The organism is Pantoea sp. Cy-639 (assembly GCF_011752525.1).
Taxonomy (GTDB): Bacteria; Pseudomonadota; Gammaproteobacteria; order Pseudomonadales; family Pseudomonadaceae; genus Aquipseudomonas.
Genome location: NZ_VWXI01000016.1, coordinates 57,672 through 114,478, shown reverse-complemented (window position 1 = coordinate 114,478; position 56,807 = coordinate 57,672). Strand labels below are relative to the sequence as shown.

The window sequence follows — 56,807 nt, the reverse complement described above, 5'->3', positions numbered from 1 at the left end:
CATCCCGGCCAACATCAACCACACCGAGCTGGAGCCGATGATCATCGGCCGCAACTTCCTGGTGAAGATCAACGGCAACATCGGCAACAGCGCCCTGGGTTCCTCGATCGAGGAAGAAGTGGCCAAGCTGACCTGGGGCATCCGCTGGGGTTCCGACACGGTCATGGACCTGTCCACCGGCAAGCACATTCACGAGACCCGCGAGTGGATCATCCGCAACTCGCCGGTGCCGATCGGTACCGTGCCGATCTACCAGGCCCTGGAAAAGGTCGGCGGCGTCGCCGAGGACCTGACCTGGGAGCTGTTCCGCGACACCCTGATCGAACAGGCCGAGCAAGGCGTGGACTACTTCACCATCCACGCTGGCGTGCTGCTGCGCTACGTGCCGCTGACCGCCAAGCGCGTCACCGGCATCGTCAGTCGCGGCGGCTCGATCATGGCCAAATGGTGCCTGGCGCACCACAAAGAAAACTTCCTGTACACGCACTTCGACGAGATCTGCGAAATCATGAAGGCCTACGATGTCAGCTTCTCGCTGGGCGACGGCCTGCGCCCGGGCTCGATCGCCGACGCCAATGACGCCGCCCAGTTCGGTGAGCTGGAAACCCTCGGCGAGCTGACCAAGATCGCCTGGAAGCACGACGTGCAGTGCATGATCGAAGGCCCCGGCCATGTGCCGATGCAATTGATCAAGGAAAACATGGACAAGCAGCTGGAGTGCTGCGACGAAGCGCCGTTCTATACCCTCGGCCCGCTGACCACCGATATCGCCCCGGGCTACGACCACATCACGTCCGGTATCGGCGCGGCGATGATCGGCTGGTTCGGGTGCGCGATGCTCTGCTACGTCACGCCCAAGGAGCACCTCGGCCTGCCGAACAAGGACGACGTCAAGACCGGCATCATCACCTACAAGATCGCCGCGCACGCCGCCGACCTTGCCAAGGGCCACCCGGGCGCGCAGATCCGCGACAACGCGCTGTCCAAGGCGCGCTTCGAGTTCCGCTGGGAAGACCAGTTCAACCTGGGCCTGGACCCGGACACCGCACGGGCCTTCCATGACGAGACATTGCCGAAGGAGTCGGCCAAGGTCGCGCACTTCTGCTCGATGTGCGGGCCGAAGTTCTGCTCGATGAAGATCACCCAGGAAGTCCGCGAGTACGCCGCCAAGATCGACACCGTGGACGTGACGGTCGAGCAGGGCATGCGCGAGCAGGCCGAGCGGTTCCGCCAGGAAGGCAGCCAGCTGTACCAGAAAGTCTGATTCAGCAGGTGTGACACGTGGGCGCGGCGCACCGCCGCTCCCACGTTTGCCAACCCAATTCAGTCATCCGGCGAACAATCATGACAACACCCAGCCATTTCTCCCCTGACCATCCGGTCCCCAGCGAGCAGCGCCAGTTCGGCGCCCGCGACCTGTTCTCGCTGTGGTTCTCCCTCGGCATTGGCCTGATGGTCCTGCAGGTCGGCGGCCTGCTCGCCAACGGGCTGGGCCTGGCCGGATCGCTCCTGGCGATCATCCTCGGCACGGCCGTCGGCGTGCTGCTGCTGGCGGCGGCCGGGGTCGTCGGCAGTGACACCGGCCTGTCGGCCATGGCCACCCTGCGGCTGTCGCTGGGGCGTCACGGCGCCCGTCTGCCTGCGCTGCTGAACCTGTTGCAACTGATCGGCTGGGGGGCGTTCGAGATCATCGTCATGCGCGATGCCGCCAGCCTGCTGGGGGCACGGGCCTTCGGCGAGGGCAGCGGCTGGAGCAGCCCGTTGCTGTGGACCCTGTGCTTCGGCGCCCTGGCGACCTTGCTGGCTGTCAGCGGCCCGTTGGCGTTCGTGCGCAAGGTGTTGCGCAAATGGGGTATCTGGCTGCTGCTCGGCGCCTGCGCTTGGCTCACCTGGAACCTGTTCGCCAAGGTCGACCTGGCCGAGCTGTGGCGTCGCCCCGGGGATGGTTCGCTATCGCTGGCGCTGGGTTTCGACATCGTCATCGCCATGCCGCTGTCGTGGCTGCCGTTGATCGCCGACTACTCGCGTTTCGGCAAGCGCGCCAGCCGGGTGTTCGGTGGCACTGCAGCGGGGTTTTTCATCGGCAACGCCTGGCTGATGAGCCTGGGCGTGGCCTATACCCTGGCCTTCGCGCCCAGCGGCGAAGTGAACGCGTTGCTGTTGGCCTTGGCCGGCACGGGGTTGGGCATTGCGCTGTTGTTGATTCTGCTCGACGAGTCGGAGAACGCGTTTGCCGACATCCATTCGGCGGCGGTTTCCAGTGGCTTGCTGGTGCGTCTGAAAGTGGAGCACCTGGCGCTGGCGATCGGCGTGCTGTGCACGCTGATCGCCCTGCTGGCGCCACTGGCCCAGTACCAGAACTTCCTGTTGCTGATCGGTTCGGTGTTCGCGCCGTTGTTCGGCGTGGTGCTGGTGGACCACTTCGTGGTCCGTCGCCGTCGCGCGCCAGACCAGGTCGATGGCTTGCACGGGCAGGCGCTGCTGGCCTGGGGAGCGGGAGTGGCGGCCTATCACCTGATGGCCAACCTGGCGCCGGAGCTGGGGGCGACCCTGCCGGCACTGCTGCTGGCAGGGGGGCTGCACGGGCTGCTATCGATCAGCCGCGGCCGGGAAACAGCTCGGGCTTGATCACGCCGTTCAGGCGCGGGTAGGGGAGCTTCAGCTCGATGTGGCCCATGGAATAGGGCGCAATGGCATAGACCTCGTACTTGACCACCACCGCGCCGTAGGTCAGGGCGATGTGCGGCGACTTGCGGAACGGCCAGGTCCTGGCGAATTCCGGGTCCTTGTCCAGGCCGTTGCTGATCAGCCAGGCGCGGTGGGACTCCTCGACGGTCTTCCAGAAGGTGTCCTCCTGGCCAGGTAGCAGCATGTCCTCGAGGGTTAGCACCTTGTCCAGCTTGCGCGAGTAGTTGATGAAGGCACGCCCCGGCATGCCGTGGGCGCCGCCGCTCTCCAGGTAGCTGGAGAGCTCGACGATCACCAGGCCGTCATGCTGCTCGCGTACCTTGGCTTGCAGGTAGCTGCTGTTGCGCTTGTCGGCGTGGGCCAGGAACTGCTGTTCGTAGGCCTGCAGCGAGGCTGGCGGGGTACCGCGCTGGTTGTCCTCGGTCAGTTGCAGCAGGCGCTTCTCGACGATGGCATCGAGTTTCGGCAGGGCCGGGAAGTGCACGGTGTCGATGTTCACCAGCGGGCAGTCGCTTTCGCTGCAGCCGGGTTTGACGTGCTCCCAGGCCTCGCGCTTGACCTCGAGCGGGGTCCGGTAATTTGGCGTGAACAGGCTCTGGCAGGCGCCGAGCGCCAGGGCCAGAACGGCCACGCAAGTCAGTTTTACAAGCCTCATGTCGATCCTTGCACAGCAGTGTTGGTCGGCCTTGGACCGCCTGCGCGGCCTTCGGTTCGCCACTAAGCTAACAGAGAGCGTCGCGCCTGTCCCGACTGCCTGAACGGTCGCCGGAAAGGGGTGAAACCACGCGACACGCAGAGTAGGATTGCGCGATGCGGTAAACGAGGTATCAAGGAGTTTGCATGACGGACACGTTGAACAAAGTGCCCACCCAGATCGAGATCATCCGACGCGAGCAGCTGTTCAAGGGCTTCTACAAGCTCGACAGGCTCCATCTGCGCCATGAGCTGTTCGCCGGGGGCATGAGCCGTGAATTCACCCGGGAGCTGTTCGTGCGCCATGACGCGGTCTGCGTGCTGCCCTACGATCCGCAGCGCGACGAGGTGGTGCTGATCGAGCAGTTCCGCGCCGGCGCCATGGGCAAGATCGACAACCCGTGGCTGATCGAGATGGTCGCCGGCCTGATCGACAAGGCCGAGGTGCCGGAGGAAGTGGCCCACCGCGAAGCCGAGGAAGAGGCCGGGCTCAGCTTCAAGGCCCTGTGGCCGATGACCAAGTATTTCCCCTCGCCCGGCGGCAGTGACGAGTATGTGCACCTGTACCTCGGCCACTGCAGCAGCGAGGGGGCCGGCGGCCTGCATGGCCTGGAGTCGGAGGGCGAGGACATCCGCGTGCGCGTGTGGTCGTTCGAGGATGCCCTGCAGGCGGTGCGCGACGGGCGCGTCTGCAACGCGGCGACCATTATCGGCCTGCAATGGCTGGCGCTGAACCGTGAAGAAGTCCGAGGTATGTGGAAGTGAACCTGCTGCGCGAGCGCTACCGGGTCGACCTGGTCGGGTTGCAGAGTGCCTGCGAGGCCAACTACGCCCGGCTGATGCGCCTGCTGCCGGACATGCGCACCACGCAGAGCTCGCGGCGTATCGGCATGACCCAGGGCGACCAGATGCTTGGCGTGCTGGTGCTGGACGTGCTGCTGGCCTGCCCGTACACCACCACCTTGCGGGTGCGCCAGGAGCACAGCCTGCCCTGGTTGCCGGTGCCGGCGCTCGAGGTGCAGGTCTATCACGACGCGCGGATGGCCGAGGTAGTCAGCGCCGAGCACACCCGGCGCCTGCGCAGCATCTATGCATACCCCAACGAGGCAATGCACCAGCCCGACGAGAAGGCCCAGCTCAACCTGTTCCTCGGTGAGTGGCTGAGCCACTGCCTGGCCTGTGGCCACGAACTGGAAACCGCACGCTGAATTGTGATGGGTGTCGGTTTCGAGTATTTGCTCGAAACCGTTCACCGGCCATAATCCGTGCAGAATCCGCTCGAGGAGACGGCCGTTGCCGCAGCCACCCAATCCCCAGTCACCTGTCCACGTGGTGCAATTGACCGATGCCCACCTGTTCGCCGACCCGGCGGGCACCCTGTTGGGCCTGAACACCCGTGAAAGCCTCGGGCACGTGATCGCCCAGGTCCGTCGCGAGCAGCCGCGCGTCGATCTGTTGTTGTGCACCGGTGATCTCTCGCAAGATGCCAGCGCTGCTTCCTATGAGGCCTTCCGCGGTCTGGCCAAGGCCGTCGGCGCGCCGATGCGCTGGTTGCCGGGTAATCATGATGAAGCCCAGGTCATGGCCGAAGTGGCGCCTGAACTGGTGCAGACGGTGACCGATATCGGCGCGTGGCGCATCGTCATGCTCGACTCGGCGGTGCTCGGTGCGACCTTCGGGCTGCTCGACGATGCCCAGCTGGAAGGGCTGGACGCGGCCCTGGCCAGTGCCGGGGAGCGTCACTGCCTGCTGTGCTGCCACCACCAACCGGTGGATATCGGTTGTGCCTGGATGGCGCCGATCGGACTGCGCAATGCCGATGAACTGTGGCGGCGCCTGCGCAGTTATCCACAGGTGAAGGCGCTGCTGTGGGGGCACATCCACCAGGAATGGGACGAAGTGCGCGATGGCGTCCGTTTGCTCGCCACGCCGTCGACCTGTATCCAGTTCGCGCCGCGCAGCGAAGACTTCAAGGTGAGCGAGGAACAGCCGGGCTATCGCTGGCTGCGGCTGTATGCCGACGGACGGTTGGAGACCGGGGTCGAGCGGGCGCGGGATTACGTGGTGAGGCTGGATTTCGACAGTCCCGGTTACTGAGCGGGCCAGTAGTGAGATGCGCAAGCCCGCTGCCACGATGAATGCAGTCTTCCTTGAAGATTTTGTTGCGAAAATCCCCGGGCTGCGCCAATGCCCCGCGAACAGGCTACACTGCGCGTCTTTGCGTCCGGGGGCGGCATGTCGGGTTCCATCCTTTATATACACGGCTTCAACAGCTCGCCGCTGTCGAAGAAGGCGCGCCAGCTCGAGGCGCTGATGCAGCAACTCGGCCTCGCCGAGCAGTTGCGTATTCCGGCCTTGCACCATCATCCACGCCAGGCCATTGCCCAGCTGGAGGCGGCGATCGCCGAGCTGGGCGCCCCCTTGCTGGTCGGCAGCTCCCTTGGCGGCTACTATGCCACCCACCTGGCCGAGCGCCACGGGCTGAAGGCCCTGTTGATCAACCCGGCGGTTGCCCCGCATCGGATGTTCGACGGCTATCTCGGCACCCAGCGCAACCTCTATACCGACGAGGCCTGGGAGTTGACCCACGACCATGTGGATGCCCTGGCCGCGCTGGAAGTGCCGCCGCCGCAGGACGCCGCCCGCTATCAAGTGTGGTTGCAGACCGCCGATGAAACGCTGGACTATCGCCTTGCCGAGCGCTATTACCGAGCCTGCGCCCTGCGCATCCAGGCTGGCGGCGATCACAGCTACCAAGGCTTCGCCGGACAGCTTCCGGCCTTGCTGGCCTTCGCCGGTATTGCCCGCGGGCAGTATGCGGCGCTGGATTTTTCGCTATTTTGATTTTTTGCATTCACCAGACTGACGACGAGACCCCATGGCCATTCCCAGCGCTAGCGCCTATAACGCAGACGCCATCGAAGTCCTCTCGGGCCTTGACCCGGTCCGCAAGCGACCGGGCATGTATACCGACACCAGCCGGCCGAACCACCTGGCCCAGGAAGTCATCGACAACAGTGTCGACGAAGCCCTGGCCGGTCACGCCCGCTCGGTGCAGGTCATCCTGCACGCCGACCACTCGCTGGAAGTCAGCGACGACGGTCGCGGCATGCCGGTGGACATCCACCCCGAAGAAGGCGTGTCCGGTGTCGAACTGATCCTCACCAAGCTGCACGCCGGCGGCAAGTTCTCCAACAAGAACTACCAGTTCTCCGGCGGCTTGCACGGTGTCGGCATCTCGGTGGTCAACGCCCTGTCGAGCCAGGTCCGCGTGCGGGTCAAGCGCGACGGCAACGAGTACCAGATGACCTTCGCCGACGGCTTCAAGGCCAGCGAGCTGGAGGTGGTCGGCACGGTCGGCAAGCGCAACACCGGCACCAGCGTGTACTTCAGCCCCGATCCGAAGTACTTCGATTCGCCGAAGTTCTCCATCAGCCGCCTCAAGCACGTGCTCAAGGCCAAGGCCGTGCTGTGCCCGGGGCTGTCGATCAGCTTCGAGGACAAAGGCACCGGCGAGAAGGTCGAGTGGCACTACGAGGACGGCCTGCGCTCCTACCTGGTCGACTCGGTCAGCGAGTTCCAGCGCCTGCCCGACGAGCCCTTCTGCGGCAGCCTGGCTGGCAACAAGGAAGCCGTGGACTGGGCACTGCTGTGGTTGCCCGAGGGCGGTGACAGTATCCAGGAAAGCTACGTCAACCTGATTCCCACCGCCCAGGGCGGTACCCACGTCAACGGCCTGCGCCAGGGCCTGCTGGATGCGATGCGCGAGTTCTGCGAGTTCCGCAACCTGCTGCCGCGTGGCGTCAAGCTGGCCCCCGAGGACGTCTGGGAACGCATCTGCTTCGTGCTGTCGATGAAGATGCAGGAGCCGCAGTTCTCCGGGCAGACCAAGGAGCGCCTGTCGTCCCGCGAGGCGGCGGCGTTCGTTTCCGGCGTGGTCAAGGATGCGTTCAGCCTGTGGCTCAACGCCCATCCCGAGCTGGGCATGCAGCTGGCCGAACTGGCCATCAGCAACGCCGGTCGTCGTCTCAAGGCGAGCAAGAAGGTCGAGCGCAAGCGCATCACCCAGGGGCCGGCGCTGCCTGGCAAACTGGCCGATTGCGCTGGCCAGGACCCGATGCGTGCCGAGCTGTTCCTGGTCGAGGGTGATTCGGCCGGTGGCTCGGCCAAGCAGGCGCGGGACAAGGAATACCAGGCGATCCTGCCGCTGCGCGGCAAGATCCTCAACACCTGGGAGGTCGATGGCGGCGAAGTCCTGGCCAGCCAGGAGGTGCACAACATCGCCGTGGCCATCGGCGTCGACCCGGGCGCGACCGACCTCAGCCAGTTGCGCTACGGCAAGGTCTGCATCCTCGCCGACGCCGACTCCGACGGCCTGCACATCGCGACCTTGCTGTGCGCGCTGTTCGTCCAGCACTTCCGCCCGCTGGTGGAGGCCGGTCACGTCTATGTGGCCATGCCGCCGCTGTACCGCATCGACCTGGGCAAGGAAATCTACTATGCCCTGGATGAAGCCGAGCGCGATGGCATCCTCGATCGCCTGGTCGCCGAGAAGAAGCGCGGCAAGCCGCAAGTCACCCGATTCAAGGGCCTGGGCGAGATGAACCCGCCGCAGTTGCGCGAGACCACCATGGACCCGAACACCCGGCGCCTGGTCCAGCTCACCCTGGACGATGTGCAGGGCACCACCGAGATCATGGACATGCTGCTGGCCAAGAAGCGCGCCGGTGACCGCAAGAGCTGGCTGGAGACCAAGGGCAACCTGGCCGAGGTCCTGGTTTGATGCGTCTGTTCCTGGCCACCTGCCTGGCGTTGTTCGCCCTGCAGGCCCAGGCGGACGATTGGCCGCAACTCACGCTCACCGCCGAACACGCGGTCGAGGGCATGCGTGGCGGCAACCTGTCGGGGCTGGCCTGGTGCCGTGGCGCGCTGTGGGCGGTGTCCGACCGTGACGACGAGCGGATCTACCGTCTCGACCAGGATGCCGCTACCTGGCGCGCCCAGCCGTTGAGTTTCACCGCGCCTGCCGTGCCGGACAGTGGTTTGCCGCTAGGCTTGAAGTCGCGCAACTGGGCGGCTTCGTACATCCGTGGCGGTGCCCTGGACTTCGAGGGCATCACCTGTGACCAGGCAGGCAACTTCTATGTGGTCAGCGAGGCACACGCCGCCGTGCTGCAACTGCCTGTCGAAGGTGAGCCGGACTGGTTGAAAATTGATCAGGCCATGGTGCGCCAGGCCCGGGCCAGCGGCATGCTGCTGCATTTCAACGCGCTGTTCGAAGGGCTGGCGATCAATCCGGCGGGAGACCGTCTGTGGCTGGCCGCCGAACGTGAGCGCCGTGGCCTGCTGTCGGTACAGCGGCAACAGTCGGTCTGGGCCTGCGGGCGCAGCTGTGTGCTGTTCAGCGAGGCCGGCCTCGAGATGCAGCCGGCGCAGTTCCCCGGTGCCCGCGCCGTATCCCGGGACTTTGCCGACCTGGCCTGGTTCGAGGGCAAGCTGTTCACCCTCGAACGCAACGCCTACCGCCTGTGCCGGCGTGACGCCGACAGTGGCGAGGTCGAGCGCTGCTGGTCGTTCGCCGCCGAGGCGCTGACCGACACGCGTCGCTACGACCAGCCCTACGGCCTGGCCGAAGCGCTGGTGGTCGACAAGGACGGTGCCTGGATTGGCCTGGACAACAACGATCGCCCTCGCGCCGACGGTGAGGTTCGGCCGATCGTCTGGCGCTTCGCCGCGCCGCAGGGCGGCTGGAGCGCCAAGCCATGAGCCAGCCACCCGGCAAGCGTGCGGGCAAGGTGCTGATGATCGTCGCCTGGGCGGCGGCGATGTTCCTTGCCACGCGCTTCTTCGGCCAGTGGGAGGCGCGTCAGCAGAACCCCAATGGCGTGGTGCAGAGCACCCAGGGCGATGGCTACATCGAGGTACGTCTGCTCAGCAATGGCCAGGGCCATTTCGTCGCCGACGGCTCGATCAACGGCCGGGTGGTGCATTTCATGCTCGACACCGGCGCCACCGATGTGGCGATTCCCGAGGCGCTGGCGCGTGACCTGGACCTCGAGCGCGGTGCGCCCGTCACCCTCAGCACCGCCAATGGCCGTACCGAAGGCTATCGCACGCGGCTGGACAGCCTGTTGCTGGGCGACATCCACCTGCGCAACGTGCGTGCGCTGGTGGTGCCCGGCCTGGATGGCGAGGCCGTGCTGCTGGGCATGAGTGCCCTGAAACAACTTGAATTTACCCAGCGTGGCGGCACCTTGTCGCTGCGCCAGAACCTGAAATGACGAGGCCCGCATGAGCGACTCACTCGAACTCAGTCTCGACGGCGTCGAACGCCGTTCCCTGGCTGACTTCACCGAACAGGCCTACCTCAACTACTCCATGTACGTGATCATGGACCGCGCGCTGCCGCACATCGGTGACGGCCTCAAGCCGGTCCAGCGACGCATCGTCTATGCCATGAGCGAGTTGGGGCTCGATGCCGATTCCAAGCACAAGAAGTCGGCGCGTACCGTCGGCGACGTGCTCGGCAAGTTCCACCCCCACGGCGACTCGGCCTGCTACGAGGCCATGGTGCTGATGGCCCAGCCGTTCAGCTACCGCTACACCCTGGTCGATGGCCAGGGCAACTGGGGTGCGCCGGACGATCCGAAGTCGTTCGCCGCCATGCGTTATACCGAGGCGCGGCTGTCGCGCTATTCCGAAGTGCTGCTCGGCGAGCTCGGCCAGGGCACCGTGGACTGGGTACCGAACTTCGACGGCACCCTGCAGGAGCCGGCCGTACTGCCGGCGCGGCTGCCGAACATCCTGCTCAACGGCACCACCGGCATCGCCGTGGGCATGGCGACCGACGTGCCGCCGCACAACCTGCGGGAGGTGGCCAGCGCCTGCGTGCGCCTGCTCGACGAGCCCAAGGCTACCCTCGAGCAGTTGTGCGAACACATCCAGGGCCCGGACTATCCGACCGAAGCCGAGATCGTCACCCCGCGCGCCGACATCCTGAAGATGTACGAAAGCGGCAAGGGCTCGATCCGCATGCGCGCGGTCTACCGCATCGAGGATGGCGATATCATCGTCACCGCGCTGCCGCACCAGGTCTCCGGGGCCAAGGTGCTGGAGCAGATCGCCGCGCAGATGCAGGCCAAGAAGCTGCCGATGGTGGCTGACCTGCGCGACGAGTCGGACCACGAGAACCCCTGCCGCATCGTCATCATCCCGCGCTCCAACCGTGTCGATGCCGCCGAGCTGATGCAGCACCTGTTCGCTACCACCGACCTGGAGAGCACCTATCGGGTCAACGTCAACATCATCGGCCTCGATGGCCGTCCGCAGCTGAAGAGCCTGCGCGCGCTGCTGCTGGAGTGGCTGGAATACCGGATCGGTACCGTTCGCCGTCGCCTGCAGCATCGCCTGGACAAGGTCGAGAAGCGCCTGCACCTGTTGGAAGGCTTGCTGACGGCGTTCCTCAACCTGGATGAAGTGATCCACATCATCCGTACCGAGGAGCATCCCAAGCAGGCGCTGATCGCTCGCTTCGAGCTGAGCGAGATCCAGGCCGACTACATCCTCGAGACCCGCCTGCGCCAGCTGGCGCGCCTGGAAGAGATGAAGATCCGCGGCGAACAGGACGAGCTGCTCAAGGAACAGAAGCAACTGCTGGCGTTGCTGGGCAGCGACAGCAAGCTGCGCAAGCTGGTGCGCAGCGAGTTGATCAAGGATGCCGAGACCTACGGCGACGACCGTCGCTCGCCGATCGTCGAGCGCGCAGAGGCCAAGGCCCTGTCGGAAAACGAACTGATGCCGACCGAGCCCGTCACCGTGGTGCTGTCGGAGAAGGGCTGGGTGCGTTGCGCCAAGGGCCATGACATCGACGCCACTGGCCTTTCGTACAAGGCCGGCGATGGTTTCAAGGCTGCCGCGGCCGGACGCTCGAACCAATTTGCGGTACTGATCGACTCCACCGGGCGTAGCTACTCGCTGGCCGCCCACAGCCTGCCATCGGCCCGTGGCCAGGGTGAGCCGCTGACCGGTCGCCTGACCCCGCCACCGGGCGCCACCTTCGAGTGCGTGCTGCTGCCCGAAGACGACGCCCTGTACGTGGTGGCTTCCGATGCCGGCTACGGGTTCGTGGTCAAGGGTGAGGACCTGCAGGCCAAGAACAAGGCCGGCAAGGGGCTGCTCAGCCTGCCCAACGGTGCCAAGGTCATGACCCCACGACCGGTGACCGAGCGTGAGCAGGACTGGTTGGCTGCGGTGACCACCGAAGGTCGCCTGCTGGTGTTCAAGGTTGCCGACCTGCCGCAGCTGGGCAAGGGCAAGGGCAACAAGATCATTGGCGTACCCGGTGACCGGGTGGCCAGCCGTGAAGAGTTCGTCACCGACCTGGCAGTGATCAGCGAGGGCTCGACCCTTGTATTGCAGGCTGGCAAGCGTACGCTGTCTCTCAAGCCGGATGATCTCGAGCACTACAAGGGTGAGCGGGGGCGTCGTGGTAGCAAATTGCCACGTGGTTTCCAGCGGGTGGATGCACTGATGGTGGAAAGCCCAGCCTAGGTGTGCGAGATCTCTGAAGCGGCGCTTTCAGCGCCGTTTCAGGCGGAAATGCTGGAGTCGGGCCTTCATTTCGCGGATGATAGGCCCCTCGCGGCGCCGGCGTGGCCGAGTGCCGGTATGAATCTACACGAGTATCACTGCGGTCAGTCCGTGACGGCCGCCTGGATGGGATGAATGAGATTTCTGCGCCTTCCATTTGCGCTGTTGATGACTGGCCTGCTGGGCCTGAGCGGGTGCAGCATGCACCAGCCGGTTGCCCTCTATCAGCTCGACAGCGGTGATCCCGGCCAGCCTTCGCAGGCGTCGGGTATGGCCGTGGTGCTTGGCCCCGTTTCCGTGGCCGACTACCTGCAACGCGAAACATTCCTGCAGCGCCAGAACGATGGCAGCCTGACTGCGGCGACCGACGGTCGTTGGGCCGGCAGCCTTTCGTCGGATATCGATCAATTGCTGGTTCGCCAGCTGGCCTGGCGCCTGGACAGCCAGCGCGTCGTGCTGGCGCCGGCAACCGCCGGTTTCACTCCCGACGTGCAGGTGCTGCTGTCGATCACCCGGCTGGATTCCGGCAAGAACCAGCCCGCTATTCTCGATGCCCAATGGCGTGTCCTGGACCGTCGTGGCAAGGTGCGCGACAACCGCATCGTCCACCTCGAGCAGCCGCACGAAGGCAGCGAGTCGGCCCAGGTCCAGGCCCAGGGGCAACTGCTGCAGAAACTGGCCGAACAGCTGAGTGTCGCGGTCAAGCCGCTGGCCAACCAGCCGGCCGTTGCCGAGGAAGCGCCACGTCGGCAGGCCGCGCCGGTACAGGTGAAGAAGGAGCCGGAGAAACCGAAGATTCCGATGGCTTCGCCGATCCGTACCGACATGGAAGTCTATCGGTTCTGAACCGTAGACAAGAAAAAGCCCGCAGCGATGCGGGCTTTTTTGTGGGTGTCGCAAGTGGGCAGGGCAATGTACGAGGGGCTTGCCGCGCATGGCGGCAGGCTCCCGGAAGCTATTGCGGGGCAAGCCCGCTCAAGACCCGCCCCCACAAAGCCTGTTCCCGCAAGGCCCGTTTTCAGAGGCCTGCTGCTACGGATCGTCAGGCCCGGTGTTCGTGCATGCGCGCCAGTTGGCGTTCCAGCATCGACGGGTAGGGCTCCATCAGCCGCTCGACACAGCAGGCGCCTTCGGGGCTGGCGATCGGGCGGATGCGTGCGCGCTGGCGGATCAACGCGTCGTCGCTGATCCGGCGCTCCACCAACAGCAGGTTGCGGCTGTGCTGCGACAGGGCCAGGGCGTCCTGGGCCTGTTCGGTCATCAGCAGGTCGACCTGATCCATGCCTTGCAGGTCGTCGGCCAGTACCAGGCCCAGTTGCAACTGGAGGGTGATGCCGCTGTCGGCGACCTCGATCTGCAGGGCGTGGCCCAGGGCGCGCAGCAGCTCGCCACAGCAGATGGCGTTGGTCAGGTAGTCCTCGCCGCAGTCGCGGCTGTGGAACAACAGCAGGGTGCTGCCGTCGTTCAGTGTGTGGATTTCCCCTTCGTACAGCGATGCGGCCTGCTCGAGGCAGTCACGGTAGCGCTCCAGCAGCTCGGTCAGGCGAGTGCGCGGCAGGCGACGCAGTTGCTCCTGAGAGCCCAGTTGCACGGCCAGCACGGCACTGCTTTGCGGCTCGTCGGACTCGATGGCGACCGGCTTGGCTGGCGCAGGCTGTTCTTCCATCAGGTCGGCGAAGGCGTCGTCGTCCTCGTGCTCGTCCTGTACCTGGGCCACGACCTTGGCTTTCGGCGCCAGCTTGGGGGCCGGCTGGGCGTCGTGCAGGTCGTCGAAGTCGTCTTGCTCTTCTTCCTCGGGCTCCGGTGGTGGTGGCGGGGCCAGGCGGGCGTGCAGCTGGCGGGCCAGGTCACCGATCTCGTCCTGGCGCTCGATCGCCGGCGTGTAGGGATGCGGGTCACGCAGCCATACCCGCAGTTGCAGCAGCGGCGTGGAGATGAAGCGGCCCAGGCGCAGGCTCAGGGTCAGGGCGAGCGCCAGCAGGATGGCGGCCAGGATGCCCATGCTCTGCAGGCTGATCAGCATCGGCTGCTGGAACTGGTTCATGTCCAGGCTGATGCGCAACTGCCCGGCGGTCACATCCTGGAAGGTGATCTTGGTCTGGTACAGGCCGTCGGAATCGCCCAGCAGGCTGTTGCGCGGGCGCTGGCCGGCTTCGGCGAGGATGCGGTTGTCCACGCTGTAGATGGCGGCGTGGGCCACCAGCGGGTTCTTCACCAGGTTGCCGAGCAGCACGTTGAGGCTGAGGATGTCGTTGGACACCAGCAGCTCGGTGGCCGAGGTGGCCGTCTGCGTGGTCAGGCTCTGGCCCACGGCATCGGCCTGCTCGTGCATGGCCTGCTTGAACTGCAGGCCCATCACGCAGGCGTAGATCACCAGGGCCAGGGCCACCAGGAAGATGTTGTGGCTGGCGATACGCAGGGCCAGGGGGATACGGCGCTGGCTCAGGGCTCGGTAGATCATCAGGAAGAAGTTGTCGGGTTTGACTGGCGTGGGCCGGTTCACAGAGCGCGGCTCTTCGTGGCGAGAAAGTTGCTGCGCAGTATAGCGAGCCCGGATTTGTCGGCAAAGTATCGTTGGTGCCCGACGGTCATGGAAAATCGGTAGAATGCGCATTTTTCATCGAAGTCGGAGCCCGGTCTTGCGCGAAATCGTCCTGATCAACATCACTGGTGAAGACCGTCCAGGTCTTACCGCGGCTATCACCGGCGTCCTGCTCCAGGGCGGTGTGAACATCCTCGACATTGGCCTGGCGGTGATGCACGGCACCTTGTCGTTCGGCATTCTGGTCGACATTCCCGACAACGAAGTGGCCACCGCGCTGCTTCAGAGCGTGCAGTCCAAGGCTCATGAGCTGAACCTGCAGGCGCGCTACACGCCGATCTCCGAGGCCGACTACCAGCACTGGGCCGACAGCCAGGGCGAGGCACGCCATATCGTGACCCTGCTCAGTCGCCGGGTCACGCCGGAGCAGTTGCAGCGGGTCAGTGCAATCATCAGCCAGTCCGGCCTGACCATCGAGCGCATCGAGCGCCTTTCGGCCCGCGTGGCGCTGGACGCCCCGGCCGGCAAGGGCAAGTCCGCACTGGAGATTTCCGTGCGTGGCGAGCCAGGCGATGCCCAGGGCCTGCGTGCGGCGTTCTTCGCCTTGTCCGAGGAGCTGAACATCGATATCGCCTTCCAGCGTGACGACTTGTTCCGCCGCAACCGCCGTCTGGCAGTGTTCGACATGGACTCGACGCTGATCGAGGCCGAAGTGATCGATGAGCTGGCCAAGGCCGCGGGCGTCGGCGAGCAGGTGTCGGCGATCACCGAGCGCGCCATGCGTGGCGAACTGGATTTTCGCGCCAGCTTCAAGGAGCGCATGGCGCTGCTCAAGGGCCTGGACGTGAGCGTGCTCGATCAGATCGGCGCCTCGCTGCGCCTGACCGAGGGGGCCGAGCATCTGTTCGCCGAGCTCAAGCGCCTGGGCTACAAGACGGCGATCCTGTCGGGTGGCTTCTCCTACTTCGCCAGGCAGGTACAGGCGCGTCTGGGGATCGACTACGTGTTCGCCAACGAACTGGAAGTGGTCGACGGCAAGGTGACCGGCGTTGCCGTCGAGCCGATCGTCGATGCCCAGCGCAAGGCCGACCTGCTGCAGCAACTGGCCAGCGAAGAGGGCCTGCAACTGGAGCAGACCATCGCTGTCGGCGACGGCGCCAACGACTTGCCGATGCTGTCCCTGGCCGGCCTGGGTGTAGCCTTCCGCGCCAAGCCGCTGGTACGCCAGTCGGCCAAGCAGGCCATCTCGACCCTTGGCCTGGATGGTGTGCTGTACCTGCTTGGCGTGCGCGATCGTGACACGCGCAGTTGAGTCCCGCTGACGCCTGCTGCGAGCGTTGCGTCAGATAGCGACACAAACGAAAAGGCCCTGCATCTGCAGGGCCTTTTGCATGGCGTCAGGTTCAGGCCTGGGAAGGCACTGCCAGCAGCTCGCCCATGCGCACCGCGGAGCCTGCGCCGAGGGTCTCGGCCCACTTCACCTGCTCTGGCCCGAACAGCACGATTGCCGTCGAACCCAGCTTGAAGCGTCCCAGCTCGGCGCCTTTCTCCAGGTGGATCGGCGCACGGCTGGCTTCGTCGTAGCGGAAGGTCTTCAGCTCACGCTTCGGCGGAGTGACCAGGCCGGCCCAGACGGTCTCGATCGAGGCCACGATCATCGCGCCGACCAGCACCACGGCCATCGGGCCGCGCTCGGTGTCGAACAGGCAGACCACGCGCTCGTTGCGGGCGAACAGCTCGGGCACGTTTTCCGCGGTGGTCTGGTTGACCGAGAACAGCCGGCCAGGCACGTAGACCATCTCGCGCAGGGTGCCGGCCAGCGGCATGTGCACGCGATGGTAGTCCTTGGGCGACAGGTAGATGGTGGCGAACTCGCCGCCCATGAATGGGGCCGCCAGGGCCGGGTCGCCGCCGAGCAGTTCCAGGGCGCTGAAGCTGTGGCCCTTGGCCTGGAAAATGCGGCCATGCTCGATCGGGCCGAGTTGGCTGACCGCGCCGTCGGCCGGGCACAGGATGGCGCCGGGGGTCTCGTCCAGCGGGCGGGCGCCGGGCTTCAGGGCACGGGTGAAGAAGGCGTTGAAGTGTTCGTAGGCGGTGAGGTCCTCGACCAGCGCCTCGGACATGTTCACCTGGTAGCGCTTGGCGAACCAGGCGGTGAAGGCGTTCTTGAACCAGCGTGCGCGGCATTCGGCGACGCAGCCGGCCAGCCGTGACAGCAGGTGGTGCGGCAGCAGGTACTGGCTGATGATGAACAGACGGGATTTCATGGTGCGTCCTTAAACTTCTACGGGCGTGTCGGGGTGGTTGCCCCATTCGCCCCAGGAACCGGCATAACCCTTGACCCGTGGATAGCCGAGGGCTTTGGCCACGAGGTAGGTGAAGCCGGAGCGGTGGTGGGTCTGGCAGTGGGTGATCACTTCCTTGTCAGGGGTGATGCCCAGATCTTGCAGGACTTTGGCGATGTCCTTGCGGATACGCAGGTGGTCGTTGAGGTCCATGCCGGCGGTCCACTCGAAGTTGATCGCGCCGGGAATGTGTCCGCCCTTGGCGGCCAGTACTTTCTCGCCACTGTATTCCAGCGGCCCGCGGGCATCCCAGATGACCAGGTCGGCAGCGCCGAGGCGGCTCTGGATGTACTCGCGGGTGGCGGTCGGCTCCGGGTGCAACTGCAGGCTGACCGGGCCACCGGCGTTTGCGGGCGTGTCGCTGGACAACTGGTCCGCCGGCCAGGCCTGGATACCGCCGTTCAGGTAGTGGTAGGCCTTGTGGCCGATCACGTCGAGCAGCCAGATGAAGCGTCCGGCCCAGCCGCCACCTTCGTCGTCGTAGACCACGTAGACCGCGTCGTCGCGATGGCCCAGCTCGCCGAACAGTTTTTCCAGATCGGCCCGGGCTGGCAACAGGCCTGGCGCCGGCGGCTGGCCTAGCTGGGTGCGCTTGGGATCGACGAAGCGGGCCCCGGGGACATGCCCGCTGCCATAGCGATTGGCGCTGGTCAGGTCGACCAGGATCAGTTGCGGCGAATCCAGGCGCGGCAGCAAGTCCTGGGGCTCGATCACCAGGGGCAGGCCGGAAAAGTCAGTCATCCACGTTCTCCAGGGTGGAAAGAGGGGCGATTGTAGCGCAAGGGTCAGGCGTTGCGGGTGGCGAACAGCGTCAGTGCGCGCTCGATGCATTGCGCGGTCTTGCCGAAGGCCTGCACGCTGACATCGGCCAGTGGCTTGCCGTCCTGGTCTGCCACCACCAGCATCAACACTTGATCGGCGACGGCCAGTGAGCGCAGCAGCAGGTGCTCGCTGCGAAAGAACGCGCGCAGCGGTGCCGGCAGCAAGGCGCTGAACTGGGCGTGGTTATCCGGTGTAAGACGCAGTTGCCCGGCCTTTTCCATGAGTTTTTGCAACAGCCGGTTCTGCGCTACTGGCAAGGCGATGGCCCCGGCCTCTTTCGGCAAGCCGGCGGTCTGCTGCACGCGCAGGTAGTCGCTGGCCTTGTCCAGGCTCAGCAGCATCACACGTTGCATGCCACAGGCCAGCAGGGCTTCGCGGGCCTGGGTAGCCAGGTGCACGGTGTTGGTGAAGGGGCTGGGTTGGGCCAGCAGTTCCTGGCACAGCTTGCGCCAGCGGCCAAGATCCTCGGTGCTCGGTGGCGGCGGGGTGAGCATGTCCGGATGTGGACGGCGCTGATGCCAGGGCCAGATCAGCGCCTCGGCCGGGTGGAACAGCGCGTGACGGGCATGGTGGCGGGCGCTCGCCGCGGCTTGCTGGTGGACCTGCTGCTGAACGTCGTCGAGGGTGGTCTGCAGGTACAGCGCGGTGAGCAGTTGCCAGCGCAGCAGGTGCGGGTTGTCCCAGCCGACCTGGGCGGCCAGGGCCAGGCCGTTGGCCAGCAGCACGGTGTTGGGTGGCTGGTTGAACCAGCGGCGCAGTGCCGGCTCGTCGTCCAGGCGCTGCTGTTGCTGGAGCGGGTCCGGTTCGCGGGCGATGCTCAGCACCTGGGCCAGTTGCTCGCGTTCCTCGAGCAACAGGCGATAGCCCTGGGTGACCCACTCGGGCAGGCGCCAGTGCTCGGCCAGGCGCTGGCACAGCAGCATCAGGCGCACGCCGAACAGCTCCTGCTCGACCACCGCGGCGTCCTCGCCTTTGTGGATGACCCGCAGCTCCCAGGTATCGAGGAGCTTGGGGTAGGCCAGGGCCAGTGGCCACATGGGTGACAGGAACAGCAGGCTGCCCCAGTGGATTTCCTGCCACAGGCGCGCCAGGCGGCTGGCGAACAGGCCGTTGGCCTGCTGGGTGGCATGCTGGCTGATCAGCAGGAACTGGCGCAGCACTGGCGGGATGTCGTCCCCCGGTAGCGACGGTAGGCGTGCCAGCAATTGGCTGGTACGGGCCAGGCCAAGGCGGTTGAGGGCGATCTCCAGGCTCTCGGCCGGCTCGCTCAGGCTGGCGTTGGCCGAATGGTTGGCCTCGCGCATCACGCACAGCACCAGCGCGGGGCTGTCCTGCATCAGCTCGGCGATGTCGCGCAGTGAGCGTCGACTATCATTGATGGCTTGCAGGACGCGGTCGTGGCTTTCCTTCGGAACCGGTACGCGAACCCCGTCGAGCAGCTTTATCCAGGCTTCCAGGTTCGTTGGAATCTGACTAGGCACCTTGGTTTCAATTGGCATATTGACATCAGTCCGAACTGGCTTTTCGCAATGAGTGGCTATAGTCTGGCGCAGTTCTGCCGATAAGTAGAAGAAGAGTTTCAAGGCTCCCGTCCCTTACCCTGACCACGACAGCAAGTGCTTCCAACTTATGGCTAAAATTATCGGCATCATCGTCGTATTCGCGAGCGTGCTCGGCGGCTACGTGCTTTCCCACGGCAAGATCGCGGCTCTGATCCAACCGTTCGAGGTGCTGATCATCGGCGGCGCGGCCTTCGGTGCGTTCCTCCAGGCCAACCCTGGTTACATGACCATGCATGTAATCAAGAAGTCGCTGAAGATGTTCGGCACCCGCTTCACCCACACCTTCTACCTGGAAGTGCTGGGCCTGGTGTACGAGATCCTCAACAAGAGCCGTCGCGAAGGCATGATGGCCATCGAGGGTGACATCGAGGACGCCGCGGCCAGCCCGATCTTCGCCAAGTACCCGGCAGTGCTGGGTGATGAGCGCATGACGGCGTTCATCTGCGACTACCTGCGCATCATGTCCACCGGCAACATGGCGCCCCATGAGCTCGAAGGCCTGTTCGACATGGAGCTGCTGAGCATGAAGGAAGAGCTCGAGCATCCGTCCCATGCGGTCACTGGCATCGCCGACGGCATGCCGGGCTTCGGTATCGTCGCGGCGGTACTGGGTATCGTGGTGACCATGGCCTCGCTGGGCGATGGCGACCAGAAGTCCATCGGCCTGCATGTGGGTGCGGCGCTGGTCGGTACCTTCTTCGGTATTCTTGCCGCCTACGGCTTCTTCGGCCCGTTGGCCAACTCCCTGCGCCATGATGCCAAGGAAGAGCTGAACGTCTACGAGGCGATCAAGGCCTCGCTGGTGGCCTCGGCTTCGGGCATGCCACCATCGCTGGCGGTCGAGTTCGGGCGCAAGGTGCTGTACCCGGCGCACCGTCCGAGCTTCGCCGAGCTGGAACAAGCGGTACGCGGTCGCTAAGCCATGGAGAACAATCAGCCCATCATCGTCAAGCGCGTCAAGCGCTTCGGCGACGGCCACCATGGCGGGGCCTGGAAGATCGCCTTCGCCGACTTCGCCACGGCGATGATGGCGTTCTTCCTCGTGCTGTGGCTGCTGTCCACCGCCACGCCCGAGCAGAAGATCGCCATTGCCGGCTACTTCAAGGACCCGATCGGCTTCTCCGAGAGCGGCACGCCGTACATCATCGACCTGGGCGGCACGCCGCAGCTGGCGCCGGAAAGGACCATCAATCCGGAAGAGAAGTCCGAGCCGACGCCTGACACCAGCATCCAGCTGGACAAGGACAAGGTCGAGACCATGGCCGAGCAGGTGGAGCGCGAGCGCCTCGAACTGCTGTTGCAGGAGTTGCAGAACAAGGTCGAGGAAAACCCGCAGCTGCAGAAGTTCAAGGACCAGATCCTGTTCGAGATCACCCAGGATGGCCTGCGCATCCAGATCATGGACGCCGAGAACCGGCCGATGTTCGACCTGGGCAGCGCACGCCTGCAGCCTTACTTCGAGGACATCCTGCTGGCGATGGCCGACACCATCAAGGCGGTACCGAACAAGATCAGCATCAGTGGCCATACCGACGCCAAGCCGTATGCCGGCACCGGTGATTTCGGCAACTGGGAGCTGTCGGCCAACCGCGCCAACGCTGCGCGTCGCGCGCTGGTCGCCGGGGGGTACCCGGATGCCCAGGTCGCCCGCGTCGTCGGTTATGCCTCGTCGTCGCTGTTCGATCGCGAGAACCCGTTCAACCCGGTCAACCGTCGCATCGACATCATCGTCCTGACCAAGAAGGCCCAGCGCACCATCGAAGGTGAGCAGGGCGCGCCGGAGGCACCGCCGGCAGCGACGCCGCCGGCCACCGGTACACCCGGTGCCGCGGCACCCGCTGCGCCGGGCGCGAGCGATGCGGCTGGCCAGGCGCCGATGCAGCCACGTGAACTGCGCCAGAAGCTGAATATCTTCGAAGACGGTGTCCTGAAGATGGACGAGGCCAAGGGCCAGTAACGACAAGGGCCGCAGCGCGCTTCACCGGGGTTTCCCGTGATGAGGCGTGCTGCGGCCCTTGTGCATTCAGCGTCCGTAGCGGTCCTGCCCGCGGCGCAAGCTCTCAGTAGCTGTCTTCAGGCAGGCTGGCGATGATCGAGCGGTAGCTGTTCATCCGCTGTTGCGTCACACGGCCCTCGTCCAGCGCCTTGAGCAGTGCGCAACCGGGTTCGCGGTCATGCTTGCAGTCGCGGAAGCGGCAGTTGCCGATCAGCTCGCGGAACTCGATGAAACCGTCTTCCACGTCGTCGCGGCTGACATGGCCGAGGCCGAACTCGCGAATGCCGGGGGAGTCGATCAGGTCGCCGCCGTTGGGGAAGTGGTACAGACGTGCGGTGGTGGTGGTGTGGGTGCCTTGGCCGGACCACTCCGACAGGTCGCCGACGCGGGTGCCGGCATCCGGCAGCAGGCTGTTGACCAGCGATGACTTGCCCACCCCCGACTGGCCGACGAACACGCTGATGTGGCCGTCGAGAGTCTGTTGCAGGCGCTGCATGCCGTCACCCTGGTGAGCGGACACCTCCAGCAGCGGATAGCCCAGGCTGCGATAGACCTCGAGCATGGCGTTGAGGGTCGGCGCGTTGTCGTCGTCGATCAGGTCTGCCTTGTTCAGCAGCAGCAGCGGGCGAATGCCGGCGTGCTCGGCAGCTACCAGGTAGCGGTCGATCAGGTTCGGATGGGGTTCTGGTGCCGGGGCGAAGACGATCACGATCAGGTCGACGTTGGCCGCCACGGGTTTGAGCTGGCCATGGTTGTTGGGCCGGCATAGCTCGGTGCTGCGCGGCATCTGCGCGACGATCACACCGATGCCCTGGTTGCCTGCGCGCCAGACCACGCGGTCGCCGGTGACCAGCGCCGGCAGGTTGGCCCGCAGGTGGCAGCGGAACACCTGGCCGGCGGCTTCGCCGTCCTGAGCCTCGACTTCGACCTGTACACCGAAGTGGGCGATCACCAGGCCCAACTGCTCAGGGCCGAGATCGCCGCCTTCCAGCTCTTGCAGCACATGCTGCTCGCGTTTGGCGGCGCGTGCGGCGCGTTCACCCTGGATCTTTTCGATGCGCCAGTTCTGGCGGCGGTTGAGCTGGCGTTTGGCCATGAAGGTTCCGTGTCGGCGGGGCAGAAAGAAAACGGCGTGCAGTTTAGCACGGTGCGCCCACGAGCCGCCGTGCTGGGCTAATATGACGGGCTATTCGAGGAGCACTTTCATGCAGAACCCACAGAACCTGATCTGGATCGATCTGGAAATGACCGGCCTGGATCCGGACAGCGACGTCATCATCGAGATGGCGACCATCGTCACCGACAGCGAGCTGAATACCCTGGCCGAGGGCCCGGTGATCGCCATCCACCACAGCGACGACGTGCTGGCGCGCATGGACGAGTGGAACACCCGCACCCACGGAGCCTCGGGCCTGACCCAGCGTGTGCGCGAGAGCACGGTGAGCATGGCCGAGGCCGAGGCGCAGACGATTGCTTTCCTCGAGCAGTGGGTGCCGAAGGGCAAATCGCCGATCTGCGGCAACAGCATCTGTCAGGATCGTCGTTTCCTTTATCGGCACATGCCGGCGCTGGAAGGTTATTTCCACTATCGCAACCTGGATGTTTCCACCCTCAAGGAGTTGGCTGCGCGCTGGGCTCCGGAGGTGCGTGACAGCTTCAAGAAGGGCAATACCCACCTGGCGCTGGACGATATCCGCGAGTCCATCGCCGAGTTGCGTCACTATCGCGAGCACTTCATCAAGGTCTGACTTTGTCGGGCGCCGGCGTTCGTCGGCGCGCCCCCTTTTGGAGCCGCGCGCGACTGGGTAGACTGCGCGCCTTTCCTGCTCGGGGCCGCACCATGCTGTTGATGCTCTACCTCATCGCCATTACCGCTGAAGCCATGACTGGCGCCTTGTCTGCCGGTCGGCGGGGCATGGACTGGTTCGGCGTGGTGCTGATCGCGTGTGTCACTGCCTTGGGTGGTGGTTCGGTGCGCGATGTGCTGCTCGGCCATTACCCGCTGACTTGGGTGAAACACCCGGAATACTTGGTGCTGACCAGTTTCGCGGCGTTGCTGACGATTTTCATCGCGCCGTTGATGCGTCATTTGCGTTCGTTGTTCCTGGTGCTCGATGCCCTGGGGTTGGTGGCGTTCACCTTGATTGGCTGCATGACTGCGCTGGAGATGGGGCAGGGGTTCTTGGTTGCTTCGATCAGTGGGGTGATCACGGGGGTGTTCGGTGGGATCCTGCGGGATATCTTCTGTAACGACATCCCGTTGGTGTTTCGGCGTGAGCTCTACGCCAGTGTGTCGTTTGCGGCGGCGTGGTTCTATCTGGGCTGTGTGTACTTCAAGGTGCCGGCTGAGCAGGCGATGTTGTTGACGTTGTTCGGTGGTTTTCTGGTGCGGTTGTTGGCGATTCGGTTCCATTGGGAAATGCCGAAGTTCCACTATAACGATCAGCAGTGAGCATATAGTTCTCGCTGTCGCGGTATATGCCCGATTGCAGGAAGCTTCTCTTCTTGCTCTTGCTCTTGCTCTTGCTCTTGCTCTTGCTCTTGCTCTTGCTCTTGCTCTTGCTCTTGCTTCTAAGTGCGCGATAGTCCAGGCGACACCTATTGCGACTTCAGGAGGCCGAGTGTAGGTGCCTGTAGGGCCAGGTGCGCAGCACCCCTCGGCGTAGCCGAGGGCGCGAGATGTAGACTTGCGTAGCAAGTCGGAGGCCGCGCTGGCCCGGAGGGCACCGGAGCGAGGGGACCCCGAAGCGAAGCGTAGGGGCCGGATGATGGAGCGAGGATTTTTTGGTTCCTTTTTGATCCTTCAAAAAGGGACCCGCCGTAAGGGCGGAAAGGTGACTATGCGTCGGCATTGAAAACGAATGCGCATACAAGTATCAAAACCGACGCTTTGAAAAGCCAAAAGCCAAAAGCCAAAAGCCAAAAGCCAAAAGCCAAAAGCCAAAAGCCAAAAGCCAAAGCGAGTCGAGGCGGGTTTCGATAGTTCTATACGCATTCATTTGATTTATCGACGCTTAGTCACCTTTCCGCCCTTACGGCGGGTCACTTTTTGTCAAACGCGACAAAAAGTAACCAAAAAACGCTGCGCTCCGTTCATCCGGCCCTACGCTTCGCTCCGGGTTCCTTCGCTCCGGCGTCTTGCGGGCCAGCGCGGCCTCCGACTTGCTACGCAAGTCTACATCTCGCGCCCTCGGCTACGCCGAGGGGTGCTGCGCACCTGGCCCTCCAGACGCCTGCGCTCAGCCTCCTGAAGTCGCGAAAGTACGGGCGGCGCCTGGGCTGACGCAGCTATCGCTCGTTAATACAGCGGGAAACTTTTGTCAGCCAAAGCCAAAGCCAAAGCCAAAGCTGGTCAGGGCTATCATTGGTGGCAACCTGGCTTAAAGCGCGTTGTGCTGCGCCAGCGCCCACTCCACATGCTCGCGGACCAGCTCTGAAGGATCGTTCCTCCGTGCATTCAACGCCTCCAGCACCGGAATCGTGGTAGGCGCATTGCCCAATCCCACCGCCAGGTTGCGCGAGAACCGCTCGTACCCCGCGCGCCGCAACGGCGAGCCCTCGGTGCAGCCAAGGAAGCGCTTTTCATCCCACAGGAACAGCTCGGCCAGCTCGATGTTGTCCAGGCCGCGACGCGGCATGAAGTCATCCTCGCTGGTGGTCTTGGCGAAGCGGTTCCAAGGGCATACCAACTGGCAGTCGTCGCAGCCGAATACCCGGTTGCCGATCAGTGGGCGCAATTCCACCGGAATGGAGTGGCGCAGCTCGATGGTCAGATATGAAATGCAGCGCCGAGCGTCGAGTTGATAGGGGCCGACGAAAGCCTGGGTGGGGCAGATGTCCAGGCACGCCTGGCAACGGCCACAGTGATCGCTGCCCTGCACGCCATCGATCGGCAGCGGCAGGTCGACGAACAGCTCGGCGAGGAAGAAATAGCTGCCAGCCTTGCGGTTCAGCAGCAGCGTGTTCTTGCCGATCCAGCCAAGCCCCGCCTCCTGTGCCAGGGCCTTTTCCAGTACCGGGGCGCTATCGACGAAGGCGCGGTAGCCGAACGGCCCGATGGCGGCCTGGATCCGGTCGGCAAAGTGCTGCACGCGCTTGCGCACCAGCTTGTGGTAGTCGCGACCCAAGGCATACCGGGCGATATAGGCCTTTTCCGGTTCGGCCAGACGCTTGGCCATCTGCGTGTCGCCGGGCAAGTAGTCCATGCGCAGCGAAATCACCCGTATCGTTCCGGGGATCAGCTCGGCAGGACGCGAGCGCCTGTGGCCATGCTCACCCATGTATTCCATCTCGCCGTTGTAGCCGGCCGCGAGCCAGCGCTGCAGGTGCTGCTCGTGCTCGCCCAGGTCGATGCCGGCAATGCCGACATGGGCAAAACCAAGTTCATGGCCCCATTCCTTGATGGATTGGGCCAGGGCGGCGGTGTCTGGAAGATTGGCGGGCATGGATGGACAAGGCATTACAGGCAGAGGTGCGTATAATTCTGCCAGACATCGGAGCCTTTGACCCCATGCCTCAGACCAAACACCCTCATAGCGCCCCGCAAACCCTCAGCAGCCTCACCCTGGCAAGCCTGCCATCACGCCCGGAGAATGCCCACAAGGGGGACTTCGGCCATGTGCTGGTGGTCGGTGGTGACCTGGGAACCGGTGGCGCGGTGCTGCTCGGTGGCGAGGCGGCGCTGCGCTGCGGTGCCGGCCTGGTCAGCGTGGCGACCCGCCCCGAGCATGTCAGCGCCGGGCTGGCCCGCCTGCCCGAGGTGATGTGGCTGGGTGTGAGCTCGGCCAACCAGCTCATGGGGCCGCTCGAACGCGCCTCGGTGCTGGTGGTCGGCCCCGGCCTGGGTCAGGCAGCCTGGGGATGCAGCTTGCTGTCGGCGGTGGCCAATACGCACGTGCCACAGGTGTGGGATGCCGATGCACTCAACCTGCTGGCGCGCACGCCATTGGCCTTGCCCAGCGGCAGCATCCTCACCCCGCATCCCGGTGAGGCTGCGCGCCTGCTGGGCATATCCACCGAGGCCGTGCAGGCCGACCGGCCTGGCGCGGCGCGTAAATTGGCACGTCGCCATGCCAGTGTTTGCGTGCTCAAGGGGGCCGGCACTCTGGTGGCCGGCCCTGGCGGGCAACTGGCGCTGTGTGAGCGTGGCCACCCGGCCATGGCCGGGGCGGGCCTGGGCGATGTGCTCAGCGGCGTGCTGGCGGCCTTGCTGGCCCAGGGGCTGGAGGCGTGGCAGGCGGCCTGCCTGGGGGTATGGCTGCATGCCTGCGCGGGCGAGCGTCTGGGAATAAAAGGCAGAGGTCTGGCGGCCAGCGATCTGGTCCCGGTCATTAGAGAATTGTTGGAGGAGCATTCAGCGTGTCAGGCATAACCCTGTTTCTGGCCGACGAGCCAGCCACCGTCGCCTTTGGCGCGAAGCTGGCCGAAGTGACCAAAGGTCATGGCGTGATCTTTCTCGAAGGCGACCTGGGCGCCGGCAAGACCACCCTGTCCCGTGGCCTGATCCGTGGCCTGGGACATGAAGGGGCGGTGAAAAGTCCGACATTTACCGTCGTGGAACCCTATGAAATCGGCGAAATCCGCGCTTTTCACTTCGACCTTTATCGTTTGGTCGACCCGGAGGAGCTGGAGTTCATGGGCATTCGCGACTACTTCGAGGGCGATCCCCTCTGCCTGTTCGAGTGGCCCGATAAAGGCGCGGGCGTTTTGCCAAAGCCCGACCTGACCATTACCATAAGCCCGCACGCGGGCGGACGCTCGCTGAACCTGTCGCCGCAGGGGGCACGCGGCGAATCCTGGTGTGCCGTTCTGGCCGAAGAATTCAAACAGTAAGTGGGGAAAGGTATGCGCATACGCGCACTGGTCGCCGTCGTTGGGCTGCTGCTGACCGCGGTGGCCGTTGACGCTCTGGCCGTCACTCAAGTCAAGAGCATGCGTCTGTGGCGCGCTCCGGACAACACGCGGCTGGTCTTCGACCTGTCCGGGCCTGTGCAGCACAGCGTCTTCACCCTGACCGCGCCCGATCGCCTGGTGATTGACATCAACGGCGCCACCCTCGGTGCGCCGTTGAACGTCTCCACCTCGAACACGCCGATCACCAGCGTGCGTTCGGCACAGCGTACCCCCACTGACCTGCGCGTGGTGATCGACCTGAAGAAGGCCGTCTCGCCGAAGAGCTTCACCCTGGCGCCGAATGCCCAGTACGGCAATCGCCTGGTGGTCGATCTGTACGACCAGGAAGCCGACGCCATCGCCGCCAGCAACCCGACCCCGCCCCCGACGCCACAGCCGCCGGCCACTACCCCGGCGGTGCCGGTGACGCCAGCGCAGCCAGCCATCAAGCTGCCTCCGGCGCCAGCCGGCAAACGTGACATCGTGATCGCCATCGACGCCGGTCACGGCGGCGAGGACCCAGGTGCTTCTGGGTCGCGCGGCCAGCACGAGAAAGACATCGTGCTGGAAATCGCCAGGGAGCTGCAGCGCCAGATCAATACCGAGAAGGGGTATCGCGCCGAGCTGACCCGTACCGGCGACTATTTCATCCCGCTGCGCAAGCGTACCGAGATCGCTCGCAAGAAAGGCGCCGACCTGTTCGTCTCGATCCACGCCGATGCCGCGCCGTCCAAGGCCGCCTTTGGCGCCTCGGTGTTCGCCCTGTCCGACCGTGGTGCGACATCCGAGACCGCGCGCTGGCTGGCCGATACGGAGAACCGCTCCGACCTGATCGGTGGTGCCGGCAACGTCAGCCTCGACGACAAGGACCGCATGCTCGCCGGTGTGCTGCTCGATCTGTCGATGACCGCCACCCTCAGCTCCAGCCTCAACGTCGGGCAGAAGGTGCTGGGCAACATGGGCCGGGTCACGCCGTTGCACAAGCAGCGTGTGGAGCAGGCCGGGTTCATGGTGCTGAAGTCGCCGGACATCCCGTCGATCCTGGTGGAAACCGGGTTCATCTCCAACGCCAACGAGGCCGCCAAGCTGGCCACCAGGAGCCACCAGCAGGCCCTGGCCCGTTCGATCCACAGCGGCGTGCGCCAGTTCTTCCAGCAGAACCCGCCGCCGGGCACCTACATCGCCTGGCTGCGTGACAGCGGCAAGATCGCCCAGGGCCCGCGTGAACACACCGTGCGCCCGGGCGAGACGCTGGCGATGATCGCCGTGCGTTACCAGGTCAGCGTCGCCAGCCTGCGCAACAGCAACAACCTGAAGACCGATGAGCTGAAGGTCGGCCAGCACCTCGATATCCCGACCACCGCCCTGGCGTCCCAGCAATGAGTGGTGGTTCGCGCATCCAACTGCTCAGCCCGCGCCTGGCCAACCAGATCGCCGCCGGCGAGGTGGTCGAGCGCCCGGCTTCGGTGGCCAAGGAACTGCTGGAGAACAGCCTGGACTCCGGGGCCCGGCGTATCGAGGTCGAAGTCGAGCAGGGTGGCGTGAAGCTGTTGCGGGTACGCGACAACGGTAGCGGTATCGCCCCCGACGACCTGCCGCTGGCCCTGGCGCGTCACGCCACCAGCAAGATTCGTGAACTGGAAGACCTCGAGGGCGTGCTCAGCCTGGGCTTTCGCGGAGAGGCCCTGGCCTCGATCAGCTCGGTGGCCCGGCTCACCCTGACCTCGCGTACTGCCGATGCCAGCGAAGCCTGGCAGGTGGAGACCGAGGGCCGCGACATGCTTCCACGGGTGCAGCCCGCAGCGCATCCGGTCGGGACCTCGGTCGAGGTGCGTGACCTGTTCTTCAACACACCGGCCCGACGCAAGTTCCTCAAGGCCGAGAAGACCGAATTCGACCACCTGCAGGAAGTGATCCGGCGCCTGGCGCTGGCGCGTTTCGACGTTGGCTTTCACTTGCGCCACAACGGCAAGACCATCTTCAGCCTGCACGAGGCGGCTGACGAGATGGCGCGGGCGCGGCGTGTCGGCACGATCTGTGGCCCGGGGTTCCTCGAGCAGGCACTGCCGATCGACGTCGAGCGCAATGGTCTGCGGTTGTGGGGCTGGGTCGGATTGCCGACTTTCTCCCGCAGCCAGGCCGACCTGCAGTACTTCTTCGTCAACGGCCGCGCGGTGCGCGACAAGCTGGTCGCCCACGCCGTGCGCCAAGCCTACCGCGATGTGCTGTTCAATGGTCGTCACCCGACCTTCGTGCTGTTCCTCGAACTCGACCCGACCGGTGTCGACGTCAACGTGCACCCGACCAAGCACGAGGTGCGCTTTCGTGAAGGGCGCATGGTCCATGACTTCCTCTATGGCACTCTGCACCGCGCCCTTGCCGACGTGCGCCCGGAAGACCAGCTTCCCGCGCCAGCTGCGGCGGCCGAGATGGTTCGTCCGAGCGGGTTGCAGGTCGGTGAATTCGGTCCCCAGGGGGAGATGCGCCTGGCATCGCCAGTGCTCGAACAGCCCCAGGGCGAGCAACGCGGGGCGTTTTCCTCGAATGGCTCGGGCGCAGGCTACCAGTACCAATACACGCCGCGGCCGTCGCAGCCGCTGAACACCGGCGAGGCCCAGGCGGCCTATCGCGAGTTCTATGCGCCGCTGGACAACACCGCGGCGGCGCCGAGTGCCCTGCCGGAGAGCCAGGGCGACATCCCGCCACTGGGCTATGCCCTGGCCCAGCTCAAGGGCATCTACATCCTCGCCGAGAACGCGGCAGGCCTGGTGTTGGTGGATATGCACGCCGCCCATGAACGGATCATGTACGAGCGGCTCAAGGTGGCGATGGCCAGCGAGGGCCTGAGCGGCCAGCCGCTGCTGGTGCCCGAGTCGCTGGCGCTGAGCCAGCGCGAGGCGGACTGTGCCGAGGAGCACGCCCAGTGGTTCCAGCGCCTGGGCTTCGAGCTGCAGCGCCTGGGGCCGGAAACCCTGGCGATCCGCCAGATTCCGGCGCTGCTCAAGCAGGCCGAGGCCAACCGCCTGGTGCAGGATGTGCTCGCCGACCTGATGGAGTACGGCACCAGCGACCGGATCCAGGCGCACCTGAACGAACTGCTCGGTACCATGGCCTGCCACGGCGCTGTGCGCGCCAACCGGCGCCTGGCCATCCCGGAAATGAACGCGCTGCTGCGCGACATGGAGAACACCGAGCGTAGCGGCCAGTGCAACCATGGCCGTCCGACCTGGACCCAGATGGGCCTGGACGACCTCGACAAGCTGTTCCTGCGGGGGCGATGAAATGAGTGGCAAACCCCCGGCGATATTCCTCATGGGCCCGACTGCGGCCGGCAAGACCGACCTGGCCATCGAGCTGACCAAGGTGCTGCCTTGCGAGCTGATCAGCGTCGATTCGGCATTGGTTTATCGCGGTATGGACATCGGCACCGCCAAACCGTCGAAAGAGATCCTGGCGGCCCATCCGCATCGCCTGATCGATATTCTCGATCCGGCCGAGAGCTATTCGGCCAAGCAATTCTGCAGCGACGCGCTAGCCGCCATGGCCGAGATCACTGCGCGGGGCAACATCCCGTTGCTGGTTGGCGGCACCATGCTTTATTACAAGGCCCTGATCGAGGGGCTGGCGGACATGCCGCCGGCCGATGCGACCGTGCGCGCCGAGCTCGAGGCGCAAGCCGCCGAGCTCGGCCTGGCGGAACTGCATCGGCAGTTGGCCGAGGTCGACCCGGAGTCGGCGCTGCGCATCCATCCGAATGACCCGCAACGACTGATTCGTGCGCTTGAAGTGTACCGAGTCAGTGGTGAGAGCATGACCGCCCACCGCCAGCGTCAATTCGCTGAAAGTCGCGGCGCAGACGCAGGCGAGAACGGGCATTTGCCCTATACTGTCGCCAGCCTGGCGATAGCGCCTACAGATCGTCACATTTTGCATGAGCGAATTGCGCTACGATTTTCGCAGATGCTGGAACAGGGCTTCGTCGACGAGGTCCGATCGCTGCGAGCCAGAAGTGACTTGCACGCAGGACTGCCGTCTATACGGGCAGTGGGATATCGGCAGGTCTGGGATCATCTCGATGGCTTGCTGAGTGAGAATGAGATGCGTGAACGCGGTATCATCGCCACGCGTCAACTGGCCAAGCGGCAATTCACCTGGCTGCGCGGTTGGCATGACGTGCACTGGCTGGATAGCCTGGCCTGCGACAATCTGTCCCGCACCTTGAAATACCTGGGGACCGTCTCCATATTGAGCTGAGTCCCTGCCTATTGCCGTCTATTCTTGCGAAAGGCGGCATGAATTACTGAATTTCTTGATTTCTACTATTGATCCTTACAGGAGTGCGGCATATGTCAAAAGGGCATTCGCTACAAGACCCTTACTTGAACACCTTGAGAAAAGAGAAAGTCCCGGTTTCGATCTATCTGGTCAACGGGATCAAGCTGCAGGGGCAGATCGAATCCTTCGACCAGTTCGTCGTGCTGCTGAAGAACACCGTCAGCCAGATGGTCTACAAGCACGCTATCTCGACTGTCGTACCTGCCCGTCCGGTCCGTCTGCCTAGCCCGTCCGATTCCGAACACGGCGACAGCGAGCCAGGCAACGCTTGAGTAAAGTAGGAGCCTGCATTGTTCTTTGAGCGCCACGGTGGTGGTGAGCGAGCGCTGCTCGTTCACTTGGAAGGTCAGAACCCTGAGGCGCGCGAAGACCCGCAGGAGTTTCAGGAGCTGGCGCTGTCGGCCGGAGCCGATATCGTTTCGCTGGTCACAGTGGCGCGGCATCAGCCTACCGCCAAGTTTCTGATCGGCAGCGGCAAGGTCGAGGAATTGCGCGATCTGGTCCGGTCTGCCGAAGCTGACCTGGTGATTTTCAATCACACCCTCACGCCCAGCCAGGAACGCAACCTCGAGCGCGTCTTCGAGTGTCGCGTGCTGGATCGCACCGGGCTGATCCTCGATATCTTCGCCCAACGGGCGCGTACCCATGAAGGCAAGCTGCAGGTCGAACTGGCCCAGCTCGAGCACATGAGCACGCGGCTGGTGCGCGGCTGGACCCACCTGGAGCGACAGAAAGGTGGTATCGGCCTGCGCGGTCCGGGCGAGACCCAGCTGGAAACCGACCGTCGTCTGCTGCGGGTGCGCCTGCGTCAGATCAAGGCGCGCCTTGAGAAGGTACGCAGCCAGCGCGAACAGGCCCGTCGCGGGCGCAAGCGCGCGGACATCCCTTCGGTATCGCTGGTGGGCTACACCAACGCCGGCAAGTCGACCCTGTTCAACGCCCTGACCGAGTCCGAGGTGTATGCCGCGGACCAGCTGTTCGCCACGCTCGACCCGACCCTGCGCCGGCTTGAACTGGCCGACCTGGGGCCGATCGTGCTGGCCGACACCGTGGGCTTCATTCGCCACCTGCCGCACAAGCTGGTCGAGGCATTTCGGGCTACGCTCGAGGAGTCGAGCAACTCCGATCTGTTGCTGCACGTGATCGACGCCCATGAGCCCGAGCGCATGGAACAGATCGAGCAGGTGCTGGCGGTGCTGGGAGAGATCGGTGCCGAAAGCTTGCCGATCCTCGAGGTCTATAACAAACTCGACCTGCTCGAGGATGTCGAGCCGCAGATCCAGCGCGATGCCGATGGCAAGCCGCAGCGGGTCTGGGTCTCGGCACGCGATGGGCGGGGCCTGGAGTTGATCGGCCAGGCGATTGCCGAATTGCTGGGGGATGACCTGTATGTCGGCACCCTGTGCCTGGAGCAGCGATTTGCCCGCCTGCGCGCGCAATTCTTCGCCCTGGGGGCCGTGCGGCATGAAGAACACGACGAGGAAGGGCGCAGCCTGTTGAGCGTACGCCTGCCCAGGGTCGAGCTGAATCGCCTGGTCAGTCGCGAAGGCATGGAGCCGCAAGTGTTTGTCGAGCAACACACTTTGCAATAAATGCTCGTCGAGGTCGCCGGGCAGCAGTGACAGGCATTCTGTAGCATTGGACGGCGCGCCGTGGGCGCGTCTTTGCTTTATCAGATGGAGAGCGCTATGGCTTGGAACGAGCCGGGTGGCAACTCGAACAACCAGGATCCCTGGGGTGGTCGTCGCGGTGGCGGCGGCGGCGGTGGCGACAAGAAAGGTCCACCGGATCTCGACGAGGCCTTCCGCAAGCTGCAGGACAGCCTGAACGGCATGTTCGGCAGTGGCAAGAAACGTGGCGGTGGCGGCGGTGACCGCAACATCGGCAAGGGTGGCGGCTTCGGCTTGCTGGGCATTGGCCTGGCGGCGCTGGCGGCGATCTGGCTGTACAACGCCGTCTACGTGGTCGACGAGCAGGAGCAGGCCGTGGTGCTGCGCTTCGGCAAGTACTACGAGACCGTGGGTCCCGGCCTGAATATCTATTTCCCGCCGATCGACCGCAAGTACATGGAAAACGTGACCCGCGAGCGGGCCTACACCAAGCAGGGGCAGATGCTCACCGAGGACGAGAACATCGTCGAGGTGCCACTGACCGTGCAATACCGCATCAGCAACCTGCAGGACTTCGTGCTCAACGTCGACCAGCCGGAAGTCAGCCTGCAACATGCCACCGACAGCGCCCTGCGCCACGTGGTGGGCTCCACTTCGATGGACCAGGTGCTGACCGAAGGCCGTGAGCAGATGGCCGTGGATATCCGCGAGCGTCTGCAGCGTTTCCTCGACAACTATCGCACCGGTATCACGGTCACCCAGGTCAACGTGCAGAGCGCGGCAGCCCCGCGTGAAGTGCAGGAAGCCTTCGATGACGTGATCCGCGCCCGTGAAGACGAGCAGCGTGCGCGCAACCAGGCCGAGTCCTACGCCAATGGCGTGGTGCCGGAAGCCCGTGGCCAGGCGCAGCGCATCATCGAGGACGCCAACGGCTACCGCGATGAAGTCATCGCCCGCGCCAAGGGTGAGGCCGACCGCTTCACCAAGCTGGTCGCCGAGTATCGCAAGGCACCCGAGGTCACGCGTCAGCGTCTGTACCTGGATACCATGCAAGAGGTGTACAGCAATACCAGCAAGGTCCTGGTGACCGCCAAGGATGGGCAGAACAACCTGCTCTACCTGCCGCTGGACAAGATGGTCGAAGGCAGCCGCAACACGACTGCAGCCCCGGTCAGCAGCGTTTCGCCGTCGGTCAATGACGCCGCTTCGCGCACCCAGGACCTGCAACCACAACCGCCGCTGCGTTCCAGGGAGAGCCGCTGATGAGCAATAAATCGCTGTTCGCCCTGATCGGCGCCGTGGTGCTGGCGATTGTCGCCTGGAACTGCTTCTACATCGTTTCGCAGACCGAACGTGCGGTATTGCTGCAGTTCGGTCGCGTGGTCAAGGCCGATGTCCAGCCTGGCCTGCATGTGAAGGTGCCGTACGTCAACCAGGTGCGCAAGTTCGATGCCCGGCTGATGACCCTCGACGCTCCGACCCAGCGTTTCCTGACGCTGGAGAAGAAGGCGGTGATGGTCGATGCCTATGCCAAGTGGCGGGTGAAGGATGCCGAGCGCTTCTACACCGCGACTTCGGGCATGAAGCAGATCGCCGACGAGCGTCTGTCGCGTCGTCTGGAAAGCGGTCTGCGTGACCAGTTCGGTAAGCGCACCCTGCATGAAGTGGTTTCCGGTGAGCGTGACGCGCTGATGGCCGACATCACCGCTTCGCTGAACCGCATGGCCAGCAAGGAGCTGGGCATCGAGGTGGTCGACGTGCGCGTCAAGGCCATCGACTTGCCCAAGGAAGTCAACCGCAGCGTGTTCGACCGCATGAGCACCGAGCGTGAGCGCGAAGCGCGCGAGCACCGTGCCAAGGGTAACGAGCTGGCCGAAGGTATTCGCGCCGACGCCGACCGTCAGCGCCGCGTACTGCTGGCCGAGGCTTATCGTGAAGCCGAGGAGACCCGTGGTGATGGTGATGCCCAGGCGGCCGCCATCTACTCCAAGGCCTACACTCAGGACGCTGATTTCTATGCGTTCTACCGTAGCCTGCGAGCCTACCGCGAAAGCTTCTCCAGCAAGAGCGACGTGCTGGTCCTGGATCCGAAGAACGAGTTCTTCCGTTTCCTGGACAAGAGCAAGCCCTGAGGGCGCTCTCATGACGGATACGCCCCGCCCGGCAGCTAAAATGCCGGGCGGGGTGCATCCTGAATGAAAAGGGGTGTATGATGAGTCAGCCGGGAAATTCCCGGCTTTTTTGCGTCTGCAAGGTCGATCGCTCAGCGGCAAGTTGACGGTCTGGCCGGCGCGCATGGCAATTCGAGGGTATTGGGTACGGTGGTTGCGCTGGGATCAGTGCTGCCCGCTATTGTGCGCCAATGCCTGCTTTACTCACGGCTCGCCGGATTGGCAGGCCGCCCGGACCAGAGGGGAAATGGCGTAATGGCAACGGTAGACCGCTGGCTGCTGCCAGATGGCATCGAGGAAGTACTGCCACCTGAGGCGGCGCGCATCGAGATCGCGCGGCGTCAGGTGTTGGACCTGTTCCAGAGTTGGGGTTACGAACTGGTCGTCACCCCGCATATCGAGTACCTGGAGTCGCTGCTCACCGGCGCCGGCCAGGACCTGGACCAGCGTACCTTCAAGGTGGTCGACCCGCAGTCTGGCCGCCTGATGGGCTTCCGTGCCGACTTCACCCCGCAGGTCGCGCGCATCGACGCGCACACCCTGCGTCGTGAAGGCCCGAGCCGCCTGTGCTACGCCGGCAGTGTGCTGCATGCCCAGCCGCGTGCCCTGTCCACTTCGCGCAGCCCGATCCAGCTGGGCGCCGAGCTGTACGGCGATGCCAGCCCGACCAGCGATGTCGAAGTCATCAGCCTGATGCTCGCCACGCTGCAACTGACTGACGTGGCCGATGTACACATGGACCTAGGTCATGTCGGCATCTATCGTGGCCTGGCCCGTGCCGCCAACCTGTCCGGGGCGGTCGAGCAGCAGCTGTTCGATGCCTTGCAGCGCAAGGCCATCGACGAAGTGCAGGCGCTGACCGCCGACCTGCCGAAGGATCTGGGCAACATGCTGCGTGCCCTGTGCGAGCTGTGTGGTGGCCGTGAAGTGCTGGCCGAGGCCCGCGTGCGCCTGGGACGTGCTCCGGCCAGCGTGCTGGCGGCGCTGGACGACCTGTTGGCGATCGCCGATCGCCTGGCCGCGCGCTACCCGGACCTGCCGCTGTACTTCGACCTCGGCGAGCTGCGTGGCTACCACTATCACACGGGGGTGGTGTTCGCCGTGTTCGTGCCTGGCGTCGGTCAATCGATCGCCCAGGGCGGACGCTACGATGACATCGGCGCCGATTTCGGCCGGGCACGCCCGGCCACTGGATTCTCCACGGATTTGAAGACCCTGGTCACACTGGGGCGAGCGGAGGTCGTATTGCCTGCCGGCGGCATCTGGATGCCCGACAGCAGCGATGCGGCCCTCTGGCAGCAAGTCTGCCAGTTGCGCAACGAGGGCCAGCGCGTGGTCCAGGCTTTGCCTGGCCAACCGCTGAGTGCTGCTCTCGAGGCGGATTGTGATCGGCAATTGATTCAGCAAGACGGGCGCTGGCAGGTTCTGCCGCTGACCCATTGAGATTCTTCGCCGGCAGTGGGCCGGCACCAAGTTTGCGTGAATGAGGACAAATGTAATGGGTAAGAATGTCGTCGTCCTGGGCACCCAGTGGGGTGATGAGGGCAAAGGCAAGATCGTCGATCTGCTGACCGAACATGCTGCCGCCGTCGTGCGCTACCAAGGTGGCCACAACGCGGGTCACACCCTGGTGATCAACGGTGAGAAGACCGTTCTGCACCTGATTCCGTCCGGTATCCTGCGTGAAGGCGTGCAGTGCCTGATCGGCAACGGCGTGGTCGTTGCCCCGGATGCGCTGATGCGTGAAATCACCAAGCTGGAAGAGAAGGGCGTACCGGTGCGCGAGCGCCTGCGTATCAGCCCGGCGGCTCCGCTGATCCTGTCGTACCACGTTGCGCTGGACCAGGCGCGTGAAAAAGCCCGTGGCGAAGCCAAGATCGGCACTACCGGCCGCGGTATCGGCCCAGCTTACGAAGACAAGGTCGCGCGTCGCGGCCTGCGCGTCGGTGACCTGTTCCACCGCGAGCGCTTCGCCGCCAAGCTCGGCGAGCTGCTGGACTACCACAACTTCCAGCTGGTCAATTACTACAAAGAGCCGGCCATCGACTTCCAGCAGACCCTGGACGAGTGCATGGCTTACGCCGAGCAACTCAAGCCGATGATGCTCGACGTCACCGCCGAGCTGCACAACCTGCGTCGCGCCGGCAAGGACATCATGTTCGAAGGCGCCCAGGGCTCGCTGCTGGACATCGACCACGGTACCTACCCGTACGTCACCAGCTCCAACACCACCGCCGGCGGCATCTCCACCGGTTCCGGCGTTGGCCCGATGTACCTGGACTACATCCTCGGCATCACCAAGGCCTACACCACCCGTGTCGGTTCCGGTCCGTTCCCGACCGAACTGTTCGACGAGACCGGCGCCACCTTGGCCAAGCGTGGCCACGAGTTCGGCTCGACCACCGGTCGTGCCCGCCGTTGCGGCTGGTTCGATGCCGTGATCCTGCGTCGCGCCATCGACGTCAACAGCATCTCGGGCATCTGCCTGACCAAGCTGGACGTGCTGGACGGCCTGGAAACCATCAACATCTGCGTTGGCTACAAGGACGAGCACGGTGCGGTCATCGAAGCACCGACCGATGCCGACAGCTACATCGGCCTGCAGCCGGTGTACGAAGAGCTGCCAGGCTGGAGCGAGTCGACCCTGGGCGCCAAGACCCTGGAAGAACTGCCGGCCAATGCGCGTGCCTACATCACTCGCATCGAGCAACTGATCGGCGCGCCGATCGACATCATTTCGACCGGCCCGGACCGCAACGAGACCATCGTGCTACGTCACCCGTTCGCCTGATCGGCTGCCTCGGTAGTTGATTCGACGCCGCGCCCCCGCAAGGAGGCGCGGCGTTTTCATGTGCGCTGCCCGTTCTCGCGCATGCGCCGCGCATAAATGCCTTTATCCTCTCTGCCCTTTGGCGTTTATACCTGCTGTCTCAGGCATAACCCTTGCTGTAAGAAGTTTCTGTAGATGCCATCAGAGTAATGGCACCCGAAACACGAGGGTTACAACGTGTCCGCCATCCTTTCACTGTTACGAAGCCGCCTCTTGCGGCCTGTGTTTGTTGCGCTTGGTATCGCTCTTCTGGTGCAGGTGCTGGTCGCCGTTGCACTGACGCGGAGCACGGTCACCGCCCTGGAGGCCGACCTTGGGGCGCGCCTGGGCGATGACAGTCGCCAACTGGCCTCTGAGCTGGGGCAGGCCGGCCAGGACGTTCGCAGCGGGCTTGAAAACCTTTCCGCCAGTACTCGCCAGCGTTTGAGTGCCGGTCTTTCCAGTCGCCTGCACGATGAGCAGCAGCAGTTGCGCGCGACCCTCGAGCAGAACCTCAAGGATTCGGCCAACGACATGGCCGAGCTGCTGGCCTCGGTGGCGCCGAGAGCGATCTGGGACAACGACGCGCCGATGCTTTCGGACTTTGCGCGCCGTGCCCAGCGCAACCCCAACGTGCTGTTCGTGATCTATGACGATGCCCAGGGCCAGCATCTGACGCGCTACCTCAACCGGCAGAACCCGATCAACCAGGCCCTGATCGACAAGGGGCAGGGCGAGCGAACGCTGGACAAGGTGCTGGATGCGGCGCGCAAGGATCCGTCGGTGTACTTCATCGAGGCGTCGATCAATCCCAATGGCGCCGAGATCGGCAAGGTGTTGATGGGGGTGTCCACCGCAGGTGTCGACAAGGAGCTGCAGGCACTCGACCAACGCTTCAATGCCTTGATCGCCAGCGGCGAGCAGTTGGTCGGCGACAGCCTGGTGGCGGCCGCGGCCGACAGCGGCAAGGCCTTGCGCGCGCGCCTGGAGACCGCCCAGCACAGCGCCACGGCGATGCAGGCCAATACCGCGCAGACTGTCCGTGATGCTGCCGGCGAGCTGCGCTGGCGCATCGGCCTGGGGTTGGTACTGGTGGGGCTGGGGGTGCTGCTGGTCGTTGCCGTGGTGCTTGGGCGGCGGGTGGTGAGCAAGCTGCGCCTGCTGATCGCGGCGCTCGATGACCTGGCGGCGGGCGAGGGCGACCTGACCAAGCGTGTGACGCTCGACAGTCGCGACGAAATCGGTGACATGGCATCGGCCGTCAACCGTTTCGTCGACAAGCTGCAGCCCATCGTGCGCGAGGCGGGCGAGGTGGCCCAGCGTACCGGCCTGGAGATCGGCAGCATGGCCCAGCGCAATGCCGGTGCCGATGCCGCGGCCGCGCTGCAGCGCGACGAGGTGGCGGCCAGCCTGCGCGACCTGTCGAGCATGGCCGATGAGGCCCAGGCCGAGAGTCACGCGATGCAGGCTGCCTTGCAGCAGGTGGTGGACATCCGCCAGGCCACCGACGAGAACAGCCGTGCTTCCACCCAGCTGGCGCGGCTGATCGAGAACCTGGCCGGCGAGGTGCAGACCGGCTCGCAGGTGATCGAACGCCTGGCCAAGCAGAGCGAGCAGATCGAGGTGGTGTTGACGGTGATCCATGGCATTGCCGAGCAGACCAACCTGCTGGCGCTCAATGCAGCCATCGAGGCGGCGCGGGCCGGTGAGACCGGGCGTGGATTCGCCGTGGTGGCCGATGAGGTGCGCGCCTTGGCGAGCAAGACCCAGAGCTCGACCGGGGATATCCAGTCACACATCACCGCCCTGCAGCAGGGTGCCAAGGAGGCGGTGGCGACCATCAGCCAGGCTGGGCGCCAGGCCAGCGAAGGCTTGCTGGTGCTGCGTGACAACGAGCGGCGCCAGCAGTCGGTGCAGGCGGCGGTGGAGCAGGTGCATGCGGCCATTGGCCTGGCGACCCGGGCGGCCGAGCAGCAGGCCAATGGTGCGCAGGCGGTGCGTGGACGGGTGGAGACGATTCATGCCCAGGCCGAGCGTTCGGCCGAAGTGGTGATGCAGACCACGGCCAGCAGCAAGGTGCTGGACGACCTGGCCGCGCAGTTGCGCTCGAGCCTGGGGCAGTTCAGGGCCTGAAAGGCATCGCGGGGCAAGTCCGCTCCCATGCAAACCTGACCAATACAGAGGCAGGCTTGCGTGGGAGCGGACTTGCCCCGCGATGGGGCGAGAATCAGTTGTCGGACGCGCCTCGCACGCTATTGCGTGGCTGTCGCTTGCTGCGCACGAACTGATAGGTCACCGCCAGGATCAGGAACCAGATCGGCGTGACCACCAGCGCCGAGCGGGTGTCGGCTTCCAGGCTCAGTAGCACCAGGATGCCGGCGAAGAACACCAGGCATACGTAGCACATGAAGCGCCCGCCGGGCATCTTGTAGGTGGACTGTTCATGCAGCGCGGCGCGCTGTCGGCGGTAGCTCAGGTACGACAGCAGGATCAGCGTCCAGACGAACATGAACAGCACTGCCGACACCGTCGTCACCAGGGTGAAAGCTTCGATCACATTGGGTACCAGGTAGATCAGCACCGCGCCCAGCAGCAGGCAGGTGCAGGAGAAGTACAGGCCATTGGCCGGCACCGAGCGGCGCGACAGCCGTTCGAATGCCTTGGGCGCATCGCCCTCCTGGGCCAGGCCGAACAGCATGCGGCTGGTGGAGAACACGCCGCTGTTGGCCGACGAGGCCGCCGAGGTCAACACCACGAAGTTGATGATGCTCGCCGCCGCCGGCAGGCCGGCCAGCACGAACAGCTCGACGAACGGGCTCTTGCCCGGGACCACGTCGCGCCACGGGGTGACGGCCATGATTGCGATCAGTGCCAGTACATAGAACACGATGATCCGGATCGGGATCGAGTTGATCGCCCGCGGCAGGGTGCGTTCGGGGTTCTTCGCTTCGGCGGCGGTGGTACCCACCAGCTCGATACCGACGAAGGCGAACACAGCGATCTGGAACCCGGCGAAGAAGCCCAGCATGCCGTTGGGGAACATGCCGCCGTCATTCCACAGGTTGGTCAGGGTCGCGGTGTGCCCGCTCGGCGACTGGAAGCCGGTGACCACCATGTACAGGCCGGTGGCGACCAGGCCCATGATGGCGATGATCTTGATCAGGGCGAACCAGAACTCCATCTCGCCGAACAGCTTAACCGTCACCAGGTTCAGCGACAGCAGCACGGCCACGCAGGTCAGCGCGGGTATCCACTGCGGCAGTTCGGGGAACCAGAACTGGGTATAGGCGGCGATCGCCACCACATCGGCGATGCCGGTGATCACCCAGCAGAACCAGTAGGTCCAGCCAGTGAAGTAGCCGGCCCAGGGGCCGAGCAGGTCGGCGGAAAAGTCGATGAACGACTTGTAGTTGAGGTTCGACAGCAGCAGCTCGCCCATGGCGCGCATGACGAAGAACAGCATGAAGCCGATGATCATGTAGACGAAGATGATCGATGGGCCGGCCAGGCTGATGGTCTTGCCCGAGCCCATGAACAGGCCGGTGCCGATGGCGCCGCCAATGGCGATGAGCTGGATGTGCCGGTTGGTCAGGTTGCGTTGCAGGTGCTGCTCTTCGGAGGGTGTCTGGGAGGTCCGGGTCATAGGCTGCATTCCATTGAGGGTCAGTCTTTTTGTGAGCGAAAGCCAAGTAGGCTATCACGTCGCGTTCCGATCGCGGGTGCGGCAGATCGGCACGATCTTGGCGGTACAGGGCGATGCTCGACATGACGGCGGTCAACGGATGGGTCACACATCCTGGGGCGCAAAGCGCCCCCGGCAAGCTCAGGCCCGCGCCATGGCCTTGCGCCTTACCACCAGGCTATCCACCCCCCACATCACCACCATCGACAACCCCACCAGCGGAAACGCCACGCCCAGCACCAGCATCACCCCCACCGCCGCCTTCCAGCGCGGCAGGTCATGGCGCAGCGGCGGTACCCCCAGTCCACTGGCCGGCTTGCGCTTCCACCACATCACCAGCCCGCTCACCGAGCCCAGCAGGATCATCAGGCACACCAGCAGGATGACGAACTGGTTCAGCGGCCCGAACAGCTTGCCTTCATGCAGCATCACCCCCAGCTCGGTGGCACGGGCGACCGGGCTGTAGTCCTGCCAGCGCACATCGGCCAGCACCTGGCCGGTGTACTGGTCGACATGCAGCGTGGCGTCGTTGCGCGGGTCGTCGGCGAACACCGCGATGGTGAACACGCCGTCGGCGTTGGTCGGCGGGGTGATGCTGTAGCCTGGCTCGACCTTGCGCAGGGTGGCGATGTCCTCGACTTGCTGCAGGCTCAGCTGCGGTGCGGCCGGGGCCTGGTCCATCATGTGGTGCCCGGCATGTTCGGCGTGGGCGCCGGACACCGGCATCGGTGTGTTCTCCAGGGCCCAGGGCACGGTCTGGCGATGGGCATTGTTGAGGTCACGCGCCTGTTTGTCGGATTTCGGCACGTCGTTCCACATGGCCGCCGGGAAGCGGTTCCACAGGTCGGCGTACTGCTTGCCCCACAGGCCGGTCCAGGTCATGCCGCTGAGCAGCATCAACAGCAGCAGCGCCGAGCCCCAGAAACCGCTGACCGCATGCAGGTCGCGCCACAGCACCCGGCCGCGCGCGCCGAGGCGTGGCCACAATACGCCTGCGCTGTTTCGTCCGCGTGGCCACCAGAGATAGAGGCCGGACACCACCAGGACGATGCCCCAGCCTGCGGCCAGCTCCACCAGCCGGTCACCGAGCGTGCCGATCATCAGCTCGCCATGCAGGGCGCGGGCGATGGCCTGCAGGTTCTGCTTGCCGTCCTGCTCGCCCAGCACCTTGGCGCTGTATGGATCGACGAAGACATTCAGTTCCCGGCCGCCGTCATGCACCACGAACTGGGCGCTGCGCCCGGCGTCCAGCGGTGGCAGGTACTGGCCGACGTGGCCTTGTGGGTAAGCCTTGCGCACACTGGCCAGCAGGCTGTCGGCGTCCTGGCGGTGGTGGCCGGCCTCGACCACCATCAGCTCGCGGTACAGCAGCGGGTCGAGCTGCGGCTTGAACAGGTAGATGATCCCGGTGATCGCCAGCAGGATCATGAACGGCGCGACGAACAGCCCGGCATAGAAGTGCCAGCGCCACGCCAGGTTGTAGAAGGAAACATTTGGTTTGCTCATGGGAGCCCCCGTGGACCTGAGTCGGGCGCGGTCAGGCCCGCGCCCTTTGGTTGTTGTCAGAAGCTGAAGTCGACCTTGGTCCAGAAGGTCCTGCCTGGCTCGTTCACCGGCTGCACGCTGTTCGCCGGGTAGCCGAACCCGGCATTCCCGGCCAGGTTCAGGTGCTCGGCGTAGGCCTTGTCGAACAGGTTGTCGACGCCCGCGCTGAGCTTGAGGTTGTTGTTCACCTTGTAGGCGCCATTGAGCGAGAACACGCCAAAGCCGGCGCTCTTGTCATAGTCCTTGCCGACCACGTTGCCTTGGTTCTGGGCGATGCGGTTCTGCTCGGCGACCAGTCGCCACAGCGCGCCGACGCTCCAGACGTCGCGGCTGTAGGTCAGCCCCAGGCGACTTTCCAGCGGCGGCATCTGTGGCAGGGCCTTGCCGTCGCTGCTGTTCTTGCCCCAGGCATAGGCCAGAGTGGCGTCGGCCTTCCAGTTCTCGGTCAGCTTGTAGGCTGCGCCCAGTTCGCCACCCATGATACGGGCGTCGATGTTCTGCGCCTGGGAGGTGAACGAGCCCATCCTGTTGCGTTGGTAGTCGAACAGGATGTAGTCGCGGATCTGTCCGACATAGCCCGAGGCCCAGGCTTCCAGGCGCTCGTCCTGATACTGGATGCCGAAGTCGAGCTGGGTGGTCTTCTCCGGCTTGATGCCGTCGAAGGCATTCACCGCACCGGCGGGGGGTCGCTTGGGCGAGAACAGCTCCCAGTAGTCCGGGAAGCGCTGGGCATGGCCAAGGCCGATGTAGGTGGTGGCCGGGAGCGCTGCCAGGTCGTGCTCGTAGCGCACGAAGCCGCTGGGCAGGGTGTCGGCGCGGGTGTCGCCCTGGGTGGCGCTGTCCTTGCGAAAATCGCGGGCCGAGGCACGGTCCAGGCGCGCGCCGGTGATCAGCCGGTCCTCACCGGTCGCATGCCAGGTCAGCTCGCCGAAGGCGCCGTAGTTGTGGAAGTCGGCGTCCTTGCTCCACGGCTGGCCCTTGTGCGCATTGACGCCCATGCCGCCGCGCTGGCGGTGTTCGTTGGTCTGCGCGTCGATGCCGCTGACCAGTTCCACGTCGGCCCAGCGCCAGGTGGCCTTGATCCGTGCGCCCATCGTGCGGCGGTCGACATTGCTGACCATCGGCATGCCCATCATGCCGATGCCCGACGGGGTACGCAGGGTGTAGTTGTCCATCACATGATCGGCGTAGTTGTAGTAGACCTGCGCCTCGACCTTGTCGAGCACGTCGCCGAGGTTGGACTTCTCGAAACGCAGCCCCAGGCTTTCGCGCTTGAACTGCGAGCCATCCATGCCGCGTCCGGCGGAGCGGGCTTCGCCGTCGCCCTTGCCGGCGGTGAGTTCGAGCAGGGTGTCGGCGTCTGGGGTCCAGCCGAGGGTGACGTCGCCGTTCCACTTGTCCCAGCGCGACGGCACGGTGTCGCCATTGCCGTCCTTGAAGTCATCGGAGTGCGACTGGTTGCCGACGAAGCGCACGTAGCCGAGGCTGTTGCCGGCAGCGGCATCGAGCACCTTGTCGAAGCGGCCATTGGAGCCGGCCAGCACGCTGGCGTTGACCCGGCTGCCAAGCTCGCCGAACTTCTCCGGCTCACGTTCGAAGAGGATGGTTCCGGCCGAGCCGCCAGGACCCCAGATCACGCTCTGCGGGCCCTTGATCACGGTGAGGCGGTCGTAGGTTTCCGGCGAGATGTACGAGGTCGGGGCGTCCATGCGGCCTGGGCAGGCACCGAGCATAGTGCCGCCATTGGTGAGGATGTTCAGGCGCGAGCCGAACATGCCGCGCAGCACGGGATCACCATTGGTGCCGCCGGCGCGGATCACCGCGAAGCCGGGGATGGTCTTGAGGTAGTCGCCGCCGTCGCTGGCCGGCACGGGCTGGCGTGGATCCTTGGGGTTGGTGACCACGGTCAGCGGCGAGCTCGGGGCAATGGCGGTGATCACCGTCGGGCTCAGCTCGGCCAGGTCGTGCTCGTGGCCTTCGTGGCTGCTGTCGGCGGCGAAGGCCAGCGGTGCCAGCAGCGAGCCGCACAGTGCGGCGATGGTCCCACGCAGGGAAAGGGCAAAAACAGGGGTACAGCCGGACATAATGATTCCAGTCGATCAGTCGTGAGTCGGCGCGGAGCCTCCTGGCTCCGGGCGTTTGCAATGTGCTTCAAGCGACGATCGGACGGGGTGGCGCGCGGCTGCGCGCGCCGGGGAATACAGCCTGCCGGGCATGACCCTGGCGCGTGGCGACGGGAAGGTGGACAGGGGGAACCTGGCTGCCCGCCGTGAGCGGGCTGAGGGTCTGGGGCAGGGCGGGGCAGTTGAACAGCAGGCTGCAGTAACCGCACTTTTCCCACATGACATGGAGCTGGCCATCGTTGCCGTGGCCGTGGTGCTCGTCGTGACCATGCGCCATGGGCATGCTCATCGACATGTCCATCGGCATGGACATGCCGGCGTGGTGCTCCATCGGCATCGACTGGGAAACCAGTGGGCCGATGAAGATCATCCACATGGCGAACAGGCTCAGCCAGCCGCCACCGACGCGCCTGCGATCAGGGCGGGTGCTGCGGACGGAACTGTTGCGCGGCAGGCTCATGGCGAGCGCGGCTCAGCGATCAGTGGGCGTGTTCGTGCCCTTGCTGTTCGGCGGGCGCCTGCTTCTGCACGGCGACGTCGACGGTGACGTTACCGGCCTTCTCGAAGTGCAGGGTCATCGGGAAGCGCTTGCCGTCGACCAGCAGGCTGCGGTCCTTGGGCTGCATGATCATCACGTGGTAGGCGCTGGGGGCGAAGGTCAGGTCCTTGCCGGCCGGCACCACCACGCTCTGCACCTGTTGCATCCGCATGGCGCCGGCAGCGCTCATGGTGTGCTCATGCAACTGCGCGTCGTTGCTGATCGGGGTGTCCACCGAGAGCAGGCGGTCATCGGTCTTGCCGTTGTTGTGCACGACGAAGTAGGCCGCGACATTCGGAGCGTTCGGCGGCAGTTCCAGCGACCAGGGATGGGCGATGTGCAGGTCGCCGACGCTGTATTCGTGGGCGTTGGCGTAGGCGCCGGGCAGCAGCAGGGCGGCCAGGACGAGGGCTTGCTTGAGCATGGTGAGTCTCCGGTCTGTTCAGGGTCTGATGGACAGCGTAGTGAACTCAGGCCAGCGGAGAGGCACGGGGATTGAGCGCGGGCCAGAGCTGGCGCGGCGTGGGCTGGTAGTCGGCGGCAGGCGACGGCGCCTCGGCCAGCAGCAACGGCGGGTTGTGCAACTGTGCTGGGTAGCCGGGCAGGGCCAGCAGCGGCGCAGCGCCGGAACAGCACCAGCAGTTCATCATGCTGGCGCTGTCGTCGCTTTGCGGCCCGAGGTCGATCTTGGCCAGGGCCTGGACATCGACCTTGGCCTTGTTCGCCATGCTCGAACAGAAAGCCCCCCACAGCAGCTGTTCGGCCGGGCCCTTGGGCGCGGCCGAAGACAGCGGCATGGCCAGCAGGTTGAACAGCACGGCGAGGCAGGCTATCCAGGCAATGTGCCGACGTGGGGGCATGGAGAGATCCGGTCAGGAATCGTGTGGGCTATTGTACGGCGGAGTATAGGAAAAAATGCAGGGGTGCGGTGAAGTGCCGCACCCTTGGCAATCGTGTCAGCCCATTCACTCCGGCGGCAGCGCCAGGCGCTGGCCGGCCATCAGCAGCGATAGCCGCGCCAGGCTGGTCCACGGCGAGCCTTCGGCCTGTCCCTTGATCTGCGCGTCGATGCGCTGGGCATCCTGCAACAGCTGGCTCCAGCGTTGCGCCGAGAGGCGCTGCAGGGCCTTGCTCACCAACGGGCGGCGCTTGTCCCAGACCGGTGGTCGAGCCTGGCTGAACGCCTTGTCCAGCGGTACGCCCTGGCTGAACTGTTGTGCCAGTCCAGCCAGCAGGCGCAGTTCGCGGGCCAGTGCCCAGAGAATCACCGGGGGTTCTACGCCTTCGCCACGCAGGCCCTCGAGCATGCGCAAAGCGTGTGCCGCCTCGCCGTTGAGGATGGCGTCGACCAGGCCGAACACATCGAAGCGGGCGCTGTCGGCCACGGCGGCCTGCACGGTCTCGACGGTGATCTGGTTGCCTTCTGCCAGCAGCTTGAGCTTCTCGATCTCCTGGGCGGCGGCCAGCAGGTTGCCCTCGACCCTTGCGGCAATCAGGTCGACCGCATCGCGTTGGGCGGACAGCCCGGCCTGGGATAGGCGCTGGTTGATCCACTGTGGCAACTGCTGGGCATCCACTGGCCATATCTGGATGAACTGGCAGTGTTCGCCTTCGATCAGTGCCTTGCCCCATTTGGTTTTCTGCGCACTGCCATCGAGCTTGGGCAGGCTGATCAGCAGCAGGGTGTCCTCGGCAGGCCTGGCGCAGTATTCCATCAGCGCGGCGGCACCCTTGTCGCCGGGCTTGCCGGAGGGCAAGCGCAGTTCCAGCAGGCGACGCTGGGCGAACAGCGACAGGCTGGCCCCGGCCAGGAGCAGGTTGCCCCAGTCGAAGTTGGCATCGGCGCTGAACACCTGGCGTTCGTCGAACCCCTGCTGGCGGGCGGCGCTTCGGATGGCGTCGGCAGCTTCCTGGCACAGCAGCGGGTCGTCGCCGCTGACGATGTACACGGGCGCGAGGCGGCCTTGCAGGTGTTTGTTGAGTTGGGCGGGGGCAAGTTTCATGGGGAAAGGCACGGGGCACCCAGGGTGCCCCGCTCAGGCTCAGTGGGCCGGGACTTCCAGCGGCGACTGCTGGGGCGTCTCGTCCTGGATGCGTTGGGCTTCCTGCAGGGCGCGGGCTTCGGCCTTGGCGCGCTCGTCAGCCTTGCGCTGCAGTTCGTCGAGGTGTTCCGGGGTCAGCTGCTGCAGGCGAACCAGCATGGCCTGGACCAGATCGCGACGGATTTCCTGGCGAACCTGGCTGGCTTGCTGGGTGGAGCCGGTAATGTTGTTGCCGTCATACACGTAGTACTTCTGCACCTGCAGTTTGTCTTCGAGCAGGACCGTGTCGTTCAGGCCTTCGATCGAATAGTTCAGCAGGGTGGTCAGCTCGTATTCCGCCGAACGGGAACCGCCGGTGTAGGTCGCGGCGCGCTGGCTCTCCACCTCGTTGGTCAGTACCAGCTTGTAGGGGGCGCCGGTGTAGACCTTGACGCCATTGTTCTGCAGGCTGCGCTTGAGCTGGTTGACGGTTTCGCCGTAGGCGTTGCGGGCGCTGACGTCCAGTTCCTTGATCGTCAGTTCGGTGGTGCCGGTGCCGCGCAGGTGGAAACCGCAGGCGCTGAGCAGGACAGCCAGGCCCATTACCAGCAGATTGCGTTTGATCATGTTGTAGCTCCCTCGTGGGCCGATTACGCCTGCCCGCGACGATCGCGGGCAGGCGCTTGCCATCAGTTGGCGACGATGTTGACCAGTTTGCCCGGTACCACGATGACCTTGCGGATGGTCAGGCCATCGATGAAGCGCAGGACGTTTTCGTTGTTGCGGGCTGCTGCTTCGATTTCCTCACGGCTGGCGGCAGCCGGCATTTCAACCTGGCCACGCAGCTTGCCGTTGACCTGGACCACCAGGGTCACGGTGTCCTGCACCAGCGCGGTTTCGTCGACGGCCGGCCAGCCGGCGTCGATCACGGCTTGATCATGGCCCAGCTGTTTCCACAGCTCGTGGGAGATGTGCGGGGTGATCGGGGCCAGCAGCAGGGTGACGGCTTCCAGGCCTTCCTGCAGCAAGGCGCGGTCCTGGGCGCTGGCCTGCGGCGCTTTTTCCAGGACGTTCATCACGGTCATCACCTGGGCGATGGCGGTGTTGAACTTGTGGAACTGGCCCACGTCGGTGCTGGCCTGCTTGATCGCGGCGTGGATGGCGCGGCGGATGACCTTCTGTTCGTCGCTCAGCGCGGCGACGTCCAGCTTGCCTGGCAGGCCTTGGGCGACATGGGCCTGGGCCAGGCGCCAGACGCGGCGCAGGAAGCGGCTCGCGCCCTCGACGCCGGAGTCGGACCACTCCAGGCTGGCGTCAGGCGGCGAGGCGAACATCATGAACAGGCGGCAGGTGTCGGCGCCGTACTGGTCGATCATCGACTGCGGGTCGACGCCGTTGTTCTTCGACTTCGACATCTTCTCGGTGCCGCCGATCTCCACCGGCAGGCCGTCGGTCTTCAGGCGGGCGCCGATGATCTTGGCCTTGGCATCGCGTTCGATCTCGACGTCGGCCGGGTTGAACCAGTCCTTGCCGCCGTTGCTGGCCACGCGGTAGTAGGTTTCGGCAACGACCATGCCCTGGGTCAGCAGGTTCTTGAACGGTTCGTTGGAGGTGACCAGGCCTTCGTCACGCATCAGCTTGTGGAAGAAACGCGCGTACAGCAGGTGCAGGATGGCGTGTTCGATACCACCGATGTACTGGTCCACCGGCAGCCAGTGGTTGGCCGCTTTCGGGTCGACCATGCCACCTTCGTAGTTCGGCGAGGCGTAGCGGGCGAAGTACCAGGACGACTCGACGAAGGTGTCCATGGTGTCGGTTTCGCGCTTGGCCGCGGCGCCGCATTTCGGGCAGCTGCAGTCGTAGAACTCGGGCATGCGTGCCAGGGGCGAGCCGGCGCCGTCCGGCACCACGTTCTCTGGCAGCACGACCGGCAGTTGGTCTTCCGGTACCGGTACGTCGCCGCAGGACGGGCAATGGATGATCGGGATCGGGCAGCCCCAGTAGCGCTGGCGGCTGATACCCCAGTCGCGCAGGCGGAACTGGGTGCGCGACTTGCCAAGATCCTTGCGGATCAGCGCGGCTTCCATGGCGTCGAAGGCACCGGCGAAGTCCAAACCGTCGAACTCGCCGGAGTTGATCAGTTGGCCGTGCTCGCCATAGGCGTCCTGCCATTCGCTGCCGACTTCATCGCCCGCGCTGGTGCGCACCACGGCCTTGACCGGCAGGTTGTACTTGTGGGCGAACTCGAAGTCACGCTCGTCGTGGGCCGGCACGGCCATCACGGCACCGTCGCCGTAGTGCATCAGCACGTAGTTGGCGACCCAGACCGGCAGTTTCTCGCCGGTCAGCGGGTGCTGCACGAACAGGGAAGTGGGCATGCCCTTCTTCTCCTGGGTGGCCATGTCGGCCTCGGCGACGCTGCCGCTCTTGCATTCGTCGATGAACGCCTGCAGTGCCGGGTTGCCCAGGGCGGCCTGGGTGGCCAGCGGGTGCTCGGCGGCAACGGCGACGTAGGTGGCGCCCATCAGGGTGTCGGCACGGGTGGTGAAGACCTTCAGGGTGCCTTCGTGGCCGATGCTGGCCGCGTCGTACGGGAACTGCACTTCCATGCCGCGCGACTTGCCGATCCAGTTGCGCTGCATGGTCTTGACCTGCTCAGGCCAGCCCGGCAGCTCGTCGAGGCTTTCCAGCAGCTCGTCGGCGTAGTCGGTGATGCGGAAGTAGTACATCGGGATCTCGCGCTTTTCGATCAGCGCGCCGGAACGCCAGCCGCGGCCGTCGATGACCTGCTCGTTGGCGAGTACGGTCTGGTCGGCCGGGTCCCAGTTTACGGTCCCGTTCTTGCGGTAGATGATGCCTTTCTCGAACAGGCGGGTGAACAGCCACTGCTCCCAGCGGTAGTAGTCCGGCTTGCAGGTGGTGACTTCACGTGCCCAGTCGATGGCCAGACCCAGGCTCTTGAGCTGGGTCTTCATGTAATCGATGTTCTCGTAGGTCCACTTGGCCGGGGCGACGTTGTTCTTCATCGCGGCGTTTTCCGCCGGCATGCCGAAGGCGTCCCAGCCCATCGGCTGCAGGACGTTCTTGCCGAGCATGCGCTGGTAGCGGGCAATCACGTCGCCGATGGTGTAGTTGCGCACGTGGCCCATGTGTAGCTTGCCGCTCGGGTACGGGAACATCGACAGGCAGTAGTAGGTGTCCTTGCCTGGCTGTTCGGTAACAGCGAACGATTGTTGCTCGTCCCAGAAGTTCTGGGCGGCGGCTTCGATATCACGGGGCGTGTATTGTTCGTGCATGGCTACTTTGTATTGAGAGATAAGAGACATGTTCCAGGCAGCGCGACCTCGCTGCGTCCGGCACTCCGGTGTCGTATAGAGTGAACGCCGTAGCATACATGAGCGCCGCGCGTCGTGGGAAACCCAGTTTGCATCCGCCATCGCGCGGGCCGTTGGTCGAGACGACCGGCTGCTTTTCACAGTGACGCTAAGCTCATCTGTGGGGGGAGATATTCATATCTTCAATGAGGTGAACGGATGGGAGAGTCGCAACTACCCGCAAGCAAACCGGAGCTGTACGAACGCCTGATCGACCGTGTGGGGCTGGCGCTGGAGATGGCCAGAACCTCCGTGCGATTGCGTGACGAGATGCCCGCCGAACTGGAGTTGCGCGGTCTGAGCCACGCCGAGTTCGAGGTGATCAAGGCCTATCTGGAAACCCTTCCGGAAGGTCGACTTGCCAGCGCCAGTGTATACCCGCAGGCGCAACCGTCCTCGGCCAGGATCATCTGGCTCAAGGACCGCAAGCGCAGCAGTGTTCCAGCCGGATCCAGGACGCTGCCTTCCCGCTAGCCGTTCAGGGGTGCAGGCGCAGTGCAACGCGCCGGTTATTCGCAACATCACGTATCGATCGGCACCGGCCGCCCTTGAGGCCCGGTGCCGATCCTCTTAGGCTGCATGCCTTCCATGGAGGTGTGCGATGCCGATCCGTTTTTTCCTCAAACAATGGTTGATGCCACCGGGGCTGTTGTTCCTGTTGCTGGTCGCTGCCTGGTGGCTGCGCAGGCGCAGGCCACGCCTGGCTGCGGCCTGCTTCGCGCTGGGCCTGGGTGGGTTGTGGTTGATGAGCCTGCCGCTGGTGGTACAGGAGGCGGCGCGGTACCTGGAGACCGAGCCTGCGTTGACCCACGGGGACTGGACCCGCCTGGCTGAGAAGGCCGACGCCATCGTGGTGCTGGGGGCCGGGCGTGACCGGGGTGATCCAGCCTGGGGCGGCATGGACCAGCCCAGCTACCTGGCGCTGGAGCGCATGCGCTTCGCTGCCCGGCTGGCCAAGGCTTCAGGGTTGCCAGTGCTGACCAGTGGCGGGCTGCACTATGGCACGCCACCGAGCGAGGCCGCGCTGATGGCCGAGTCCCTGCAAGCTGATTTCGGCGTGACGGTCGCCTGGCAGGAGGGGGCCAGCCGGACCACCTGGGAAAATGCCGAGTTCAGTGCCGGGCTGCTGCAGCCGCTAGGGATCAGGCGGGTGGTGGTGGTGACCCAGGCCTGGCACATGCAGCGGGCGCGCTGGAGTTTCGAGCGGGCGGGGTTCGAGGTGGTGCCGGCGCCGGTCGGTTCTCTCGGGCGAGATCACGCGCGGCCGTTCGCCGGCTTGCTGCCCGAGAGCCGGGCATTGTGGCAGAGCGGCCAGTTGCTCAACGAGGCGGTGGGCCTGGTGGGGTATCGACTGTTCTACTGATGGCCGAATGACGCAGGCTTTGCAGGAGCGGCCCTTTCGCGACACAAGGCCGCTCCTACAGGGGGCTAGAGGGTTCTGGCCATGCGCCTGGCCAGCAGCGCCCAGCCCAGCAGCAGCACGCAGACGATCGCCAATGGCCACGAGCGCCATTGCAGGTAAGGCGTCAGTTGTTGCATCGGCACCACCTCGCCGTACAGCACAGCCCGTTCGAACTGTGGGATCTGCGTGGTGATCCGGCCATAGGGGTCGATCAGCGCGGTCACGCCATTGTTGGTCGCGCGGATCATCCAGCGACCTGCCTCCAGGGCGCGCATCTGGGCCATCTGCAGGTGCTGCAGGGGGCCGATCGAGGTGCCGAACCAGGTGTCGTTGCTGATGGTCAGCAGCAGGTCGCTGCGCGCTGCCAGGCCGGCGGCGAACTCGGGGTAGACCACTTCGTAGCAGATGTACGGGGCCACCTGGTAACCCTTGGCTTGCAGCAGTGGCTGGTCCTCGGGACCACGGGCGAAATCGGACATCGGCAGGTTGAAGAACTCGATCACCCCGCGCAGCATGTCCTGCAGCGGCACGTATTCGCCGAACGGCACCAGCTTCTGCTTGAGGTAGATGCCATCGCCCTCGCCAGTGACGGTGATGCCGTTGAAGAAGCGGCGCTGGCGGTGAACTTCCTGCCGCACCGGTACGCCGGTGATCAGCGCCGAGTGCCGGTCGGCGGCGAAAGCACCCATCATGTCGATGTAGCCCTGGGCCTGGTCCTTGAGCACCGGGACAGCGGTTTCCGGCCAGACCAGCAGGTCGACGGGTTTCGAGCTGAAGCTCATGTCGCGGTACAGCGCCAGCTGTGCGTTGATGTGCGCCGGGTCCCACTTCAGTTCCTGTTCGACGTTGCCCTGTACCGCGGCCACCTTGAGCGGATCGCCGGCTGGCCGGGTCCAGGCATGGTCCTTGAGCGCCATGCCGAGCATCCAGGGGGCTGCCAGCAGCACCACGGCAATCGCCAGGAACGATGGCCGCGCCCGCAACCGGTTGAGGTTGCACAGCAGGGCGGCGCTCAATGCCAGGACGAAAGAGACCAGCCACACGCCGCCCAGCGGGGCGAGCCCCGCCAGTGGGCCATCCAGCTGGCTGTAGCCGGAGTAGAGCCAGGGGAAGCCGGTGAGGAACCAGCCACGGAAGGTTTCCTGCAGCACCCACAAGGCGCCGAAGCACAAGGCATCGGCCAGGGGCGCCTCGTTGCGCCGCAGCCAGCGGGCCCAGAGCCAGGCCGGCAAGGCGAAGAACCAGGCGAGGGCGGCGAAGAACGCCACCAGCAGCACGATCGCCAGCAGCGGCGAGGCGCCGCCGTAGGTGTTCATGCTGACGTAGATCCAGCTGGTGCCAGCGCCGTACAGACCGAAACCGTAGCACCAGCCACGGCCCATGGCCTGGCGTGGGGTCAGCTCGCGCAGGCCGGCATAGAACAGCATCAATGCCAGCAGGGCGACCGGCCAGACGTCGAAGGGGGCCAGGGCCAGGAGGGTAGAAGCGCCGGCCGCCATGGCCAGCAGGTTACCGGGCCAGCCGGGGCGGGTGATCCAGCGCATGTCGTTCCTTAACGGTTGATCGGGGTCAGGCGTAGCAGGTGTATCCGCCGGCTGTCGGCGTTGAGCACACGGAAGCGATAGGGACCGATCTCGGTGGTCTCGTTGCGCTTGGGCAGGTGACCGAAGGCACTCATCACCAGGCCGCCAACCGTGTCGAACTCGTCATCGGAGAAGCTGCTGTCGAAGAACGTGTTGAAGTTCTCGATCGGGGTCAGGGCCTTGATCAGGAAGTCGCCGCTGGGCAGTGGCTTGATGTAGCTGTCTTCCTCGACGTCGTGTTCGTCCTCGATATCGCCGACGATCTGCTCGAGCACGTCCTCGATGGTCACCAGGCCGGCGACGCCGCCGTACTCGTCGATGACCACGGCCATGTGGTTGTGGTTGGCGCGGAACTCGCGCAGCAGCACGTTCAGGCGCTTGGACTCAGGCACGAAGGTGGCCGGGCGCAGCAGGTCCTTGATGTTGAAGCTGTCGCCGTTCTCCTTGAGGATCAGCGGCAGCAGGTCCTTGGCGAGCAGGATGCCGAGCACATCGTCGTGGCTCTCGCCGATCACCGGGTAGCGCGAATGCGCGGCGTCGATCACCGCCGGCAGGAACTCGCGTGGCGACTGGCTGACCTTGATGCTGATCATCTGCGAACGCGGCACCATGATGTCGCGTACCTGCAGGTCGGCGACCTGGATGGCGCCTTCGACGATGGTCAGCGCCTCGCTGTCGAGCAGCTTGTTCTGATGGGCTTCGCGCAGCAGCTCGAGGAGCTCCTGGCGGTTTTTCGGCTCATGGGCAAAAGCCTGGGTCAGTTTACCCAGCCAGGACTTCTGCCCGTTGCTCGATCGATCTTCGCTCATGGCGGTTACTCGTGATCCTTGCAGTATCAGTGTGTGAGTGTGTCGGTTTCGTCGTCGGCGTACGGGTCCGGATGGCCCAGTTCCGCCAGCAATTGTCGTTCCAGCGCTTCCATCTCTTCGGCTTCTTCGTCTTCGATGTGATCGTAGCCGAGCAGGTGCAGACAGCCATGGATGACCAGGTGCGCCCAGTGCGCCTCGAGCGACTTGCCCTGTTCTGCGGCCTCGCGCTCGACCACTGCCACGCAGATCACCAGATCGCCCAGCAGCGGGATGTCGAGCAGGTCGTCGGGCACGTCGGCAGGGAAGGACAGCACGTTGGTCGCGTAGTCCTTGTGCCGGTAGGTGTGGTTCAGCTCGCGGCCTTCGGCCTCGTCCACCAGGCGGATGGTCATTTCCGAGTCGGCGCTGCGCTGGCGCAGGGCGAGTTCGCACCAGCGGCGGAAGGCGGCGTCATCGGGGGCGGCGGCGTCCGTGGCCCGTTGCAGGTCGAGTTCAAGCATCTTTGCCGGCTGCCTCGGGCTTGGCCTGACGGGCGTCGAAGCGATCGTAGGCCTCGACGATGCGCTGCACCAGTGGGTGACGTACCACGTCCTTGGGCTGGAAGTGGGTGAAGCTGATGCCGGGGACGTCCTTGAGCACCTCGATCACATGGGCCAGGCCCGACTTGGTGCCGCGAGGCAGGTCGACCTGGGTGATGTCGCCGGTGATCACCGCGGTCGAGCCGAAGCCGATGCGGGTGAGGAACATCTTCATCTGCTCCAGGGTGGTGTTCTGGCTTTCGTCGAGAATGATGAAGCTGTTGTTCAGCGTGCGGCCGCGCATGTAGGCCAGCGGGGCGATCTCGATCACCTGGCGCTCGATCAGCTTGGCCACGTGTTCGAAGCCGAGCATCTCGTAGAGCGCGTCGTACAGCGGGCGCAGGTACGGGTCGATCTTCTGCGCAAGGTCGCCGGGAAGGAAACCGAGTTTCTCGCCGGCCTCGACCGCCGGGCGCACCAGCAGGATGCGGCGCACTTGCTCGCGCTCCAGGGCGTCGACAGCGCAGGCCACGGCCAGGTAGGTCTTGCCGGTACCGGCCGGGCCGATGCCGAAGTTGATGTCGTTGGCCAGGATCTCCTTGACGTAGCGCTGCTGGTTGACGCCACGCGGGCGGATGTTGCCCTTGCGTGTGCGCAGCGAGACGCTGACTTCGTTGACGGCTGGGTTGTCGATGTTCTCGACCGCCGACTCCTGGAGATAGAGGTGTACGGTTTCCGGCGACAGGTCGCTGGCCTTGGTCTCGCGATAGAGACGGCGCAGCAGTTGCTCGGCGGCGGAGGTGGTCTTGGGTTCGCCGATCAGCTCGAACTGATTGCCGCGGTTGCGGATCTCGATGGCCAGGCGTTGTTCGATCAGGCGCAAGTGCTCGTCGAACTGGCCGCACAGGTTGGCGAAACGGTGGGCCTCGAAGGGTTCGAGGATGAAACGATGGGGTTCGATGGGTGCGTTCAAGGTCGTTTTAAGCCGCTCGACGGCAATGAATGTGATCTCAAGAATAACCCTTGCGCGACAGTGGCGAAAGCACTGAAACGATCAAGGGTCGGTGCGTGCGGCGACCGTCCTGCGGCCATGCCGGGATTATCGCGGATCAATTTGACGGTTGGACGATACCTGCATCCCAGCCTGTCGGGGAGGCA

At 64.9% G+C, this 56,807-nt stretch carries 50 protein-coding genes (1 of these 50 only partly in view); 30 read left to right on the top strand and 20 right to left on the bottom strand.

Features of this window, described 5'->3' with window-relative positions; all coding sequences use genetic code 11:
• Both thiC and cytX read left to right on the top strand, forming a co-directional pair.
• Positions 1-1,264: the 3' portion of a phosphomethylpyrimidine synthase ThiC gene (gene thiC, locus F3J43_RS18985; RefSeq protein ID WP_166890220.1), read on the top strand. The gene continues 617 nt to the left of window position 1, outside the view; only the last 1,264 of its 1,881 coding nucleotides appear in the window; the start codon falls outside the window, past its left edge; the stop codon is at positions 1,262-1,264.
• Positions 1,265-1,344: 80 nt separating this feature from the next.
• Entirely contained in the window at positions 1,345-2,628 is a 1,284-nt protein-coding gene (gene cytX, locus F3J43_RS18980) for a putative hydroxymethylpyrimidine transporter CytX (RefSeq protein WP_166890217.1), read from the top strand.
• Here the strand turns inward: cytX and F3J43_RS18975 are convergent.
• Positions 2,597-3,343 (bottom strand): RsiV family protein, encoded by a 747-nt coding sequence (locus tag F3J43_RS18975; protein WP_166890215.1) that lies wholly within the window; start codon positions 3,341-3,343, stop codon positions 2,597-2,599. The two genes, cytX and F3J43_RS18975, sit on opposite strands and share 32 nt — an antisense overlap.
• A 185-nt stretch (positions 3,344-3,528) precedes the next feature.
• On the opposite strand from F3J43_RS18975, the gene F3J43_RS18970 reads away from it, so the two are divergent.
• From F3J43_RS18970 to F3J43_RS18930, 9 genes are all read left to right on the top strand, one after another.
• Positions 3,529-4,146: an NUDIX domain-containing protein gene (locus F3J43_RS18970; RefSeq protein WP_166890213.1), complete on the top strand. Its 618-nt coding sequence runs from the start codon at positions 3,529-3,531 to the stop codon at positions 4,144-4,146.
• Entirely contained in the window at positions 4,143-4,589 is a 447-nt protein-coding gene (locus tag F3J43_RS18965) for a DUF1249 domain-containing protein (protein WP_353618253.1), read from the top strand. The genes F3J43_RS18970 and F3J43_RS18965 overlap by 4 nt, the downstream gene beginning before the upstream one ends.
• Positions 4,590-4,674: 85 nt before the next feature.
• Entirely contained in the window at positions 4,675-5,478 is an 804-nt protein-coding gene (cpdA, locus tag F3J43_RS18960) for a 3',5'-cyclic-AMP phosphodiesterase (RefSeq protein ID WP_166890208.1), read from the top strand.
• A 138-nt stretch (positions 5,479-5,616) separates the two neighbouring features.
• Positions 5,617-6,225, top strand: coding sequence for a YqiA/YcfP family alpha/beta fold hydrolase (locus tag F3J43_RS18955; RefSeq protein WP_166890206.1), 609 nt, complete (start codon positions 5,617-5,619; stop codon positions 6,223-6,225).
• 34 nt (positions 6,226-6,259) lie between these two features.
• On the top strand, positions 6,260-8,164 hold the full coding sequence (gene parE / locus F3J43_RS18950; RefSeq protein ID WP_166890204.1) for a DNA topoisomerase IV subunit B: 1,905 nt from the start codon (positions 6,260-6,262) through the stop codon (positions 8,162-8,164).
• Positions 8,164-9,147 (top strand): esterase-like activity of phytase family protein, encoded by a 984-nt coding sequence (locus F3J43_RS18945; protein WP_205297973.1) that lies wholly within the window; start codon positions 8,164-8,166, stop codon positions 9,145-9,147. Before parE ends, F3J43_RS18945 begins: the two co-directional genes overlap by 1 nt.
• A complete protein-coding gene (locus tag F3J43_RS18940) occupies positions 9,144-9,662 on the top strand; it encodes a retropepsin-like aspartic protease family protein (protein WP_166890199.1) in 519 nt (172 codons plus the stop codon). Before F3J43_RS18945 ends, F3J43_RS18940 begins: the two co-directional genes overlap by 4 nt.
• A gap of 10 nt (positions 9,663-9,672) precedes the next feature.
• Positions 9,673-11,931, top strand: coding sequence for a DNA topoisomerase IV subunit A (gene parC / locus F3J43_RS18935; protein WP_166890196.1), 2,259 nt, complete (start codon positions 9,673-9,675; stop codon positions 11,929-11,931).
• Positions 11,932-12,105: 174 nt separating this feature from the next.
• The gene (locus F3J43_RS18930; protein ID WP_166890193.1) at positions 12,106-12,816 is read left to right on the top strand and encodes a PqiC family protein; all 711 of its coding nucleotides are present in this window, start codon (positions 12,106-12,108) and stop codon (positions 12,814-12,816) included.
• Between the two features lie 196 nt (positions 12,817-13,012).
• On the opposite strand, the gene F3J43_RS18925 is transcribed toward F3J43_RS18930, so the two are convergent.
• Positions 13,013-14,473, bottom strand: a complete 1,461-nt coding sequence (locus F3J43_RS18925; RefSeq protein ID WP_166890190.1) for a histidine kinase — start codon at positions 14,471-14,473, stop codon at positions 13,013-13,015.
• A 136-nt stretch (positions 14,474-14,609) separates the two neighbouring features.
• Here F3J43_RS18925 and serB point away from each other — a divergent pair, with 136 nt between their 5' ends.
• Positions 14,610-15,824 carry a phosphoserine phosphatase SerB gene (serB, locus tag F3J43_RS18920; protein ID WP_166890187.1) on the top strand — a complete coding sequence of 405 codons (1,215 nt, stop codon included), beginning with the start codon at positions 14,610-14,612 and terminating at the stop codon, positions 15,822-15,824.
• A 91-nt stretch (positions 15,825-15,915) separates the two neighbouring features.
• Here the strand turns inward: serB and asd are convergent, their stop codons facing one another.
• The 3 genes from asd to F3J43_RS18905 are packed head-to-tail and all read right to left on the bottom strand — an operon-like array spanning position 15,916 to position 19,178.
• A complete protein-coding gene (gene asd / locus F3J43_RS18915; RefSeq protein WP_166890184.1) occupies positions 15,916-16,779 on the bottom strand; it encodes an archaetidylserine decarboxylase in 864 nt (287 codons plus the stop codon).
• 9 nt (positions 16,780-16,788) lie between these two features.
• Complete coding sequence (gene rhdA, locus F3J43_RS18910) at positions 16,789-17,598, bottom strand: thiosulfate sulfurtransferase (RefSeq protein WP_166890181.1); 810 nt, start codon at positions 17,596-17,598, stop codon at positions 16,789-16,791.
• 44 nt (positions 17,599-17,642) lie between these two features.
• Positions 17,643-19,178: an HDOD domain-containing protein gene (locus tag F3J43_RS18905; RefSeq protein ID WP_166890178.1), complete on the bottom strand. Its 1,536-nt coding sequence runs from the start codon at positions 19,176-19,178 to the stop codon at positions 17,643-17,645.
• Between the two features lie 130 nt (positions 19,179-19,308).
• On the opposite strand from F3J43_RS18905, the gene motA reads away from it, so the two are divergent.
• Positions 19,309-20,160, top strand: a complete 852-nt coding sequence (gene motA / locus F3J43_RS18900; protein WP_166890175.1) for a flagellar motor stator protein MotA — start codon at positions 19,309-19,311, stop codon at positions 20,158-20,160.
• A 3-nt stretch (positions 20,161-20,163) separates the two neighbouring features.
• Positions 20,164-21,198: a flagellar motor protein MotB gene (gene motB, locus F3J43_RS18895; protein WP_166890171.1), complete on the top strand. Its 1,035-nt coding sequence runs from the start codon at positions 20,164-20,166 to the stop codon at positions 21,196-21,198.
• Positions 21,199-21,301: 103 nt separating this feature from the next.
• On the opposite strand, the gene rsgA is transcribed toward motB, so the two are convergent.
• Positions 21,302-22,333 (bottom strand): small ribosomal subunit biogenesis GTPase RsgA, encoded by a 1,032-nt coding sequence (gene rsgA / locus F3J43_RS18890; protein WP_166890168.1) that lies wholly within the window; start codon positions 22,331-22,333, stop codon positions 21,302-21,304.
• Positions 22,334-22,442: 109 nt separating this feature from the next.
• On the opposite strand from rsgA, the gene orn reads away from it, so the two are divergent.
• Both orn and F3J43_RS18880 read left to right on the top strand, forming a co-directional pair.
• Complete coding sequence (orn, locus tag F3J43_RS18885; protein ID WP_166890164.1) at positions 22,443-22,985, top strand: oligoribonuclease; 543 nt, start codon at positions 22,443-22,445, stop codon at positions 22,983-22,985.
• 92 nt (positions 22,986-23,077) lie between these two features.
• Positions 23,078-23,689 carry a trimeric intracellular cation channel family protein gene (locus F3J43_RS18880; RefSeq protein WP_023630647.1) on the top strand — a complete coding sequence of 204 codons (612 nt, stop codon included), beginning with the start codon at positions 23,078-23,080 and terminating at the stop codon, positions 23,687-23,689.
• A gap of 928 nt (positions 23,690-24,617) precedes the next feature.
• On the opposite strand, the gene queG is transcribed toward F3J43_RS18880, so the two are convergent.
• Positions 24,618-25,682, bottom strand: a complete 1,065-nt coding sequence (queG, locus tag F3J43_RS18875) for a tRNA epoxyqueuosine(34) reductase QueG (protein ID WP_166890160.1) — start codon at positions 25,680-25,682, stop codon at positions 24,618-24,620.
• A 65-nt stretch (positions 25,683-25,747) separates the two neighbouring features.
• On the opposite strand from queG, the gene F3J43_RS18870 reads away from it, so the two are divergent.
• From F3J43_RS18870 to F3J43_RS18815, 12 genes are all read left to right on the top strand, one after another.
• On the top strand, positions 25,748-26,608 hold the full coding sequence (locus tag F3J43_RS18870; protein WP_166890156.1) for an NAD(P)H-hydrate dehydratase: 861 nt from the start codon (positions 25,748-25,750) through the stop codon (positions 26,606-26,608).
• On the top strand, positions 26,596-27,069 hold the full coding sequence (gene tsaE / locus F3J43_RS18865) for a tRNA (adenosine(37)-N6)-threonylcarbamoyltransferase complex ATPase subunit type 1 TsaE (RefSeq protein WP_166890152.1): 474 nt from the start codon (positions 26,596-26,598) through the stop codon (positions 27,067-27,069). Before F3J43_RS18870 ends, tsaE begins: the two co-directional genes overlap by 13 nt.
• Complete coding sequence (locus F3J43_RS18860; protein WP_353618251.1) at positions 27,070-28,512, top strand: N-acetylmuramoyl-L-alanine amidase; 1,443 nt, start codon at positions 27,070-27,072, stop codon at positions 28,510-28,512.
• The gene (gene mutL / locus F3J43_RS18855; RefSeq protein ID WP_166890127.1) at positions 28,509-30,410 is read left to right on the top strand and encodes a DNA mismatch repair endonuclease MutL; all 1,902 of its coding nucleotides are present in this window, start codon (positions 28,509-28,511) and stop codon (positions 30,408-30,410) included. Before F3J43_RS18860 ends, mutL begins: the two co-directional genes overlap by 4 nt.
• 1 nt (position 30,411) lies before the next feature.
• Positions 30,412-31,383, top strand: a complete 972-nt coding sequence (miaA, locus tag F3J43_RS18850) for a tRNA (adenosine(37)-N6)-dimethylallyltransferase MiaA (RefSeq protein ID WP_166890124.1) — start codon at positions 30,412-30,414, stop codon at positions 31,381-31,383.
• A 92-nt stretch (positions 31,384-31,475) separates the two neighbouring features.
• Positions 31,476-31,736 (top strand): RNA chaperone Hfq, encoded by a 261-nt coding sequence (gene hfq / locus F3J43_RS18845; RefSeq protein ID WP_029612777.1) that lies wholly within the window; start codon positions 31,476-31,478, stop codon positions 31,734-31,736.
• Positions 31,737-31,754: 18 nt separating this feature from the next.
• Entirely contained in the window at positions 31,755-33,056 is a 1,302-nt protein-coding gene (gene hflX / locus F3J43_RS18840; protein WP_166890120.1) for a ribosome rescue GTPase HflX, read from the top strand.
• Between the two features lie 96 nt (positions 33,057-33,152).
• Complete coding sequence (gene hflK, locus F3J43_RS18835) at positions 33,153-34,337, top strand: FtsH protease activity modulator HflK (protein WP_166890117.1); 1,185 nt, start codon at positions 33,153-33,155, stop codon at positions 34,335-34,337.
• The gene (gene hflC, locus F3J43_RS18830) at positions 34,337-35,206 is read left to right on the top strand and encodes a protease modulator HflC (protein ID WP_166890114.1); all 870 of its coding nucleotides are present in this window, start codon (positions 34,337-34,339) and stop codon (positions 35,204-35,206) included. Before hflK ends, hflC begins: the two co-directional genes overlap by 1 nt.
• A gap of 294 nt (positions 35,207-35,500) precedes the next feature.
• A complete protein-coding gene (locus F3J43_RS18825; RefSeq protein WP_166890110.1) occupies positions 35,501-36,688 on the top strand; it encodes an ATP phosphoribosyltransferase regulatory subunit in 1,188 nt (395 codons plus the stop codon).
• Positions 36,689-36,743: 55 nt separating this feature from the next.
• Entirely contained in the window at positions 36,744-38,036 is a 1,293-nt protein-coding gene (locus F3J43_RS18820; RefSeq protein ID WP_166890107.1) for an adenylosuccinate synthase, read from the top strand.
• 261 nt (positions 38,037-38,297) lie between these two features.
• Positions 38,298-40,187: a methyl-accepting chemotaxis protein gene (locus F3J43_RS18815; RefSeq protein WP_353618255.1), complete on the top strand. Its 1,890-nt coding sequence runs from the start codon at positions 38,298-38,300 to the stop codon at positions 40,185-40,187.
• Between the two features lie 94 nt (positions 40,188-40,281).
• Here F3J43_RS18815 and cycA read toward each other — a convergent pair whose 3' ends face one another.
• The 9 genes from cycA to leuS all read right to left on the bottom strand — a co-directional run bounded on the left by cycA (position 40,282) and on the right by leuS (position 51,259).
• Positions 40,282-41,706 (bottom strand): D-serine/D-alanine/glycine transporter, encoded by a 1,425-nt coding sequence (cycA, locus tag F3J43_RS18810; protein ID WP_502706620.1) that lies wholly within the window; start codon positions 41,704-41,706, stop codon positions 40,282-40,284.
• Positions 41,707-41,877: 171 nt separating this feature from the next.
• The gene (locus tag F3J43_RS18805; protein WP_166890098.1) at positions 41,878-43,242 is read right to left on the bottom strand and encodes a PepSY-associated TM helix domain-containing protein; all 1,365 of its coding nucleotides are present in this window, start codon (positions 43,240-43,242) and stop codon (positions 41,878-41,880) included.
• A 56-nt stretch (positions 43,243-43,298) separates the two neighbouring features.
• Positions 43,299-45,365: a TonB-dependent copper receptor gene (locus tag F3J43_RS18800; protein ID WP_166890095.1), complete on the bottom strand. Its 2,067-nt coding sequence runs from the start codon at positions 45,363-45,365 to the stop codon at positions 43,299-43,301.
• 67 nt (positions 45,366-45,432) lie between these two features.
• Positions 45,433-45,864 carry a DUF2946 domain-containing protein gene (locus F3J43_RS18795; protein WP_166890092.1) on the bottom strand — a complete coding sequence of 144 codons (432 nt, stop codon included), beginning with the start codon at positions 45,862-45,864 and terminating at the stop codon, positions 45,433-45,435.
• A 19-nt stretch (positions 45,865-45,883) separates the two neighbouring features.
• Positions 45,884-46,366 carry a copper chaperone PCu(A)C gene (locus F3J43_RS18790; RefSeq protein ID WP_166890089.1) on the bottom strand — a complete coding sequence of 161 codons (483 nt, stop codon included), beginning with the start codon at positions 46,364-46,366 and terminating at the stop codon, positions 45,884-45,886.
• A gap of 46 nt (positions 46,367-46,412) precedes the next feature.
• Positions 46,413-46,802: a DUF2946 domain-containing protein gene (locus F3J43_RS18785; protein ID WP_166890087.1), complete on the bottom strand. Its 390-nt coding sequence runs from the start codon at positions 46,800-46,802 to the stop codon at positions 46,413-46,415.
• 105 nt (positions 46,803-46,907) lie between these two features.
• Entirely contained in the window at positions 46,908-47,945 is a 1,038-nt protein-coding gene (gene holA, locus F3J43_RS18780; RefSeq protein ID WP_166890084.1) for a DNA polymerase III subunit delta, read from the bottom strand.
• 39 nt (positions 47,946-47,984) lie between these two features.
• On the bottom strand, positions 47,985-48,590 hold the full coding sequence (locus tag F3J43_RS18775) for an LPS-assembly lipoprotein LptE (RefSeq protein ID WP_166890081.1): 606 nt from the start codon (positions 48,588-48,590) through the stop codon (positions 47,985-47,987).
• A 62-nt stretch (positions 48,591-48,652) separates the two neighbouring features.
• Positions 48,653-51,259, bottom strand: a complete 2,607-nt coding sequence (gene leuS, locus F3J43_RS18770) for a leucine--tRNA ligase (RefSeq protein WP_166890078.1) — start codon at positions 51,257-51,259, stop codon at positions 48,653-48,655.
• A 237-nt stretch (positions 51,260-51,496) separates the two neighbouring features.
• Here leuS and F3J43_RS18765 point away from each other — a divergent pair, with 237 nt between their 5' ends.
• Both F3J43_RS18765 and F3J43_RS18760 read left to right on the top strand, forming a co-directional pair.
• Positions 51,497-51,811, top strand: a complete 315-nt coding sequence (locus F3J43_RS18765; protein WP_166890075.1) for a hypothetical protein — start codon at positions 51,497-51,499, stop codon at positions 51,809-51,811.
• Positions 51,812-51,938: 127 nt separating this feature from the next.
• Positions 51,939-52,700 (top strand): YdcF family protein, encoded by a 762-nt coding sequence (locus tag F3J43_RS18760; RefSeq protein ID WP_166890072.1) that lies wholly within the window; start codon positions 51,939-51,941, stop codon positions 52,698-52,700.
• Between the two features lie 65 nt (positions 52,701-52,765).
• On the opposite strand, the gene lnt is transcribed toward F3J43_RS18760, so the two are convergent.
• The 4 genes from lnt to F3J43_RS18740 are packed head-to-tail and all read right to left on the bottom strand — an operon-like array spanning position 52,766 to position 56,622.
• The gene (lnt, locus tag F3J43_RS18755; protein WP_166890069.1) at positions 52,766-54,283 is read right to left on the bottom strand and encodes an apolipoprotein N-acyltransferase; all 1,518 of its coding nucleotides are present in this window, start codon (positions 54,281-54,283) and stop codon (positions 52,766-52,768) included.
• Between the two features lie 8 nt (positions 54,284-54,291).
• On the bottom strand, positions 54,292-55,131 hold the full coding sequence (locus F3J43_RS18750) for a CorC family transporter (RefSeq protein WP_166890066.1): 840 nt from the start codon (positions 55,129-55,131) through the stop codon (positions 54,292-54,294).
• A 26-nt stretch (positions 55,132-55,157) separates the two neighbouring features.
• On the bottom strand, positions 55,158-55,631 hold the full coding sequence (gene ybeY / locus F3J43_RS18745; RefSeq protein ID WP_166890063.1) for an rRNA maturation RNase YbeY: 474 nt from the start codon (positions 55,629-55,631) through the stop codon (positions 55,158-55,160).
• Positions 55,624-56,622, bottom strand: coding sequence for a PhoH family protein (locus F3J43_RS18740; RefSeq protein ID WP_166890060.1), 999 nt, complete (start codon positions 56,620-56,622; stop codon positions 55,624-55,626). The genes ybeY and F3J43_RS18740 overlap by 8 nt, the downstream gene beginning before the upstream one ends.
• Positions 56,623-56,807 lie beyond the last annotated feature (185 nt).

What these genes read in the sequence shown, in the direction of transcription:
- parC (WP_166890196.1), top strand. Translation starts at nt 9,673, where the DNA reads ATGAGCGACTCACTCGAACTCAGTCTCGACGGCGTCGAACGCCGTTCC.
- F3J43_RS18760 (WP_166890072.1), top strand. Translation starts at nt 51,939, where the DNA reads ATGCCGATCCGTTTTTTCCTCAAACAATGGTTGATGCCACCGGGGCTG.
- F3J43_RS18820 (WP_166890107.1), top strand. Translation starts at nt 36,744, where the DNA reads ATGGGTAAGAATGTCGTCGTCCTGGGCACCCAGTGGGGTGATGAGGGC.
- asd (WP_166890184.1), bottom strand. Translation starts at nt 16,779, where the DNA reads ATGAAATCCCGTCTGTTCATCATCAGCCAGTACCTGCTGCCGCACCAC.
- ybeY (WP_166890063.1), bottom strand. Translation starts at nt 55,631, where the DNA reads ATGCTTGAACTCGACCTGCAACGGGCCACGGACGCCGCCGCCCCCGAT.
- hflC (WP_166890114.1), top strand. Translation starts at nt 34,337, where the DNA reads ATGAGCAATAAATCGCTGTTCGCCCTGATCGGCGCCGTGGTGCTGGCG.
- queG (WP_166890160.1), bottom strand. Translation starts at nt 25,682, where the DNA reads ATGCCCGCCAATCTTCCAGACACCGCCGCCCTGGCCCAATCCATCAAG.
- F3J43_RS18905 (WP_166890178.1), bottom strand. Translation starts at nt 19,178, where the DNA reads ATGCCAATTGAAACCAAGGTGCCTAGTCAGATTCCAACGAACCTGGAA.
- cytX (WP_166890217.1), top strand. Translation starts at nt 1,345, where the DNA reads ATGACAACACCCAGCCATTTCTCCCCTGACCATCCGGTCCCCAGCGAG.
- F3J43_RS18825 (WP_166890110.1), top strand. Translation starts at nt 35,501, where the DNA reads ATGGCAACGGTAGACCGCTGGCTGCTGCCAGATGGCATCGAGGAAGTA.
- F3J43_RS18975 (WP_166890215.1), bottom strand. Translation starts at nt 3,343, where the DNA reads ATGAGGCTTGTAAAACTGACTTGCGTGGCCGTTCTGGCCCTGGCGCTC.
- F3J43_RS18880 (WP_023630647.1), top strand. Translation starts at nt 23,078, where the DNA reads ATGCTGTTGATGCTCTACCTCATCGCCATTACCGCTGAAGCCATGACT.
- F3J43_RS18940 (WP_166890199.1), top strand. Translation starts at nt 9,144, where the DNA reads ATGAGCCAGCCACCCGGCAAGCGTGCGGGCAAGGTGCTGATGATCGTC.
- F3J43_RS18795 (WP_166890092.1), bottom strand. Translation starts at nt 45,864, where the DNA reads ATGAGCCTGCCGCGCAACAGTTCCGTCCGCAGCACCCGCCCTGATCGC.
- F3J43_RS18785 (WP_166890087.1), bottom strand. Translation starts at nt 46,802, where the DNA reads ATGCCCCCACGTCGGCACATTGCCTGGATAGCCTGCCTCGCCGTGCTG.
- rhdA (WP_166890181.1), bottom strand. Translation starts at nt 17,598, where the DNA reads ATGACTGACTTTTCCGGCCTGCCCCTGGTGATCGAGCCCCAGGACTTG.
- F3J43_RS18945 (WP_205297973.1), top strand. Translation starts at nt 8,164, where the DNA reads ATGCGTCTGTTCCTGGCCACCTGCCTGGCGTTGTTCGCCCTGCAGGCC.
- lnt (WP_166890069.1), bottom strand. Translation starts at nt 54,283, where the DNA reads ATGCGCTGGATCACCCGCCCCGGCTGGCCCGGTAACCTGCTGGCCATG.
- miaA (WP_166890124.1), top strand. Translation starts at nt 30,412, where the DNA reads ATGAGTGGCAAACCCCCGGCGATATTCCTCATGGGCCCGACTGCGGCC.
- F3J43_RS18930 (WP_166890193.1), top strand. Translation starts at nt 12,106, where the DNA reads ATGAGATTTCTGCGCCTTCCATTTGCGCTGTTGATGACTGGCCTGCTG.
- mutL (WP_166890127.1), top strand. Translation starts at nt 28,509, where the DNA reads ATGAGTGGTGGTTCGCGCATCCAACTGCTCAGCCCGCGCCTGGCCAAC.
- F3J43_RS18765 (WP_166890075.1), top strand. Translation starts at nt 51,497, where the DNA reads ATGGGAGAGTCGCAACTACCCGCAAGCAAACCGGAGCTGTACGAACGC.
- F3J43_RS18775 (WP_166890081.1), bottom strand. Translation starts at nt 48,590, where the DNA reads ATGATCAAACGCAATCTGCTGGTAATGGGCCTGGCTGTCCTGCTCAGC.
- hfq (WP_029612777.1), top strand. Translation starts at nt 31,476, where the DNA reads ATGTCAAAAGGGCATTCGCTACAAGACCCTTACTTGAACACCTTGAGA.
- parE (WP_166890204.1), top strand. Translation starts at nt 6,260, where the DNA reads ATGGCCATTCCCAGCGCTAGCGCCTATAACGCAGACGCCATCGAAGTC.
- motA (WP_166890175.1), top strand. Translation starts at nt 19,309, where the DNA reads ATGGCTAAAATTATCGGCATCATCGTCGTATTCGCGAGCGTGCTCGGC.
- F3J43_RS18870 (WP_166890156.1), top strand. Translation starts at nt 25,748, where the DNA reads ATGCCTCAGACCAAACACCCTCATAGCGCCCCGCAAACCCTCAGCAGC.
- F3J43_RS18800 (WP_166890095.1), bottom strand. Translation starts at nt 45,365, where the DNA reads ATGTCCGGCTGTACCCCTGTTTTTGCCCTTTCCCTGCGTGGGACCATC.
- orn (WP_166890164.1), top strand. Translation starts at nt 22,443, where the DNA reads ATGCAGAACCCACAGAACCTGATCTGGATCGATCTGGAAATGACCGGC.
- motB (WP_166890171.1), top strand. Translation starts at nt 20,164, where the DNA reads ATGGAGAACAATCAGCCCATCATCGTCAAGCGCGTCAAGCGCTTCGGC.
- F3J43_RS18970 (WP_166890213.1), top strand. Translation starts at nt 3,529, where the DNA reads ATGACGGACACGTTGAACAAAGTGCCCACCCAGATCGAGATCATCCGA.
- hflK (WP_166890117.1), top strand. Translation starts at nt 33,153, where the DNA reads ATGGCTTGGAACGAGCCGGGTGGCAACTCGAACAACCAGGATCCCTGG.
- cycA (WP_502706620.1), bottom strand. Translation starts at nt 41,706, where the DNA reads ATGCAGCCTATGACCCGGACCTCCCAGACACCCTCCGAAGAGCAGCAC.
- holA (WP_166890084.1), bottom strand. Translation starts at nt 47,945, where the DNA reads ATGAAACTTGCCCCCGCCCAACTCAACAAACACCTGCAAGGCCGCCTC.
- F3J43_RS18790 (WP_166890089.1), bottom strand. Translation starts at nt 46,366, where the DNA reads ATGCTCAAGCAAGCCCTCGTCCTGGCCGCCCTGCTGCTGCCCGGCGCC.
- F3J43_RS18955 (WP_166890206.1), top strand. Translation starts at nt 5,617, where the DNA reads ATGTCGGGTTCCATCCTTTATATACACGGCTTCAACAGCTCGCCGCTG.
- leuS (WP_166890078.1), bottom strand. Translation starts at nt 51,259, where the DNA reads ATGCACGAACAATACACGCCCCGTGATATCGAAGCCGCCGCCCAGAAC.
- F3J43_RS18805 (WP_166890098.1), bottom strand. Translation starts at nt 43,242, where the DNA reads ATGAGCAAACCAAATGTTTCCTTCTACAACCTGGCGTGGCGCTGGCAC.
- F3J43_RS18750 (WP_166890066.1), bottom strand. Translation starts at nt 55,131, where the DNA reads ATGAGCGAAGATCGATCGAGCAACGGGCAGAAGTCCTGGCTGGGTAAA.
- rsgA (WP_166890168.1), bottom strand. Translation starts at nt 22,333, where the DNA reads ATGGCCAAACGCCAGCTCAACCGCCGCCAGAACTGGCGCATCGAAAAG.